This is a genomic window from Paenibacillus sp. FSL M7-0656, assembly GCF_038003225.1.
Classification (GTDB): domain Bacteria; phylum Bacillota; class Bacilli; order Paenibacillales; family Paenibacillaceae; genus Paenibacillus; species Paenibacillus amylolyticus.
The window spans coordinates 4,729,055-4,786,725 of the sequence record NZ_JBBOOT010000001.1; the positions used below are offsets into that span (position 1 = coordinate 4,729,055).

42 protein-coding genes (2 of these 42 running past the window's edge) are annotated in these 57,671 nt (G+C 48.1%); 37 read left to right on the top strand and 5 right to left on the bottom strand.

Annotation, left to right across the window (positions count from 1 at the left end):
- Positions 1-1,030, top strand: the 3' end of a protein-coding gene (locus MHI01_RS20955) for a glycoside hydrolase family 3 C-terminal domain-containing protein (protein ID WP_340984032.1). Its footprint begins 1,793 nt before the window's first position; 1,030 of the gene's 2,823 nt are visible here — the last part of the coding sequence; its start codon lies beyond the left edge, outside the window; the stop codon is at positions 1,028-1,030.
- Positions 1,031-1,181: 151 nt separating this feature from the next.
- Here MHI01_RS20955 and MHI01_RS20960 read toward each other — a convergent pair whose 3' ends face one another.
- The 3 genes from MHI01_RS20960 to MHI01_RS20970 form a co-directional block, all read right to left on the bottom strand.
- Positions 1,182-2,021, bottom strand: coding sequence for a methyl-accepting chemotaxis protein (locus MHI01_RS20960; RefSeq protein ID WP_036612816.1), 840 nt, complete (start codon positions 2,019-2,021; stop codon positions 1,182-1,184).
- A 216-nt stretch (positions 2,022-2,237) separates the two neighbouring features.
- On the bottom strand, positions 2,238-2,747 hold the full coding sequence (gene nrdG / locus MHI01_RS20965) for an anaerobic ribonucleoside-triphosphate reductase activating protein (RefSeq protein ID WP_076319289.1): 510 nt from the start codon (positions 2,745-2,747) through the stop codon (positions 2,238-2,240).
- Positions 2,744-4,705, bottom strand: coding sequence for an anaerobic ribonucleoside triphosphate reductase (locus MHI01_RS20970; RefSeq protein ID WP_340984033.1), 1,962 nt, complete (start codon positions 4,703-4,705; stop codon positions 2,744-2,746). Before MHI01_RS20970 ends, nrdG begins: the two co-directional genes overlap by 4 nt.
- 481 nt (positions 4,706-5,186) lie before the next feature.
- On the opposite strand from MHI01_RS20970, the gene MHI01_RS20975 reads away from it, so the two are divergent.
- Positions 5,187-6,824: a hybrid sensor histidine kinase/response regulator gene (locus MHI01_RS20975; protein ID WP_340984034.1), complete on the top strand. Its 1,638-nt coding sequence runs from the start codon at positions 5,187-5,189 to the stop codon at positions 6,822-6,824.
- A 153-nt stretch (positions 6,825-6,977) separates the two neighbouring features.
- Positions 6,978-7,916 carry an aldo/keto reductase family protein gene (locus MHI01_RS20980; RefSeq protein WP_047840782.1) on the top strand — a complete coding sequence of 313 codons (939 nt, stop codon included), beginning with the start codon at positions 6,978-6,980 and terminating at the stop codon, positions 7,914-7,916.
- Positions 7,917-8,054: 138 nt separating this feature from the next.
- On the opposite strand, the gene MHI01_RS20985 is transcribed toward MHI01_RS20980, so the two are convergent.
- Positions 8,055-9,167, bottom strand: a complete 1,113-nt coding sequence (locus MHI01_RS20985; RefSeq protein WP_076319286.1) for a GGDEF domain-containing protein — start codon at positions 9,165-9,167, stop codon at positions 8,055-8,057.
- Between the two features lie 272 nt (positions 9,168-9,439).
- Between MHI01_RS20985 and MHI01_RS20990 the strand changes: the two genes are divergently transcribed.
- The 20 genes from MHI01_RS20990 (at position 9,440) to MHI01_RS21085 (ending at position 31,410) form a co-directional block, all read left to right on the top strand.
- Complete coding sequence (locus MHI01_RS20990; RefSeq protein ID WP_036612807.1) at positions 9,440-9,835, top strand: Fur family transcriptional regulator; 396 nt, start codon at positions 9,440-9,442, stop codon at positions 9,833-9,835.
- Positions 9,811-10,617, top strand: a complete 807-nt coding sequence (locus MHI01_RS20995) for a winged helix-turn-helix transcriptional regulator (RefSeq protein ID WP_036612804.1) — start codon at positions 9,811-9,813, stop codon at positions 10,615-10,617. Before MHI01_RS20990 ends, MHI01_RS20995 begins: the two co-directional genes overlap by 25 nt.
- Positions 10,618-10,906: 289 nt before the next feature.
- Entirely contained in the window at positions 10,907-12,370 is a 1,464-nt protein-coding gene (locus tag MHI01_RS21000) for a catalase (protein WP_047840780.1), read from the top strand.
- 208 nt (positions 12,371-12,578) lie between these two features.
- Entirely contained in the window at positions 12,579-12,995 is a 417-nt protein-coding gene (locus MHI01_RS21005) for a BlaI/MecI/CopY family transcriptional regulator (protein ID WP_017691824.1), read from the top strand.
- 1 nt (position 12,996) lies between these two features.
- Entirely contained in the window at positions 12,997-13,857 is an 861-nt protein-coding gene (locus MHI01_RS21010) for a M56 family metallopeptidase (RefSeq protein WP_340984036.1), read from the top strand.
- 50 nt (positions 13,858-13,907) lie between these two features.
- Positions 13,908-14,321: a DoxX family protein gene (locus tag MHI01_RS21015; protein WP_100528505.1), complete on the top strand. Its 414-nt coding sequence runs from the start codon at positions 13,908-13,910 to the stop codon at positions 14,319-14,321.
- 198 nt (positions 14,322-14,519) lie between these two features.
- On the top strand, positions 14,520-15,221 hold the full coding sequence (locus tag MHI01_RS21020; RefSeq protein ID WP_340984037.1) for a pirin family protein: 702 nt from the start codon (positions 14,520-14,522) through the stop codon (positions 15,219-15,221).
- 44 nt (positions 15,222-15,265) lie between these two features.
- Positions 15,266-15,601 carry a hypothetical protein gene (locus MHI01_RS21025; RefSeq protein ID WP_339284580.1) on the top strand — a complete coding sequence of 112 codons (336 nt, stop codon included), beginning with the start codon at positions 15,266-15,268 and terminating at the stop codon, positions 15,599-15,601.
- A 175-nt stretch (positions 15,602-15,776) separates the two neighbouring features.
- The gene (locus MHI01_RS21030; RefSeq protein WP_091036071.1) at positions 15,777-17,372 is read left to right on the top strand and encodes a spore germination protein; all 1,596 of its coding nucleotides are present in this window, start codon (positions 15,777-15,779) and stop codon (positions 17,370-17,372) included.
- A gap of 4 nt (positions 17,373-17,376) precedes the next feature.
- Entirely contained in the window at positions 17,377-18,576 is a 1,200-nt protein-coding gene (locus MHI01_RS21035) for a Ger(x)C family spore germination protein (protein ID WP_340984039.1), read from the top strand.
- Positions 18,569-18,790: a hypothetical protein gene (locus tag MHI01_RS21040; RefSeq protein WP_036612790.1), complete on the top strand. Its 222-nt coding sequence runs from the start codon at positions 18,569-18,571 to the stop codon at positions 18,788-18,790. Before MHI01_RS21035 ends, MHI01_RS21040 begins: the two co-directional genes overlap by 8 nt.
- A gap of 56 nt (positions 18,791-18,846) precedes the next feature.
- Complete coding sequence (locus tag MHI01_RS21045) at positions 18,847-20,049, top strand: GerAB/ArcD/ProY family transporter (RefSeq protein WP_340984041.1); 1,203 nt, start codon at positions 18,847-18,849, stop codon at positions 20,047-20,049.
- A gap of 130 nt (positions 20,050-20,179) precedes the next feature.
- Positions 20,180-21,010, top strand: a complete 831-nt coding sequence (locus tag MHI01_RS21050; RefSeq protein WP_340984042.1) for a uroporphyrinogen-III synthase — start codon at positions 20,180-20,182, stop codon at positions 21,008-21,010.
- A gap of 205 nt (positions 21,011-21,215) precedes the next feature.
- Positions 21,216-22,715: a cobyrinate a,c-diamide synthase gene (locus tag MHI01_RS21055; RefSeq protein ID WP_340984043.1), complete on the top strand. Its 1,500-nt coding sequence runs from the start codon at positions 21,216-21,218 to the stop codon at positions 22,713-22,715.
- Between the two features lie 178 nt (positions 22,716-22,893).
- Positions 22,894-23,616 carry an SDR family oxidoreductase gene (locus MHI01_RS21060; protein WP_340984044.1) on the top strand — a complete coding sequence of 241 codons (723 nt, stop codon included), beginning with the start codon at positions 22,894-22,896 and terminating at the stop codon, positions 23,614-23,616.
- Between the two features lie 43 nt (positions 23,617-23,659).
- Complete coding sequence (locus MHI01_RS21065) at positions 23,660-24,298, top strand: ThuA domain-containing protein (RefSeq protein ID WP_340984045.1); 639 nt, start codon at positions 23,660-23,662, stop codon at positions 24,296-24,298.
- Between the two features lie 72 nt (positions 24,299-24,370).
- Positions 24,371-24,751 (top strand): phasin family protein, encoded by a 381-nt coding sequence (locus tag MHI01_RS21070; protein ID WP_036612779.1) that lies wholly within the window; start codon positions 24,371-24,373, stop codon positions 24,749-24,751.
- On the top strand, positions 24,752-26,422 hold the full coding sequence (locus MHI01_RS21075; RefSeq protein WP_253503847.1) for an ABC1 kinase family protein: 1,671 nt from the start codon (positions 24,752-24,754) through the stop codon (positions 26,420-26,422).
- Positions 26,423-26,939: 517 nt separating this feature from the next.
- Complete coding sequence (locus MHI01_RS21080; RefSeq protein WP_340984046.1) at positions 26,940-28,391, top strand: SulP family inorganic anion transporter; 1,452 nt, start codon at positions 26,940-26,942, stop codon at positions 28,389-28,391.
- Between the two features lie 1,414 nt (positions 28,392-29,805).
- Positions 29,806-31,410 carry a DEAD/DEAH box helicase gene (locus MHI01_RS21085; RefSeq protein ID WP_339190921.1) on the top strand — a complete coding sequence of 535 codons (1,605 nt, stop codon included), beginning with the start codon at positions 29,806-29,808 and terminating at the stop codon, positions 31,408-31,410.
- A gap of 491 nt (positions 31,411-31,901) precedes the next feature.
- On the opposite strand, the gene MHI01_RS21090 is transcribed toward MHI01_RS21085, so the two are convergent.
- Complete coding sequence (locus MHI01_RS21090) at positions 31,902-32,834, bottom strand: hypothetical protein (RefSeq protein WP_076209727.1); 933 nt, start codon at positions 32,832-32,834, stop codon at positions 31,902-31,904.
- Positions 32,835-33,242: 408 nt separating this feature from the next.
- Here MHI01_RS21090 and MHI01_RS21095 point away from each other — a divergent pair, with 408 nt between their 5' ends.
- The 14 genes from MHI01_RS21095 to MHI01_RS21160 all read left to right on the top strand — a co-directional run.
- Entirely contained in the window at positions 33,243-35,036 is a 1,794-nt protein-coding gene (locus MHI01_RS21095; RefSeq protein ID WP_340984048.1) for a vWA domain-containing protein, read from the top strand.
- A gap of 297 nt (positions 35,037-35,333) precedes the next feature.
- Entirely contained in the window at positions 35,334-38,723 is a 3,390-nt protein-coding gene (locus MHI01_RS21100; RefSeq protein ID WP_076253675.1) for a tubulin-like doman-containing protein, read from the top strand.
- Between the two features lies 1 nt (position 38,724).
- Entirely contained in the window at positions 38,725-41,172 is a 2,448-nt protein-coding gene (locus MHI01_RS21105) for a transcription initiation factor TFIID (RefSeq protein ID WP_340984049.1), read from the top strand.
- 85 nt (positions 41,173-41,257) lie between these two features.
- Positions 41,258-42,541, top strand: coding sequence for a vWA domain-containing protein (locus MHI01_RS21110; RefSeq protein ID WP_017691845.1), 1,284 nt, complete (start codon positions 41,258-41,260; stop codon positions 42,539-42,541).
- Positions 42,542-42,560: 19 nt separating this feature from the next.
- Positions 42,561-43,208, top strand: a complete 648-nt coding sequence (locus MHI01_RS21115; protein WP_076209731.1) for a beta-mannanase — start codon at positions 42,561-42,563, stop codon at positions 43,206-43,208.
- A gap of 90 nt (positions 43,209-43,298) precedes the next feature.
- Entirely contained in the window at positions 43,299-44,558 is a 1,260-nt protein-coding gene (locus MHI01_RS21120) for a TRAFAC clade GTPase domain-containing protein (RefSeq protein WP_024632789.1), read from the top strand.
- Entirely contained in the window at positions 44,555-47,761 is a 3,207-nt protein-coding gene (locus MHI01_RS21125; RefSeq protein ID WP_340984050.1) for a GAP1-N2 domain-containing protein, read from the top strand. The genes MHI01_RS21120 and MHI01_RS21125 overlap by 4 nt, the downstream gene beginning before the upstream one ends.
- A gap of 488 nt (positions 47,762-48,249) precedes the next feature.
- Positions 48,250-49,134, top strand: coding sequence for an ABC transporter ATP-binding protein (locus tag MHI01_RS21130; RefSeq protein ID WP_036612750.1), 885 nt, complete (start codon positions 48,250-48,252; stop codon positions 49,132-49,134).
- A gap of 239 nt (positions 49,135-49,373) precedes the next feature.
- Positions 49,374-49,853 carry a glutathione peroxidase gene (locus MHI01_RS21135; RefSeq protein ID WP_047840764.1) on the top strand — a complete coding sequence of 160 codons (480 nt, stop codon included), beginning with the start codon at positions 49,374-49,376 and terminating at the stop codon, positions 49,851-49,853.
- A 481-nt stretch (positions 49,854-50,334) separates the two neighbouring features.
- Positions 50,335-51,696: an FAD-dependent oxidoreductase gene (locus tag MHI01_RS21140; protein WP_340984052.1), complete on the top strand. Its 1,362-nt coding sequence runs from the start codon at positions 50,335-50,337 to the stop codon at positions 51,694-51,696.
- 377 nt (positions 51,697-52,073) lie between these two features.
- A complete protein-coding gene (locus MHI01_RS21145; RefSeq protein WP_036667815.1) occupies positions 52,074-52,925 on the top strand; it encodes a formate/nitrite transporter family protein in 852 nt (283 codons plus the stop codon).
- 425 nt (positions 52,926-53,350) lie between these two features.
- Positions 53,351-55,414 carry a molybdopterin-containing oxidoreductase family protein gene (locus tag MHI01_RS21150; protein WP_127548930.1) on the top strand — a complete coding sequence of 688 codons (2,064 nt, stop codon included), beginning with the start codon at positions 53,351-53,353 and terminating at the stop codon, positions 55,412-55,414.
- A gap of 192 nt (positions 55,415-55,606) precedes the next feature.
- Positions 55,607-56,830, top strand: coding sequence for an MFS transporter (locus tag MHI01_RS21155; RefSeq protein WP_026081431.1), 1,224 nt, complete (start codon positions 55,607-55,609; stop codon positions 56,828-56,830).
- A gap of 205 nt (positions 56,831-57,035) precedes the next feature.
- Positions 57,036-57,671 carry the 5' portion of a class I SAM-dependent methyltransferase gene (locus tag MHI01_RS21160; RefSeq protein ID WP_127548932.1) on the top strand. 279 nt of this gene lie beyond the right edge of the window, so 636 of the gene's 915 nt are visible here — the first part of the coding sequence; the start codon lies at positions 57,036-57,038; the stop codon falls past the right edge of the window.

A 57,671-nucleotide genomic window follows, 5' to 3' on the forward strand; every position in this document is an offset into this window, starting at 1 on the left:
CACGGTAGTTGTCATCGTGGGTAGTTATCCGTTCACATCGAATTGGGTCCAGGAGAACATCCCGGCGGTATTGTATACTTCACACGCAGGACAGGAACTGGGTAACGCAGTAGCTGACGTCTTGTATGGCGACTATGCACCAGCAGGCCGTCTGAATATGACATGGGTACAATCGGCAGATCAACTGACCGACATCAAAGATTACGATATCATTCAATCCGGTCGGACATATCAATATTTTGAAGGTAATGTATTGTATCCGTTTGGACATGGTCTGACGTATGCAACATTTAAATACAGCAATTTGGAACTTAGCCCAGCTCAAGTGGGTACAGAGGACAACGTAACGGTAACTGTAGATGTAACCAATACCGGTTCAATTGCCAGCGACGAGGTTGTACAGTTGTACGTTCGTGCAGGCAAATCCCGGGTGAAACGTCCACTCAAAACGTTAAAAGGATTCCGTCGTCTTCATATCGAAGCGGGAGCTACAGCGAAGGTCAGTTTTACTTTGCCTGTTCAGGAACTGGCAATCTGGGATGTAACTCGTGATCGGTATGTCGTGGAAAGTGGAACTTACTCCATTATGGTTGCCAAGTCATCCTCCGATGTTCAGCTGGTTGCAGACCTGACGGTTGAAGGAGAGACAATCCCCGCTCGTAATCTGGGTGTGGCTACCCGTGCTGAGAATTATGATGCTTACCTGGGTGTTGATCTGGATGAGAGCAAAGAGGGTGGAAGTGCTGTCCGTGTCGTTGGAGAGCAAGGATGGATTGCTTTCAAGGATGCCGATCTGGGTAGTGGGGCAGCAGCAATTGAAGCGCGTGTCTCCGCAGAACAAGCAGGTGCTGTGTTGGAAGTTCGACTCGGTTCACCAGACGGTACGCTCGCAGGACGTGTGGAACTGGCGCAAGGTGAAGCCCAGCAGTGGTCTAACGTGAAGGCGGAACTCACAGGTGCATCAGGTGCACAGGATGTATACATTGTGTTGTCTGCGGGTGTGCGCATCAGTCACTTTGAGATTCGTTAAGTCAAATAGCTCATGAAAAAGCCTCCGAACTTATTCGGAGGCTTAGTTTGTTGTTTAAGACCATTTTGCATAAATCCCCTGAGCGGTAGGAAACGAATTATACAAATTTCTATGATATGAACCGTGCTTGTATTGTCCATTAAACGTATTTTTATTTTCCGTCAAACGTAATCATTTTTTGCACAAATTGCTTCAATTGTTTGTTGGTTTCATTCAGTTGCTCAATTGTGCTCATGAAATTGTTTACGAGTTCAGCCTGCTCTTGGGAGCTTGCAGTGATCTCACCAAGTTCATTCTCCATGCCTTGAATGGATTGCCGAACTGAGAGAAGAGAATCTTCAATACGTGCCGTCGCTTCTTTGGTATCCACAGACAGTTTGCGAATTTCTTTGGCAACAACGCCAAAACCTGCACCAGCTTCCCCTACACGAGCAGCTTCAATGGCAGCATTCAAGCCAAGCAGATTGGTTTGTTCGGAGATTTCACGAATGAAACTGGCGACCTGAGTGACATTGCCTGATTTCTGTACGGCTTGTTTGGAATTGTTCCGGATCTCTTCGGTTGTGGCACTGAGTTCCTCGGAGTGTGCAGCTACATGCTGTACACTGTCAATTAACTGGTTAGTCAGATTTTCGGTAGCATCCATGAGCTGTTGCAACTGGTCTTGGTCATCCATACTGTAGAGCAGATTAAACAGGGCGATGACTTCACCTTTTTCATTTTTAATGGGGATAAAAGCCACGTCAAAAGGAACACCGAATAAATCTTTAGGGTAGTGATCGAATCGTTTGACTGTACCGCCGTTGAGATCAGCAAAATTTCGATTTCCATCCAATAGAGGGTCGCCGGGTTGATAATTCAGTTGTTTTAACGATTCCCCCGCTGAGAAATATAGGAACTTCTCATGATCAATAACGGAGAGGGTTACATCCTGACGAATCGTATCTCGAAAGAAAGGCATACATGTAATTAATGCTTGAACAATATCCATATAAAAGATGATTCCTCCCTGGTTACCTTATGTAAACGGTTAAATTTTAAATGCTAACTTAATAACTACCTATATTATATATCGTCATGCAATAGAGAAGAAAATAGAGAGAATGGATAAAACCTATTTCTTAAAGAAGACCGCTATACGCCAAAAAGACACGAGTCCGCTGGGGACCCGTGCCTTGTTAGTTGGTGAGGGGAATAAAACCAATGTTTACAGCATACTGAGCTGCATTGTAACGATGGTTCGAGTGGCTAGTGTTGCACGGACATCAATCAAACGCTGATTCCGGCTGCCGCGGAAGGGAAGGGAAACATCACGCTCCGCTTCAACGTATCGACCGTCAATAATCACATCGCACAACCGGGCAAGCTCCGCTCTTGCAGGGTCGGTAATCAGTTCTTCATATTCGAATCCCGTGTAGGCCCATACCGTCAGATCAGGACGTGCAGCGCGGAGCTGCTGGACCCAAGACGTACATTCTGCTGCCGAGAAAAAGGGATCACCACCACACAACGTAACTCCATCCAGCAATGGATGGGTCGTCACTTCATGCAGAATCTGCTGCTGCCGCTCCTCTGTAAAGGGCTCACCCGCTCGAAAGCTCCATGAATCCGGACTGAAGCAGCCCGGACAGGCGTGACGACATCCGCTGATGAACAACACGGCACGCAGGCCGGTCCCTTCATTTACCGATTCCGGGATGTAACCATATAGATTCACCGGTGCTTCACCCGATCCCGCACTTCAGCTTGTTTCGCAGCATTGAAGCGTACTTTGTAATCCCCGGTCAGATAGCCAGTTACGCGGCGTAACCGCTGGAAGTGTACATGGTTCTCGTGGGCTTCACAGTTTGGGCATACATTCCCAATGACGCCTTCATAACCACATGCAGGGCAGCGATCAATTGGATGATTAATGGAGAAATAACCGATATCCTGCGCCAGTGCATACTGTACAATTCGCAGGAAAGCTGCGGTGTTGGCCCGAACGTTTCCGTCAAGCTCCACATAGGAGATTGCACCCGCGTTACATAACGTATGGAACGGTGCCTCCAGTTCAATCTTCCGATATGCTGGAAGCGTGTGGTAGACCGGGATATGGAATGAATTCGTATAATACTCCCGATCATTCACTCCGGGAATAATGCCATAACGCTCTCTGTCGATCTTCGTGAATTTGCCGGACAACCCTTCAGCAGGTGTGGCAAACAGTGTGATATTCAAGTTATGCTGCTCGCTCATCCGGTCACAGAACTCTCTCATGGTCCGAATAATGTTGAGCGCTTCGCGATGTACATGAGGGTCCTGCCCATGATGGCGCCCATAGAGAGCTGTCATACATTCCGCGAGTCCGATAAAACCAAGAGATAATGTTCCATGCTTTAAAAGCTCGGCAACCGGCTCGTTCGGGCCAAGCTGTTCTCCACCTTCCCATACACCCTCCCGCATCATGAAGTCCGATGCCTTGGCAGGCTGCAATGTCTGAATTCGGTAGCGGTGCAACAGGCCGGAAGCGGCATTATGCATAACTGACTCCAAAGCAGTATAGAATCCGGCTCGGTCAGCGACAGCTCTTGCACCTTGGCAGATGCCAAACCGGATGCCGAGCTTCACGAGGTTAATGGTGTTGAAGGACAGATTACCTTTACCACTTTGACGATTGCGACCAAACCGGTCAGCCAGTGTACGTGTGCGGCATCCCATAGTTGCAATGATCGTATCCGGATCTTCCGGATGATAGAAAGGCAGATTGAAAGAGGCATCCACATTGACAAAGTTAGGATACATCCGCCGGGATGAACAGCTGACTGCGAGCCGGAACAGATCATAGTTCGGCTCTCCTTGAGCCTGATTGATCCCCTGTTTACATTGGAAAATATGTTGAGGGAACACGGGAGTCTCCCCGTTGCCCAGGCCACGAATGGTTGCTTCCAGCAACGAGCGTGATACCAACCGTCCTTCCGCAGAAGTACATAATCCATAGTTCAGTGAAGTAAATGGAATCTGACCACCCGCCCGGCTGCTCATCGTATTCAGGTTATGAATCAGTGATTCAGCAGCTTGTCCTGTCTCCAATTCAGTCTCTTCATAGGCGAAGGCATATGCCCGCGGACATTGATTCTTCGCTTCGATGCTATCCAGATGAAGCTGTTCATCCCCGATCAGAACATTTTCACCAAAGAGCCGTTGCCCTTTGCGGTAGTGTTTGCGGAACGATCGCTGTACATAAGGGGCCAGATCCCAGTCAATTTTATTGGCCGATACACCGCCATATTGACTGTTCTGCTGGGATTGGAAGATGATCGCAACCAGAGCCATGGCAGACATGATCGTCTGAGGTGTGCGAACCGATCCGTTACCTGTGTTGAAACCCGCAGCAAGGAGACGGTCAAACGGGATAAAGATACAGTTGGTCGTTCCAAGTGCATACTGATCCAGATCGTGTACATACAGATCCCCATTCTCCACAGCTTGGGCAAGCTCTTCCGGCAACACATGACGCAGAGCATGCCACTTGGCGGTCTCCGAACCGAGCCTGCTCATCTTACCACTGAAGGAATCCCCGTTCAGATTCGCATTTTCCCTCAGCGTATCGGCGTCTTCTGCGCCAATAATTCGTCTTCCCAGGTCGGATAATAGATCGGATGCCGATGGGGTGGCATACTCAAGCATGTTCATGTAAGGTTCCTCCTAAAATGATTTTGGTTATCATTCAATTCACGTTAAATACTATATGTAGATTCGTCTTATCCATTTATAAACTATATGTGGTTTTTTGGGTGTGATAATGATCACACAGCTTACTGAACAAAGTGGACTTTCCTTTAATTGCTGCGGATAAAGGTTCCCAAAGTCTGAGCGGAAGCGTATAATTTCTAGTTATTCTGCAAGTATAATATCCGAAGTCGGACAAGATGGACTTTAATCAAGCTGAAAAGGCGAGTTGCAATGAATTCGCGGTCGTTAAACCATCCGTTTAAGACCTGCTTTTGTCCACAAATGGGCAATAGGCAGGGAGTATGATTCTCTTATACTTCTACGGTGTTAATCATATAAGTATAGATTGTGACAGCTATTCGGATTTTTGATGACCCCTGTACGTGATTAAACATTCTGAAATACAGATTTGAAAGTGCAGCTAAGATAAGAGGGGTGAATCATGGGGACGGCAGAAGGCATTACAAGAGGCTTCTATGAAGATATAAAGGAAGCTGCGGCCCACATCGTAGACGTATTAAGTGGTATATTGAAGGTCAATACCATCTTTGTTGCCACGAATGACGGGGTGACCAATGTCATTTTGGAGGCCTTTAATCGTACGGAAGAGTTAGTTGTTAAAGGCAGTGCACTTCCATTTACGGATTCATATTGCAGCCTGGTATTAAGAGACAACGGTAGCGTTCTTACGATCCCGGATACATGTGAACATCCGATGACACGATCCATGGGCGTTACGAGCGGACTTGGCAATCGCTTCTTCGTGGGCGTGCCTATTATGAGAAGATCGGGCGAAACATTTGGTACCATCTGTCTGATGGATGATCCTGGTTATGTGATCAGCGAAACCGATATGAAGACACTGAAGGCGATGGCTGTATTCCTGGGTTATGTTGTTGATCTGGAAAGCACGTTGCATGTTCAGGAGCAGAAATTGAATGATTCGGAACAAATGCAAGAACAGCTCCAGGCAGAGAAAGAACGTGCCGAATCTGAGGCTATGACCAAAACACAGATGTTGAAGCTAATGAGTCACGAGATTCGCAATCCTTTGAACGGTATTTTGGGACTGACAGATCTGATGCGCACACCGGATATGCCTGAGGAGCAGTCCGAATATGTGAACATGATTGAGACAAGCGGCAATATTCTGCTTTCCTTGCTGAATAATATGATGAATTTCAACATTAATGAAGCAGGTAAAACGGTTATACATGATGATCCGTTTGATCTGGTAGGTACCATTGAGAATACCGTGTATCTCTATGCCGGGATTGCGACGGGCAAGAACATTGAGCTGGGATTAAATCTTGAACTGAATGTATCTCAAGTGTTCGTTGGTGATGAAGTCAAGATTGGACAGTTGCTTGCACACGTCATTCAATATGCTCTCGATTCAACGCGTGAAGGTTCCGTTCTGATCACAGCAGTGGTGAACGGAGAAGAATTGGAGGAGACCGGTACACTTCAGCTCAAGGTGAAGTACACGGGTCAGATGTTATCGGACAAGAAGACACCAACCTTTAACAGCCAAGATGAAAATTTGAATATCCAAAAACTGATTGGAAGCAATCTGGGTTTAGCTGTAAGCCAGAATCTTGCCATTCTCATGCATGGCCGTATTCAGGTGAGCAGTGTGAAGGAAAATGAGACGGAATTCAACATCTCCCTTCCGTTGCGCAGATACTGGGAGTTACCTCAACTCGCAAGTGTTCAGCAGCGGTTAAAAGGGAAAAAGGTGTTGCTTGCCAAGGACCCTGATATTTTGCAAGGTGTCTCTTCCCTGATGCGTAGGTGGGAGATGGATGTACACATGACCTCGGGTGTGACATTAGCGCATGATTGGATCAAGGAAGGATTCATGCCGGATGTAGCCGTTGTGGATATGGGATTAATGGAAGGCGGCGCGGTTGATTTTGTACATGAACTGAAACAGCGACTGCAGAATCTGCCCGTCATTGTTCTTGTTCCTTATGGTATGCACATTGAATTGCATGAAGCAGAAGCCTTTGATGCTGTTCTGACCAAGCCGGTCAGACAGGCTGATCTGTTGAATGCATTGAGCATTACTTTGCCTTAGATCATGATCATAGATCTTTATTCGGCGCACCTTATAGGTGCGCTTTTTTTCATTTTCCATTTTCTGAGCCAAAGCCCTTTTATTCCGAGCTGGTTACGTTACAATAGAAAGTGAACTTCATCTTTATAACCAACAGAGGAGGATATGCAATCAATGGATTATCGCAGATTAGGTGGAAGCGGACTGAAAGTAAGCGAGATCAGCCTGGGAAGCTGGCTGACGTACGGAGGGTATGTGGAACGTGAGAATGCGGTGAAATCAATTGAAACTGCATTTGATGAAGGCATTAACTTTTTTGATACTGCCAATGTATACGAACGGGGTGCAGCAGAAGAACTGCTGGGGCAGACGCTCAAAGCATATTCCCGTGACTCTTATGTACTTGCAACCAAAGTATTTGGCAAAATGGGTGATGGTCCGAATGACCAGGGGTTGTCTCGCAAACATATCAAGGAGCAATGTGAAGCCAGCTTGAAGCGCCTGGGCGTTGAATATGTGGATATCTATTACTGCCATCGTTATCATACCGAAACACCAATTGAAGAAACACTCCGCGCGCTCGATGATCTGGTACGCCAAGGCAAAGTGTTATATGTAGGCGTCAGCCAGTGGACAGCGGCTCAGATGGAAGCTGCGTTGGGTACAGCAGATCGTCTGCTCCTGGATCGTATCGTGGTCAATCAGCCGGTGTACAACATGTTTGACCGTTATATCGAAAATGAGATTATCCCGCTCGGCGAGCGTAAAGGCATCGGACAAGTTGTATACTCCCCGCTTGCTCAAGGTCTATTGACCGGGAAATATACGTCCGTTTCCGATATCCCAGAGAATAGCCGTGCTGCCAAGCTAGGATGGGACGAAGGAAAGATCAATGCGGATCGTATCGGGAAAGTTCGTCAACTGATTGAAGTGGCGGACAAGCTGGATCTGAAGGTTGGCCAACTGGCCCTTGCCTGGATTCTGCGCCAGAACAATGTATCCAGTGCACTTGTAGGGGCGAGTCGTCCCGAGCAGGTAAAAGAGAACGCGGCTGCATCTGGCGTGAAGCTGGATGCTGCCATTGTGGAGGAGATTGAGAGCATCCTTGCTTGATCTCCTGTCAGCACACAAGCTGAGATGATATGCAATGATCTATAAAGAAAGGGATGTCCTGTGCGCCTGAATAGGCGAACGAGACATCCCTTTTTTGGAGCGTTGAAAGGTTAGATTATTGAAAGGTTAGATCTTACTTTAAAGTGTAAGAGGCAAGGAGCGAAAAGTTAAGGCACACACACGGTTACGCCCTGTATTCTTGGCTTCATATAAAGCACGATCGGCCTGTTCGAAGAAATCATCATCGTCATGATCATCACAATGATCGGGATATACGGCTACACCAATGGAGATGGTTAGACGTGTCGTGTGCCCGTCGGGCAGAGCAAAATGGTATTTCTCTACAGCCTGTCTTATAGATTCGGCGGTAGCCACGGCCTGACGGTGTCCACAGTCGAGCAAGAGAATGGCGAATTCCTCCCCACCGTTTCGTGACACGATATCAGCAGAACGTGCATGCTCAACAAGCAGTTGTCCAAGTTGCTTCAGGACCGCATCGCCAGCGGAATGACCATAGGTGTCGTTTACCTTTTTGAATCGGTCAATATCAATGGCAAGCAAGGAAAGCTTCTGTTGGTAATCCCGCGCACGCTGGAGTTCCAGTTGAAGTGATTTTTCGAACTGTCGTCGATTGCTCAGGTTGGTAAGATGATCGGTAGAAGCTCTTTTTTCCAATAGAAATAACATTTCATTGGATTTATTAATGAATTCTGCAATGAAATAGATAAATATTCCACCGGCAAAAGAAATGGTCATTTGTAACGGATATATCTTCATTAATGAATTCATGCTGTCCGTGTTCAACATAAGAATGATAAAGATTAATGTCATGCCAAGCAGATTCATTGTAATTATTTTGGTCAGTCTGGACCAAGGAGCATAGGCGAAGTATACACCGGACAGTCCGATCAGAGTCATGACAAAACCTGCATCTATGGCAGAGGATGATAAGCCGAACATCAGAATACGAATGATCGAGATCATGAGTCCCGTAACGACCGAAGCCAATCCTCCCATATATACCGCTGCGGTAACGATGGCCAGATGCCGTAGATCTACAATCGTAGTTTCGTTCAGAGGGAATGAATAGTTCATGAGTACTGTGCCATATATACCGAATAATAAGCCGCCGATCAACTGAACACGTAACGAGGGAAAAGGCAATCGGATACTATAGAACTTTGCGATGATCCCGGACACATACATAAACGTAATCATGACACAGATATTAATGAAAAAAGTGCTAAACAACCGACATTCCCCCTTTTTACGCACATCCCTATATTTTATCTGAAAATTTGCGCTGTAGCGAACCATATTATCCCAAATTTATGAGAGGATTGCTGGTAAAGGTGGTTTATTTGCATATACAGGATGTTAGAGTGATATTGACTTCAATATGCAATGAGATTTATACTTAATCTAAATCAAAATATATTCCTTCTTTTTGGGAAGACCATCATAAGTAGAAGATCAGTGTCTGATTTCATATAAAATGGATCAATAATAAAGGAGAAATGGTTGTGAGAACTTTAAATCTGACGATACAACGGCAAGCGGTATATGATGTGGTGCGCCATTCAGAGGATCACCCGACAGCTGCTGATGTCATGAATCGACTCGTGGAACAAGGATATAATCTGGCCTATGGTACGGTGTATAATTCTCTTCGTTATTTGACGGACAAAGAATTGATACGGGAACTTAAACTCGGAGAGACAGCAAGCCGGTACGATGCCCGTATGGATGATCATCAGCATATTATGTGTGAAGTGTGCGGCAAAGTGGACGAGGTGATGACAGAGGTTCCTCCACAATGGATGAAACAGGTAGCTGAAGAAACCGGATATGCAATCGATCATGCTCATGTGGTCTTTGGAGGTGTCTGCGGGGAATGCAGAAACAAACGGATCAAGTAAAAATAAAACTGCCTGGCCGCCGTTTACCCCTAAGGGTTAAACCAGCCTTGTCTGACTCAACACCCCTTGTGGACAATTGTCCGGTTACAAGGCGTGTTATTCTGATCAGCCCGATGCCGGGGCAGGTTCATGAACTGGTAAAGGCCTTAACGGATAGTTGCTTTGATGTACTGGTCTTCCATCGCTGGGAACCGGATCTGCATGAGCGTCTTGTCTTTGATCTGTTGATCTATGATCTGTCTGTGGCTGGAACTATCGATGCATTTGCCGGCATTAGCAGCCGATTGAATCGTGAGGCTGAACATACAACCCCTTGTCTGTATCTGGTCGGTGAGAAGATGATTGGCAGTGCAAGTGGACCGATGCTTCAGGAGGAATTGCTGGTGTGGCCTGCACGCCCGCAGGAAGCACTTTATCGGGTGCAGCGCATGATTGGCAACAGTCCTGCTTTGCCCAACCGTGGTTTTTTGCCTGAGGAAGGACACCGTATCGGATTTAAAGATCTGTGGCTTGACCGTGAACGGATGAGTGTACAGCGCGATAATAACCGGATTCATCTAACCAAGACCGAATATGATCTGTTACTCAAGCTGATTGATGCCAAAGGTGCAGTCATTTCCCGTGAGGAAATGCTCAGCGATATCTGGGAGACGGACTTTACAGGTGGAAGTAATGTGGTCGATGTTCATATCAAAAGCTTGCGCAAAAAATTGGGCGATAATGCGTCTTCGCCGCAATATATTGTAACAGTAAGAGGAGTGGGCTACCGCCTGGCGGATTAGTCCGCTTTTTTTTTGCCCAAATTTTATCTTTCACTTCATGCTTTTTCGGGTACTACCTAATAGATAGGCAGATCAGAATCATTCCCTTAAAACATGTTCATAGTTCATTCATGAATGTTGAAGAACCTCATCTTAATCTCATGTGAACCTCATGCAAGAGCAGAGTGGGACATGTTAGAATCAATTTAACAGTTAGATCAAGTCTAAATGTATATTTAAACCGAAGCCGAATATGATTTTAATAGTAGATATATAACAGCCGTGAGACCCATTAGAGGAGGACGACATGATGACAGAACGTATGACAACGAATCAGGGAGCACCTGTAGGTGACAACCAGAATTCCCGCACAGCAGGCAGAAGAGGGCCGACACTGCTTGAAGACTACCATCTCATTGAGAAAATAGCCCACTTTGACCGTGAACGTATTCCCGAAAGAGTCGTACATGCGAGAGGTGCCGGAGCTCATGGTGTATTCACGCTGGAGCAGAGTATGAAGGCTTATACAACAGCTGACTTCCTACAAGATCCAGGTACGGAGACGGATGTGCTGGTTCGTTTTTCAACCGTTATTCATGGTACGGGATCACCAGAGACTGCACGAGATCCACGTGGATTTTCCGTCAAATTTTACACACGGGAAGGCAACTATGATATTGTCGGTAATCATCTGCCCGTTTTCTTCATTCGTGATGCGATGAAGTTCCCTGATATGGTGCATTCCTTGAAGCCGGCTCCGGATACAAACATTCAGGAACCTGCCCGATATTGGGACTTTATGACCCTCTCACCGGAATCAACACATATGATGACCTGGTTGTTCTCTGATCTGGGCACACCAGCAAGTTATCGGGAGATGGATGGTTTCAGCGTACATGCTTTCAAATGGATTAATGCACAGGGACAGGTCCACTATGTGAAATACAAATGGGAGTCTGCACAAGGCGTGCGAGGCTTCTCTCGTCAGGAAGCTGCCGAGGTACAAGGACAGGACTTTAATCATGCTACCCGGGACCTGCATGAACATATCAAGAACGGGCAATACCCGCAGTGGAAGCTTCAGGTACAGCTCTTGAAGCCGGAGCAAATGGATGATTTTGCTTTTGATCCTCTCGATCCAACCAAAACATGGCCTGAAGATGTATTGCCGTTCCATACGGTAGGGACCATGACCCTGAATCGGAATCCACAAAACTTCTTTGCTGAAGTGGAGCAGGCGGCCTTTTCTCCTAGTGCGCTTGTACCCGGAATTGAGCCTTCCGAAGACAAATTGTTGCAAGGACGCCTATTCTCCTATCCAGATACACAGCGTCACCGGCTTGGACCGAACTATTTGCAAATTCCGGTGAATTGCCCGTACGCACCCGTTCGTAATCATCAGCGTGATGGACTCATGAATGTGAATCAGGACCCATCTCCGGTGAACTATGAACCCAACAGTTCAGGAAACAGCCCGCAAGAAGATCCGGCATACCGGGACAGTCAGGTTCCGTTGCAAGGGCATGTTACAAGAGAGAAAATCGAGAAGACGGATGATTATACGCAGTCAGGGGAGCTTTTCCGTTCATTTACTCCTGTAGAGCAGCAGCATTTGCTTGATAATCTGATCAATGACCTTAAGGGCGTATCTGTTGATATTCAAATGCGTGCCCTGTGCCACTTCTTCCGAGCGGATGGACAGCTTGGCGGACGTTTGGCTCATGGACTCGGCGTGGATATTTCTGCACATATGCCGTCACAGGATGGAAAATAAAGTATAGTTTGACCATGTTCTACAACATCATACGGACTAATATTCGTTGAAGACCGGGCAGAACCGCGAACGTGCGGAACTCCCGGTCTTTGGCCTTTTTTACTGAAATGGAAAACAAATTTACAAATCATTTACATAAAATAGCTGACATAGAGGTTGACTTCTCATTTGATGGCACTACAATGGGTAGTGTGAGGGGTGTCAGAAAATGAGAATACACAATTTCAAAGTGGGTGAGCGTGGGCTCAACCGATTTTTTGGTCCGCTGGAGGCCAAGATCATGGACATTTTATGGGCTCGTCCTGGCAGTAGCATCCGTGAAGTGCAGACCGCACTTGAACAAGACAAAGACGTCAATTTTAATACAGTCATGACCGTGATGAACCGGCTCGTAGACAAGGGACTTCTCGGAAAGTCACAAAAGGGCAGAACATCTTTGTACCAACCGGTACAGAGCAAGGAGGAGTTTATGAACGACCAATCCAAGGAACTGTCACATGAGTTGGTAGATGAATTCGGAGCTTTGGCATTGAATCATATGCTGGATGCGCTGGACGAAGCAGATGCGGGTCTGATTGAACGCTTGGAACAGAAGATCAAACAATGGAAAAAGGATAGCGATTAAGATGTGGAAGACCCGCTCGAAACTTTTGTTTACCGTCGGGTTTGGCATTCCGTTACTCGTGTTCATGCAGATGTTCATGTACGCGATGTACAAAATTTTTGGCTGGGATATCCCGTTTAACCTGCTCTGGCTCTGCAATCATTGGATGAGTCGACTGGGGTGGTTATCCGTGGGACATTTCCTGCTGGCACTGGTATTGCTGACATTTGCGGGAACAGGTTGGTTGTTAATGGTGCGTATGATGAAAACCAGAGCAGCCGTACGTAAGCTTCGCTCCATGGAGGTGCGTGCATTGTCTCGCGAACTGGAGTCCAAGTATCACCATCTCGGACAGCCGGGATTCATTGTGGTGGACAAGCATTCTCCGGTTGCATTTACAATTGGTCTATGGAGACCTTGCATCGTACTCTCCACGGGACTTCTGACGATGCTGGATGCAGAAGAGGAGACTGCAGTTGTGTACCACGAAGTCCATCATCTGTGGCACCGTGACCCACTGAAGACAACACTGTTATCGGTATTTGCAATCATGATGCCGTATATTCCTGTATTGAAGCATACTTCGGAACATTACAATATTGTTAGAGAAATTCTGGCAGACAATGAGGCCATTGAGCGTACAGGCAATGTGGCAGGCATTGGCAGTGCTTTGCTCAAGTTGCTCCGTGCTTGTCCTGAACCTTGGGGGGCCAAAGAACTGACCGTTCAATCCTCATTTGCGGATACGTCGGTGAATGTCCGCATTTCACGTCTGCTGGACCCGGAACAGGACGTGACGCTGAGGTTGCCACGTTATGCTGTTCTGATGTCGGCTACTGTTTTTCTATTGCTGTCTATCTTGTTTGTTTGGTCCATCGGATAGATTAATTGGGCTAAATGTGAAGTCGAATATAATGAGGAAGGAAGATGAACATGAATAATAAAAGTGTAGAGATTGGATTACTTTTCTCAAGGATTATGATCGGTTTGATCTTTGTATTGCACGGCTGGAGTAAATTCGAAGGTGGAATCAGCGGTACGGTAGGTTTTTTCGAAAGTATTGGTATTCCCGGATTTCTTGCATCCGTTGTAGCCATCATTGAGTTGGTAGGTGGTGCAGCGATGATTCTGGGTCTGGGAACACGTGTGTTTGCTGCCCTGTTTGCCATCGTGATGGTTGGCGTTCTGTTTACAGCCAAAGTGGGTGAGCCGTTCCTGAGTGGTACCGAGTTAGATTACCTGCTGCTTGCGGGTTCCCTGACACTGCTCTTCACAGGAAGCCGCCTCCTGGCCGTGGATTATCTGTTCTCCAGACAGGGGAATGCTCGCCAGAATGTGAGTGCTTGAATTGACTAACGATTGCTAAAAATAATGAAGTGCAGGATGAGTCCTGTAACGAGGTTCTTTATTGGCCAGGCCGGTTCGGGAATTGATTTGCGAACCGGGCTGATCAGTAGAGAACTTTTTTCGTTTGGACGACATGCCTATGGTTTGTTACAATGAGAATAAGTATGCTACTAAGAAAAAATAAGGAGGATGCATTTTATGATTAACGTCATTCCATCCGATGCCCGCTCCAGCTTCGATCGAGGCTGGCTCCGTGGTAGTCACAGCTTTTCTTTCGGAGAATACCAAGACCCGGAGAATACGGCGTTTGGACCGATGCGGGTAGCGAACGACGATGTGATCGCGCCTGGTCGCGGTTTTGGAGCTCACCCACATAGTGATATGGAGATTGTATCGATCGTACTGAACGGCAAGTTGCGACATGAAGATAACCTTGGGAATGTAGCCGTTACAGGCTTTGGCGGTATCCAGCGGATGTCAGCAGGCAGTGGCATGATTCATACCGAACATAATGCATCCGATACCGAAGAAGTACGTTTGCTTCAGCTCTGGTTCATGCCACAGACAAAAGGGTTGGAGCCCTCCTATGAGACGACATCATTTGATCCAGCGGCATTGGCAGGAGCACTCGTGCCGATTGTATCCCCAGATGGGGGACCAAGAGTTGCGACCATTCATCAGGATATGACGATCTACCTTGGCCGATTAGCCAAAGACGAAACGTTAACCTTTAATCAGGATTCGGGCCGCCGAATGTACATTTTCTCCATCGAAGGCAAGCTGGGATTGGACGCAGAGTACCTGTTGAACGAAGGCGACACGGCTCGTGTGGAAAAGCGGGATTCAATCGAACTGCAAGCAAACGAAGATACGTTCTATATGATTATTGATTTGCCGTAGATGGCTGATGAAATGAACTCCAAGATGAAGGAGGATATACACGTATGGCGCAACAGGAATGGTTTATGGTTAAACATGCGGTGACCGGGCGAGGATTAGCTAATAGCAAAACAGATTCCCTGTCCTATCGGTTCCAACAGGAGGGTACAGGCTTCATGTTTACCGTTACGGGTCTGGACGAGCAGATTGTGGAACAGATTATGGAGCTTAGACAGGAACTGAACGTATTTCGCTTCGTCCAACGCAAGGACCAGCCCCTTTTGAAACACTGGTACTACGCCGATGGTGAACGGGTAGTATACGACAGGGAGAGTCACACGCTAAGCATCTATGCGAAGTCGGAGATTCGTTATGTGCCTGAAGATTATTTTGCGGATTAACTAAAATAGCTTGAACAGGTTTTCGAATAGTTAAGGAGGTCTCTGTTAAATACAGAGGCCTTTTTGCTGTCTGAACTCAGAGAATTTAATCGTAACTTTACAAAAAAGACCACATAATTCCCCGCTGTCTGGCACAAGCTACCTTGTATAAAAAACAAGAATGGAGGGGCGGCATATGGCGGACAAAACATCTGGGAAAGACAAGTCCCGACAACCGGGACGAGCTTCAGAAGAAAAAAAACATATTCCTTTGGGACTGCCGTCCCCGCCTTTTCTTCGGCAGCCAATTAGTGCAGTACATGAAACTCAGATTAAGGCGGTAAAGGAGATATTCTCCGATTGTTCTGATGTGGTTTTTCGCAACGTCATGATTACGCCTGAAGTGAAAGGACTTCTCGTCTATATTGAAGGTATTGTCAATTCGGCTGATATCCAGGAACACATGCTGCGACCGATTATTCGAGGGCTGGTGCAGCAGCGCACAGATGAACCTGATGTTCCACTGGATGATACAACCGTTGAGCTAACACAGGTGAAGCGAGTGGATACCTGGGCTGCTGCGACAGAAGGGGTGCTGGCATCCTCTGCCCTTCTGGTGGTCGATGGAAGTAACAAAGCCTGGATGTTCAATGTCAAAGGTGGCGTCAGACGTGGTGTGGAGGAACCGCAGACAGAATCCGTCATTCGGGGACCGCGGGAGGGATTTACCGAAACGCTCCGTGTGAATACGGCCTTATTGCGGTTCAAGCTGAAAACACCTGCGCTCAAGATGGTGAGTATGACCCTTGGAACAGACACCAAGACAGATATTGTGCTGACCTATCTAGAAGGTATTGCTGATCCAAAAACGATTCAAGATGTCAAGAAACGTCTGGAAAAAATCAATATTGATGGCATCCTGGAGACGGGTTATATCGAGGAACTGATTGAAGATCATCCGTATTCCCCTTTTCCTCAGATGCACTACTCGGAGCGGCCGGATACCGTTGCAGGCAATCTATTGGAAGGACGCTTTGCCATTATGGTAGATGGAACCCCATTCTCGCTGATTGCTCCAGTCACGATGTGGCAGATGCTGCAAGCCAGCGAGGATTATTACGAGCGATTCTTCATCAGTAATCTGGTGCGGTGGATTCGCTTCCTATTCGTAGCCATCGCTTTGTTCCTGCCAGCCTTGTATATCTCTATTACAACATTTCATCAGGACATGCTGCCAACTACGCTGATTCTGAGTATTGCGGGTGCACGGGAGGCTATACCTTTTCCGGCTTTGGTGGAAGCCCTCATCATGGAGCTGTCGTTCGAAGCTCTCCGGGAAGCGGGGGTCAGGTTACCCAAGACAGTGGGTCAGGCTGTCAGTATCCTCGGTGCACTCGTGATCGGACAGGCGGCAGTTCAAGCGGGGATTGTATCCGCACCGATGGTTATTATCGTATCCATGACAGGAATAGCTTCCTTCACGATCCCGCGATTTAACTTCGCGATTACGGTGCGTCTGCTCCGATTTCCGATCATGTTACTAGCAGGTATGCTTGGACTATACGGCATCGTCATCGGCTTGGTCCTGATCTCGGTGCATCTGACACAGATGACTTCGTTCGGTGTCCCATATCTCTCTGGTCTTAGCCCGTACAGTAAAACAGATACCAAAGACATTCTCATTCGTGTGCCATGGTGGAAAATGATCAATCGTCCTTCTACGGTACATCGGGATCAGAAACGGATGACCGAAAAGATCAACGGTTCCCCTGAAGCTGAGGAAGGGTGGTGAACCCATGCAGATGATATATAAGTACCGGGCAGTGATAGCGCTGTTGTTATGTACCACTTTTATTTCAGGTTGCTGGGATCGTAAGGAGATTAACGATGTTGCCTTTGTGATTGGTATTGCTGTTGATAAGGAGGGGGACAATTACAGATCCAGTCTTCAGATTGCTCTGCCAGGACAATCCGGTTCTTCCGGTAGTGAAGGAGGCGGAGGCGGCACGAGTGGGGATAAATCCTGGTTCATGTTATCCAATACAGCCAAATCTGTGCATGGTACGTCTATTGAAGGTCAAAAGGAACTTTCACGAACAATCTATTACGCGCATCGCCGTACGATGCTTATTGGTGAGGAGCTTGCCCGGGATGGCGTGGCCCCCATGCTCGATCTGTTTACACGGTATCCGCTGAACCGACTCTCTGCATTGCCAGTGGTCACAAAAGGTGCAGCATATGAGGTCATGGATACGGATGCACCTATAGAGAAGTTTCCATCCGAGATGGTGCGGGAACTGTGCTTCCTCAATATGCGTAATCCACGTTCACTTAAAACGTTTATAGATGCCATTCTGAGTGAAGGTGTCGATCCATTCCTGCCGGTCGCTTCGAAAGTGAGCAATGTTCCAAAAGGGTGGAAGGACGCCAAAACAAACATAAAGCTGGATGGGTTGGCCATTTTCAAGAAAGATAAGCTGGTTGGCATGATTGACAAAGCTCCAGCCGATGCGCTCATTCTTGCTATGGGCGAGGCCAATGCACCGGAGATTATGGTTAAAGCTCCTGGCGGAGATGGAAATATGTTCATCAAGTTGAACGAGAACAACGCTTCACTACATCCCAGTATCAAGGCTGATAAGGTCACCGTGAATATTGAATTATATGCCAAGGGAGTTCTCGTAGATAACGAATCCAATTATGGCGACCGGCGTGAGAATGAGATTCTGAAGTTACATGAAGCCATTCACGAGAAAATAAAATTGGATATCGAGGAAGGTGTCCGGTTGGTTCAGGGAAAATACCATGCGGACATCCTTGGAATCGGTCGATCCATTCATCAACATCTGCCGGCCAAGTGGGACACGATGAAGGATCGTTGGGATGACATATACCCTGAAGTTGAGGTGACGGTTACCCCCCATGTCCTTATTGAAAACGTTGGGGTGAGCAATAAACCAATTGGCGTCGGAGAGGATGAAGTTGTACATGATTAAACCACTCTTATTTACCTTCCTGGCCATGGTAATCGTGGTCATTTTGATGGATTTCAGACATTTGAAACAGGCAGCTGCCATTAATCGCTGGCTATCCTATAGTTTGATAGCAGTGGCTACAGGCATTTGGTTCTATGTGACTAATCTAAGCAAAACCTTATTTGTGTCGGTATGGATAAGCCACGTTATCCAGCGCTTACTGCCACTGCCCTAGGTTGTGGACAGGATGCATTAAGTTTGCGAGATCGCGAGAGGGAAAGGAGGTATATCATGAATCAGAGAGTGACACACCGTCAGATGATCCTGCTCGTGCTGCTGCTCAGTATTTCAGGAACGTTAATTCAGCCTCACGCGCAAGCTATCTACTATGCGGAACAACACGCTTATCTCTCGTATATACCTGTAGTCTTAGTGATGCTTGCATCCATGTGGATGTTAAGTCGGGTCCAGCGGAGATTTCCGGATCAGGATCTATTTCAAGCCCTTGCTGGGCGATTCCCCTTTTTGGGAAGGCTCGCAGGATTGATGTACATTTTGTTTTTTTTCTTTGTGTTTGCGAGGGATATCCGGTTAACGGGGGATTATATCAGCATAACTTTGTTAGAGACCACGCCCATCTCCATCATTGTGTTATCTCTGATCGTTATGGGAGTTTTTATCGTTAGAGGTGGGCTCGGCTCCTTAATCGGTATGTCGGAGTTGTATGTGACATTGTTTCTCTTAAACTCCGTGATTGTGCCTTTCATGCTCATTCAACAGATCAATATGGATAATTTGATGCCGTATTTTCACGTTGATGTTACGGGAGTGGGCAAGGGGAGTTGGTACATATTTTCGTTTTACGGAGAGATGATTGCATTACCTTTTGTTATCAAAGGCAGTGATTTTCGATATAAATCGGTTGTGTCAGGTATTATCCTCTCTGCACTCCTGATGATGTTAATCCTTGTGGAGACCATTACCTCCATTGGAGTTCCTATCGCTTCAAGGTTGGTGTATCCCTCCTATGAACTGGCAAGACAATTGCAAATCAGTGATTTCTTGGATCGGTTTGACCTTGCCCTGGCAGCGGCAACCTTGCCTACCATGATTACGAAGATTGCATTTGACCTGTACTTTGTCTGCTGGGGATTGAAGCGAATGATTCCGAACGTATCGGGAAAGGTGTTGACAGGTCCGATTGCCCTCGTCGGATTTGTCTGTGCATTCTGGTTCTTCCGAAATGCCATTCAGCTCAATCGTTTTACTCGGGAATGGACATGGATTGCCATTGTTTTTGAAGTACTGTTCCCTATCGTGCTGTTTCTTTTCCTTCGTCCTCGCAAAAAGGATAAAAAAGAATCTACCCAACAGAGATCGGGAGACCAGTCCAAGAAAGAGAAGCATGAGCCGGAACAAAAATCGGCTGATTCGGAAAAGGACGGAGAGAAAAGACGGAAAGATTCTCATGGCGGAGAACTCCAGCCTTCCTGATGCATTCCATCAAAAATCCTTATAGATGAACGGGCAAAAAGAGGGAAAGCACAGTTTCCCTTCACAGAAGTACCCTGTATACTGTAGTCAGACTGATGAACATTCGGCTGAACTAACGGGGGGAACATGAATGGCTCAACATTTGGCAGGTGTGCGTGTAGCATTGACAGGACCACGAAAATCGAAAGAAATGTCCATACTGGTTGAAAAAATGGGTGGAATCCCGCTTGTGCGACCAGCACAGGGGACCGTATTCCTGGATGATCGGAGTATCAGGGATGGGCTGGTATCCTGGATCTCAGACCCGCCAGACTGGGCGGTATTAACTACGGGTATGGGATTGGATGCATTATTTGAAATGGCTGAGGATATGGAAGTGGCAGGCCAATTGTTGGATGTGTTATCGGAATCCTCAATTGCGGCAAGGGGATACAAGACGGTGAATGCGCTCAAAAAGCGCAAGTTAACACCGCTGGTACGAGATGATGACGGTAGCACGGACGGGCTTATTCGAGAATTCGCCCCACATGATCTCGCAGGGAAAAAGGTTATGTTGCAGCTTCATGGGGAGACAGCTCCCAAACTCGTTGCATGGTTGGAAGAACAAGGCGCAATCGTCACACAAGTGCTTCCTTACCGCCATGTACCGCCAGAAGAGGTAGAGTTGGAACAGTTATTAAATGAAATTCTAAATTTCGAAGTAGATGCTGTTGCGTTCACAAGTGGACCGCAGGTTAGATTTCTGACGCAATATGCGGCCTCTCAGGACAAGCTTGAGCCGATGCTTGCAGCCTTCAGACAAGGTGTAATTCCTGCGTCTGTAGGTAAAGTTACCGCAAACTCCATGCGTGAAGAAGGCATTGAGGCACTGGTCATTCCGGAGGAAGAGAAGATGGGAGCACTCATCGTTGAGCTTGGACGTTACTTTGCAGCAGGGCGTGCGGCCAAGATTAGAGATTAGTGGCCTGCTTTTAGATCAGTTCGACAAAAGCTTTTGGCGTCGCTTCATGAATAAAAAGTGTGCATTAATCTTAACCGCATCGCTATATGATGCGGTTTTGTTTAGATTATAGAATTTATACGTTACAACTAAAATACGAATGTACATCCTTGATAGTGCTTCGATCAGAAGCTTTTCTTATCTCGAAGAAAAGGTGGAAATGACGATGACCATTGCAGATCGTAACGCCAGGCCTCGACTTATCATTGCAGGGACCGGAAGTGGTGCAGGGAAAACGACAGTAACTTTGGGGCTAATGAGAGCACTCGCTCAGCGTGGCTTGAGTGTACAAGGGTTCAAATGCGGCCCAGACTATATTGATCCGACATACCATACCGCAGTCACGGGCAGACCGTCACGTAATATGGATGCATGGATGACATCGCCTGAGTATGTGAGATATACGTTCGAGAAGGCATCGGCGGGGCATGATATTTCCATTATTGAAGGCGTGATGGGCCTCTACGATGGCAAAGATCCGCTCAACAATACAGGCTCAACTGCAGAGATTGCTCTGGTCACGCAGACCCCTGTGATTCTGGTTGTGGACGTACGCAGCATGGCTCGCAGTGCGGCCGCGATTGTACTAGGTTTTCAACAGTTGGAGCCTGAATTAAATATTGCCGGAGTAATCGTCAACCGTTGTGGAAGTGCGGGTCATTATACCATTGTGCAAAAAGCCATTAAGCAGATGTGCGGCATTCCGGTGGTTGGCTGGCTGAAGCGGGATGAAGACATGTCCATCCCCGAGAGACATCTGGGGCTGGTGCCTGCCATTGAGCGCGGTGAACTGGAACCCTTATTTCAGCGGGCTGCCGATGTGTTGATGGAGGGCACCGATCTGGATCTTCTGCTGGAACTGGCGACAAGCGCCCCGCCTTTGAATGCAGAAGAAGTGAGTTCTGCAACTACTGCCCACGCTGATTCGGCTAATGATGAATCAGGCTCTAATTACGATTCACTTTCCAATTCAGTGATCCACGTTAATAATCGACATGTATCATATGCAGTACAGCCTGTCATTGCCGTTGCGCGCGATGCGGCATTTAATTTCTATTATCCCGATAATCTGGAATTGCTCGAAGCAGCCGGGGCCCGATTACATTACTTCAGTCCGCTCGCTGGTGAAGGTATTCCAACGGATGTGGATGGCATCTATTTGGGTGGCGGGTTTCCAGAGGAATTTGCAACAGAGATTGCCGGTAACCAAGAGTTCTTGGAAGGACTTCGACAGGCAGTACAATCCAACATGCCTTTATTTGCCGAGTGTGGTGGTTACATGGTGCTTGGAGAAACGTTGACCGACCGAGAGGGAGTTACTTTCGACATGGCGGGCATTATCCCCGCACAGGTGCAGATGCAGAAGAAGCGCGCTGCGCTTGGCTACCGTGAAGCAAGTAGCGTTCGGGATTCCTTTTTGCTGAAAAAGGGTGAAGTACTTCGGGGTCATGAATTTCATTATTCGACAATGACCTATCGTGATGAAGAAACGATTCCTTATGCGTATGAGACCAAGGGGATGCGTGGCTTGAAGCAAGAGGGATATGCCGCAGGCAACATCGTGGCGGGGTATACGCACGTTCATCTGGGCTCTTATCCGGCAGCTGCTCGAAGATGGGTGGAACATTGTTTAGCCTATCGGCAGGAGCGAGATATGCAGAGATAATAACAGCTATTTATAGCTCAAATAGATAGCTGAATTCAATAAGCAAAATGGCTCTAATCTTGCTTTTACCTCCTGAGTCTTTGGTCGTGAAGTTGGCAATCCTATTCTGAATTAAAGGTTTTCAGATGAATATGTGGAATGAATAAAAGACAGAATCATTATGCGAGGGAGGGACATCATGATGAGAACCGTATGTGTAACGGGAGCTGCTCGTGGATTGGGATTGGCTTTGACGGCACAGATGCTGAAGAGAGGGTATCTCGTGTATGCGGCCGGTCTGGACGTGGAAGATTCCGAGGGAATTCGTATGCTTGCAGAAGGATATCCTGACCATCTGCGCGCCATCGAACTGGATATCGCGGACGACCTGTCGGTAGCTCTGTTCACGGAGACATTGAAGCTGGATACGAATCATTTGGATATGCTGATCAATAATGCGGCTATACTAGGAAGTATTACGGATCATATCCGCGGGCCGTTGAATATGGCGGAGATGGCTGAAGTATTTAATGTGAACACCTTAGGTACACTGCGCGTGACTCATTCCCTGTTACCCCTCCTTCTTCAAGGACAGGTCAAGCTGATTGTTGATATCTCTTCCGAGGCTGGAAGTATAGAACAATGCAGTCGGGATGGGTGGTATGCCTATTGTATGTCCAAAGCTGCTTTGAACATGCAGGCCCGTCTTGTGCACAATGGTCTGAAGGATAAAGGCGGACAAGTGATGCTTGTGCATCCCGGTTGGGTACAGAGTTATATGAGGGGCGAATTGGATGTTGCTGCGGATCTCACGCCCGAGCAATCTGCACAGCATATCGCAGTACTTATCGACCGCCATGAACAGTTTAAAGGAGATCAGCCCGCATATGTGGACTACAAGGGAGAGAAGCTCCCCTGGTAGTTGGTTTTATACAGTGAGGTGAACAAGAAAGGAGATTAATTGAATGGATCATCGTAAAAAAGCACTATTACTTGGCGATTATACACATCCGGATTGGCACCCGCTTCAGGGGGTGGATGCGGAGATTAGCCGAATTTTCCATGATACTATGACTGTGCAGTGCAGTGAGAATCGGAATATGTTGCTGCAAGAAAATATAACCGGGTTTGATGTATGTATCTCATACATGGACGATTGGAAGGGTAAAGTCTCTCCACAGCAGACAGCAGGTTTGTTGTCCTATGTAAGTAATGGGGGAGGACTGGTCATTATACATAACGGCATTTCGCTCCAAAATCGTTATGAGCTCAAACAGATGATCGGTGCCAAGTTCCTGCATCATCCGGCGTATGCACCGCTTGAATTCACTGTAACGGCGGAAAGCCATCCCGTGACGGAGGGCATTTCGAATTTCACAATGGAAGAAGAGCCTTATCAGTTCGAATTTGGTTCTTTTGCCGAAACGAAAATATTGCTTGAATATCAATCCGAAGAAGGACCAAAGCCTGCGGTTTGGGCTCATCGATATGGTGTTGGGCGTATTGTTTATCTGATGCCGGGTCACCATGTGCCGTCTTTTGCACACGAAACGTACCGCAAGTTACTTCTGCAAGCAGGCAAATGGGTTGCGCGTTACGTCTGATCGGACTGACATTTTTGCATGCAGAGTATAAGGGGTATAATATAGAGATCAACGAAGAGGAGGATGACAAAAATGAGCGATTTGTTCAAAAAGGCGATCTCGTTAGGGCTTGGTCTTACTGTCGTAAGCAAAGAAAAAATTGAGAAAACCGTGGATGATTTGGTCAAGCGCGGGGAACTTGCGCCCGGTGAATCCAAAGCTTTGGTTGAACGTCTGCTGGAACGGGGCGATGAAGAGCAAGGCCAGTTCAAGAGAGTGATTCAAGAACAGGTCAAGCGTGTGCTTCAGGAAGCTGGTGTGGCATCCGAAAGTGATGTAACCAGTCTGGAACAGCGCGTTGCCGTTCTGGAGAAAAAACTTGCCGAACTGGGCCACTCACCACAGCTTCAACCTGATGAATCCCCAGCTCCACTTGAAGTTCCTCCTCCTCTCAAAGGAAACGAGATCGAGTAGATGGCAGTGCGAATCAAACATGTCGGCAGATACCGTGAAATTGCCATGGCGCTCGTGCGTCATGGCTTCGGTTATATGGTCGAGGAGCTGGGCTTGTTCCAGCTGCTGGCTCTGCCCAGACGGTGGATGTCGCGTGAAGCACACACCACCAAAACGCTGAGTGAACGCATCAGGCTTGTGCTGCAGGAGCTGGGGCCAGCTTTCGTCAAGCTGGGGCAACTCGCAAGCACAAGGGCAGATCTGTTGCCTGAGTCTGTCATTCGCGAGCTGGTGAAGTTGCAGGATCAGGTCCCACCGTTCTCTTCCGAGACGGCACGGGGTATTTTGGAACAGGAATTGGATACACCGCTGGAGGAGATCTTTTCCCGGTTCGAGGATACCCCTGTAGCTGCGGCCAGCATTGGACAGGTGCATCTGGGCAAACTTCAAAGCGGTGAATCGGTAGCCATCAAGATTCAGCGTCCCGGTATATCGCGTATTGTGCAACGTGACCTGGATATTTTGCGTGAGCTGACAGCCATGGCTGAGAAGCGCTGGGACTGGGTGAAGCAATATCAGATTCCGCAAATGGTCGAAGAATACGCTCAGGCGTTGATGGCCGAGCTGGATTATACAGTCGAAGGCCGCAATACGGAAAAGATTGCACAGCAGTACCAACAGGACAACAAGGTGAAAATCCCGGCAATTTACTGGGATCAGACTTCGTCCCGTGTGCTTACTATGGAGTATATCGAAGGTATCAAGCTCAATGATCGTGAAGAACTGGTCAGACGCGGCCATGATCTGAATAACATTGCCGAGCGGCTGGTGGATTCATTATTGAATCAGATCTTTATTCAGGGATTCTTTCACGCTGACCCACATCCGGGCAATCTAATGGTATTGAAGGATGGACGTCTTGCTTTTATAGACTTCGGTATGGTGGGCAGTCTGAGTGATGAGATGAAACAACAGCTCGCTTCACTTATTATTGGGTTAATGCGCAAAGATACGGACAGTATGATCCGGGCGATTGAGAAGCTCGGCATGATGCCAGATGACATGGACCTGCGTGGTCTTCATGTGGATTTGGACAAGTTGCGTAGCAAATATTACGATATTCCCTTTTCCAAGATTAGTGTGGGTCAGGCATTGAATGATTTATTCGGCGTAGCCCAGAGGCACCGAGTTGTGATGCCTGCCGATATTCTGCTGCTCGGTAAATCGTTGCTAACGATGGAAGGTGTAATTGAACATCTCGATCCTTCCCTGAGCATTGTAGATATGGCCGAGCCTTTTGGGCGGAAGCTGATCAAGGAACGTTTTAGCGCTGGAAGAATCAAGAATCGCTTGTTCCGCAGTGCGGCCGATATGGCCGAGAGTGTCATTGGTCTGCCAGGGCAGTTAAGGCAATTATCATCCATTATTAGCAAAGGCAAGCTGAGGCTGGAGATTAGTGTCCCTGAACTGGATGCACTCATGCGCAGAATGGACCAGATCAGCAATCGGCTGTCTTTCAGTATTGTGTTACTTGCCTTCTGTATCATTATGGTGGGTCTGATTATCGGTTCGTCGATCAGTCATCAGTCCACGATGCTGTGGGATATTCCGGTCATTGAGATTGGTTTCCTGGTGGCGATTCTGATGGTGGCTTTCCTGCTCTATTCGATATTCAAATCGGGAAGGTTCTAGCAACAGCATTACATCACAAGAATACCCGTAAAGAGACTTTCTTCAAAGGATCTTTGCGGGTTATTTTTTGTGAATAGAGAATTGGTGAGTAAATTATAGAAAGATTAAGATAATAGAAGAAAAGGTTCTGTTTTTTCGCCTTAACTGTATTAGTACATATCCGGTCCTGTGACTATAATAATAGGTCAGTACATTAACGGACCCGGTTTTTCTGAGAGGGGAAAACCTATGGGCATCAGGATCAGCTCCTGATGTCGCACGAGTAAGACAACTGAGGCAGTAATGGAACACCAGCGGTACACACTGGAACGGAAAAGACATGAGTGCATATTAACCCGTCAAGGCTATATGGATGGTGAATAATGATGCAACTCAGGCAAGAGCATAGGCGAATGACGCGGAGAGGAATCCGTTGTTTTGTGCTGTCCTGGGTAGTTGGTTAGTGTGAACGGCTTCCGTTACTCTTCAGCAGATTGTCCATTATGAGGAATACGCGTAGGAGGAACGGCAAGAACATATGAATACTTTAAAACAACAATGGTTTGGCAACATTCGCGGAGACGTGCTGGCAGGCATTACGGTAGCGCTGGCGTTAATTCCGGAAGCCATTGCGTTCTCCATCATTGCCGGTGTCGATCCGATGGTCGGGTTGTACGCTTCGATTACGATTGCGATTGTGATCTCGATTGCTGGTGGAAGACCAGGTATGATCTCGGCGGCAACAGGTGCCATGGCGGTACTAATGGTTGGACTCGTCAAGGATTATGGCGTGGAATATCTCTTTGCGGCTACGATTTTGACGGGCATTATCCAGTTTTTACTGGGCATATTTAAAGTTGGGAGATTTATTACGTTTGTGCCTCATTCGGTACTGACCGGATTCGTTAACGCACTGGCTATACTCATCTTTATGGCGCAGTTAACGCACTTCACGGGAGCGAACTGGATCATGTATGCGATGGTAGCGGGCACGCTGGCGATCGTTTATATTTTGCCACGGTTTTTCAAAGGCATTCCAGCTCCACTGATTGCAATCGTCGTGATGACGATTATTACCGTGGTGTTCCATCTGGACGTAAGAACGGTAGGAAACATGGGAAATATAACGAGCACTCTGCCGATGTTCCATTTGCCAAATATTGCGTGGACTTGGGACACGCTGATGATTCTGTTGCCTTATTCATTCACCATGGCACTGGTTGGATTGCTGGAATCTCTGCTGACGGCAACCATCGTGGATGAGATGACCGAGACCAAGAGCAGCAAGAACCGTGAAGTACGTGGTCAGGGTATTGCGAATTTCGTGAACGGTTTGTTTGGCGGCATGGGCGGTTGTGCGATGATTGGGCAGTCGGTCATTAATGTGAAGTCTGGCGGACGTGGAAGATTATCTACGTTTACTGCGGGTGCGTTTCTCGCGATCCTGTTGTTGCTGTTTAGCGGTGTGGTGAAACAGGTACCGATGGGGGCACTCGTTGGTGTGATGTTTATGGTGTGTATCGGAACATTCGACTGGAGTTCTATCAAAAATATAACTCGCGTGCCGCGCGCGGAAGCCTTTGTCATGATCGTGACGGTGGCAATTGTGGTCTATACTCACGATCTGTCGATCGGGGTTATGGTCGGCGTTGTGCTCAGTGTGCTGCATTTTGGCTGGAAACAGACCAAGATTCGCGTACAGGCGAGCCAAGAGCAAGGGCAGAAAGTTTATCGGGTTCACGGACCATTCTTCTTTGGCTCTTCGTCCCGCTTTGTAGATGAGTTCGATGCAGAGGCCGATCCGAATGAGATCACGATTGATTTCGGAGGTTCACATATCTGGGATAACACTGCGGTTGTGGCTATCGGCAAAGTGAAGTTCAAATACGCGAAGCTTGGCAAAACCGTGCACCTGCGCGGGTTAAACGAGGAAAGCTCCCGTATTCTTGAACGGAGTGGATTTGCTACAGCTGGAGGGCACGGTTCGTAACTTGGTTGCAACGAAGGTTGTTGTCCAAAGGTGCAATGTCTGACTATAGTTACGCGGACAAGGTGAAAAATGAACGGTTTAGTAAATCTGGAATTAAGGATCTAAACAAGTAATGAAGTTATGAGGGCTACTGTCCTAAAGTAGTGGTGAGCAGACATGTGACAGCCCTGTGTAGTAGATAACATAAAAAGATACTTTCTATCAGCGGCGCACTTTTTCCTAAAATAAATTGGGGAGAGGGCGTCGTTGTTTTTATTAGAGTGTGTGGTGTGTACAGTGAAGAAGAGAACAGAAAAAGAACGAAGAAGAAGTAGTAGTAGTTCTAATGGTGGTAGTGGTAGTTCTAGTAGAAGTTGTAGTTGTAGTTGTAGTTGTAGTTGTAGTTGTAGTAGCAGTTGTAGTAGTAGTTCTAGTAGCAGTTGTAGTAGTAGTTCTAGTAGAAGTATAGGTAGTGCTTGTTGTTGTTCCTAGTTCTAGTATTTGTAGTTGGTGTTCTGGTTCTAGTATATGTTGTTATTGCTGTAGGTGATGTTACTGTGTTGATGCTTGTGTCCTTCCCTATGTGTAAATTCTAACGAACTTAGCACGTCTTATATGGGGTTATTTCATGTTTTCGTTATTCTAACGAATCTTAGACATCTTATTTTGCTGATTCCACCTATACTGATGTCGTTTCGCGGGTATTTCCGAGTAATTAAGTGACTGGAGTTCGTTAGAAAATCCAAACGGCTTTAATTGGCGTAATAGGGTGCCCTGGATTCGTTAGAATCAGTGGTACGTGGGAGGTTCAGCGTTAGAGCTATTTTTGAACCACGAGAAATCTTGAATCTTGATCTCAATGTACGGAGTTATGTGAGGTACTCTTTCAATTCCTGAAACTTTTGCAAAATAGCTTCCTTTTGATCTGTTTCAGAATATCCTGTACAACAATTTATAGAATCATAGCAGCTATCTCAATCTCAACGAAATCTCTAAACTATCCAAGGATTATGAACATAACGATCCAATACATCTTTCTCAAGGAGCGCCATCAGACACTGTAGCCCGCATAACCTCCGCCTGACCATGTGCAGTTCAATCCTCAACCCCATTCTACAGAGTCAGGGTCATTCTCAAAACCAACCTCACACACTCTCTCATAACCGTCCTCAAACTCACTTGGTCGATACAAGTTTCGCTGATCTTGGGATTTTGTGCTACAAGTTGGGGGTGTAACGCTGTATCCCCTTTTGTTTTGCTTGACTAACGTGTAAACTACAGGGTATGGAGAAGAAGAGCAACGAGTGGATTGCTTTTTAAAAAATTCATTTCATAATCATGATTGATATAAGGAAAACTAGTCTTGATGGCAGATACTGATACTAAGGTCATTATGAAATGGACTTATCTAAATGAATATACAGAGGTGTAACGATTGGCAAACTTTGAACAACTGGGCATTCGCCCGGAATGGTGCGAGATCCTGAAACATCAGGGCATCGCCGTGCCGACTCCGGTACAGGAGCGTTCGATTCCGGTACTGTTGGGTGGACGCGATATTATCGCTGAGGCACAGACAGGGACAGGGAAAACGCTGGCATTTTTGCTGCCGATTATTCAGAAAATTAACGTATCCGACCGTTCTCCGCAAGCGCTGATTATCGCGCCTACGCGTGAGCTTGCGCTCCAAATTACGGAAGAAGCGAAGAAGCTCACGGCAAATGACGATAAACTGCACGTGCTTGCCGTATACGGTGGGCAGGATGTGGACAAACAACTGCGTAAATTGCAGAACGGTACCCAGATCGTTATTGGTACACCGGGTCGTCTGCTGGATCACCTGCGCCGTGGCACGTTGAAGCTGGATAATGTGAAAAAACTGGTGCTGGATGAAGCCGACCAAATGTTGCACATGGGCTTCCTGGACGATGTGGAGACGATTCTTAGCGAGCTACCACATAAACGTCAGACAATGCTGTTCTCAGCAACGATGCCTAAGGGCATTCGTAACCTGGCGAAGACCTACATGAAAGATCCGGAAGATGTAAAAGTATCTTCCCAATCTGTTATCCCGATCAAACAAATTCGCCAGCAAGTGCTGGAATGTACGGATCGTGGTAAATTAGAAGCGCTTCGCGGCATGATTGATACGTATCGCCCATACTTGGCGATTATTTTCTGTCGTACCAAGCGTCGTGCATCCAAGCTGAACCAAGATCTGCGTGAAGCAGGTTATGCAAGTGATGAACTTCATGGAGATCTGTCCCAATCCAAGCGTGAAAACGTAATGAAAGCGTTCCGCGATGCCAAACTGCAAGTGCTGGTTGCTACAGATGTAGCTGCACGTGGACTTGATGTTGAAGGCGTTACGCATGTATTTAACTACGATATGCCGCATGATGCGGAAAGTTATATCCACCGGATTGGTCGTACGGGCCGTGCAGGCGGTACAGGTCTTGCTGTAACGTTTGCAACAGAGCACGACAGACCGGAACTTGCACGTATTGAACAAGGTATTGACCAAAAGCTGTCCCGTATCCAGTGGACAAGCGAAGGTCCAATTGCTTCAACTGGAGCAGCTAGACGTTCCATCAACAGTCAAGGGGATGACGAACGTTCAGGCGGACGCTCTTCCGGAACTGGCAGTGCCCGTCGCGGTGCAGGCCGTAACGATCGCAGAGATGGCGGACGTGGGGGGCGTGGTTCCCGCGGTGGCGAAGGTGGCCGCAGTGAAGGCGGACGCAGTGGTGGTCGTAGCGGTGGCCGCAGCAGCGACAGCAGTCGTGGTGCAGCGGGTCAAGGTGGACGCGGTGCGGGTCGCAGTGGCGACGAGCGCAGCGCAGGTCGTGGTTCCGCGCGCAGCAGCGACAGCAGTCGCGGAGCAGCGGGCCAAGGCGGCCGCGCAGCTAGCAGCGGCTGGGCTGGCCGTAGTGCCGACAAGCGCACCTCCGGGCGCAGCAGCGAAGGCTCTCGCCGTCCGGAAGCCGCAGGACGCGGACCGGCGAAGGGTGACCGTCGCGATTCTCGTCGCGGACGGTAAAGCCTTGGCGCAAGCGGCGATGCAGCCGCAATTGCGCAGGCACCATGCCATGCCACAGGGTTTGGCATGGCACATATGAGAGGGTTCGGGTACAGATGTACCGAACCTTCAGATCAAGGGTCGCGACGGAACCACGTCGCGGCCCTTTTTCACCAGGACAGATGCTCATTTCCGCTTATTCTTTTTGTCATCTTCGAGTGCCTGTTGGCGCGCCTGCTTGATCCATGGAAGATGCCATTTAGATATTCCTCATCTAGTTTTTCTTTCTGTCCGTGTACTTCGCATAGCACGTGGCAGACTGCCATAAAATTCAAAACACCTCATCCTAGACCTAAGGATGGGGTGTTTTTGGATTAATTCTTATATCATTAGAAGCATAACCTTCGATCTGTGGTGCTGACGCGCATGCAGGGATGGATGAAATTGCATTCGTCTATATACAGGGAGTGAGTTTGCACTAAACTACGTTTTTCTTTCTCAATATATCATCCCTACAGCTGAACATCTGCATATTGATCCCGATATTTCTCGTTATAAACCCGACCTACCGACTCTGCCAATCCCCCTCGTGCCTTGCTCGGATAGCGTTCAATCGTGTGATAAAGTCTCATGAAGCGATCCTTGGGCATAAAGCGGGCGTAGCGGGTAATAAGACTAGGGAATAACTCAATATATTTGCTCTTGCGCACGGCAGCAGCAGCTACGGCTGTAAGTATCTGAATTCCATTGTGGAGCTGTAAAATGTTCACTTCATAGGTCGCGATATAACGAATCGCATCTTCACGGATCAAATCCGGCTTAAGCCGAGCAATCTCACCAATATATTCAGCCAGCAGCCGCTCGAAGCTGCGTAAGAGCAAGGGCTTGAGCTGCAGATCCATATCACTGCGTAGGACAAAGGATTGTAACAGCGCAACCTGTTGCAGTCGAATCCGGTCATTGTAGACGAGTGAGCCGATCTCGCGGAGCATCTCATAGGCAAGTGCTTCATCCTGCTTTCGAGCTTCGGCGACCAGAGCCCAGTTGCGGTTAATACCCTGGCGGATGAGTTCCTCATCCTGTTGCAACGTGCGCTTCAACTCGCGCTGCTGCTCTACCTCGAACGAACGTTTCTGCATGAAGATGAGTAAGGCCAGAAGCAGCAGGGAAACGCTGGCTGCCGCCATGGTCTGATCTATGGTTTCACCAAAATAGGTGGCAGCAGCACCGAACAATATGGTAATGAACAGGTCGCGTGCAATGCGGCGTTTCACACGGGAAGTCGCCTTCGACTGAACGGAGTTCAGGGTACCCCGGCCACAGGCCGTGCACTCCTCTTCCCACAGGCAGGTGTACTGTCCACAACGTGAGCAGACTTGCAACTTTTCATAGGCATAGGTCGTTCGATGAAATGGTCGTATGGATACAACTAGTTTAGTACTCATGCTTAATCACGCTCACCATTCAGAATAGTGTAGAGGGTACGATCCGTGTCTTCGCGGGAAATTGGTTTCCTCCGATGAAGCTGGAGTGCAATTACCTTTATGATGACAAAAAGAAACAATATGGCGAGGCATCCGTATGTAACCATAATCCGTTCCCTTCTATGGCTTGGTGAACAAGCGTTGTTATATTGCAGTTTGCTGGCAATAACTATATCATATTTCCATAGTTGGTACTTTTGTGCCAGTTCAAGGCATGAAATCGTCGATTTTTGTCAGTCATTACAAAACTGTAACTCAAGATAGGGGTGCTTTTCAGAATTTGTTAGTAGACTGTTAAGATTTCCTTAAGGCTTGACGCCTATAATAAACTATTCCCATTTTAATCTCAAACGTGAAGGAGTACATCCAATGCTGCGGACACGCAAAATACGCTGGCTTAGTGGAACGATGGTTCTGCTGACAATTCTAACGCTACTGTTACCTCAAGCGTTGCTGCCACAAGCTGCAGCGGCTCAGGCACAGACAAGCGGAATCGATGCGGTACTTGTAGCCGATGTAAGTAACTCAATGAATACAAGTGACCGTGACAAGATCAGTAATGAAGCCATGAAAATGTTTATTGATATGCTGCCCGTCCAGGGGGACAAGGTAGGGATTGTCGCTTATACCGATCAGGTGGAGCGGGAAAAGGCTATGCTGGAGATTCAGTCCGATGCGGACAAGAGCAGCCTGAAGGATTTTATTGATCAGCTTGGCCGGGGGCCATATACCGATGTCTCAGTTGGTGTCGCCGAAGCCGTCAACATACTGAATCATGGTGCAGACCCAGCCCACTCGCCAATGATCGTGCTACTGGCGGATGGCAACAATGACTTTAACAAAACCAAAGGCCGTACACAGGCACAATCTGATGCTGACCTGGCAAAAGCCGTGAAGGAAGCACAGGATCAGGGTATTCCGGTGTATACGATTGGATTGAACGCCGATGGCAAGCTGAACAAGAATGCACTTGCAGATCTGGCTCAGCAGACTGGAGGTAAATCATTCATTACCGATACGCCGGATGATCTGCCACAGATTCTGAGTGAAATCTTCGCCGATCATGCCAAACTGAATGTGGTGAAGCTGCCCTCTGTAACGGGAAACGGCAGTTATCAGGAAGTTACCGTGAATGTACCGAATGACAGTGTATTGGAAGCAAACATTTCGATCATGTCTTCGAAGCCGGTGGAAGTGCAATTGACGGACCCTTCCGGACAAGCTGTGGACCTGAAATCGGACGCAGCCAAGCTCTCGACGTCGAAGAGTTATTCACTCGTGAAGCTGTTGAAACCCCAAGAAGGTGACTGGAAACTTCGGGTAAAAGGGGCTCCGAAAGACAGCATCGATATCAACCTGTTGTTCAACTATGATCTTCAGCTCGTTGTGGACCCAATTAAGACCAAGTCCTATACCAAAGGGGACAAGGTAGATCTTGCAGCCAAACTGGAGAATGGCGGTCAGCCACTTCAGGATAATGATCTGTATACAGATATGAAGGCGACGCTGGTGGTGAAAGATGTAGATACAGGCAAAAGTGAAGAACAACCGCTGGAAAACACAGGTTCTGGTTTTGCCGGAACGTTTGAAGTACCGGACAATCATAACTATGAATTAGTCATCCGTGCGGAAGAAGACAGCTTCTACCGTGAAAGTGAGCCAATCACGATCAACGCGAGTGGATCAGCCGGAAGTGGATCTCAACCAACAACGTCAGGCGGTGAACAGGACAAGCCGTTTCCTTGGTTGCCTGTCATCCTGGGTGTTATAGCCCTGATCGTGGTTGGTGTTGGTGCCTGGTTCCTGATGGGCTGGCTGAAACGCAAAAACCGGGGATTTGTAGGTCAGATGGTTGTGGAGATTCGTGATGAGAACACGGGAGACAAGTCTTATCCGCAATATAAAAAGCTGGTATCCTTCCGGGGCAGATTCCATCTACATCAGTTGTTGCAACTGGACCCTGAGCTGAAGGAAACCGAAAAATATGTATTTACGCCCAGCAATGGGGATCGAATTATAATCCGTAACACCGCAGGCGGTACGTTGGAGAAATCCGGTCGTGCAGTCGATGCAAGCTCAGGCGTTGAACTGAAGAACGGTGACCGACTGAGCATCCCGCTACAACAGGCGGACAAAACGATTTTGATCGAGTATTTGGTGTGAAGGATTATAGCTAAATGAATGTAAGCTATATAAGTTGAACTAATCCATTTACACGAGAACGCAGAGGACAGAAAAAAGCTGGAGAAGCGAAAGCGTTCGCCTAAAAGCTTTCTGAAAGAAAGCTACATCGGAAGCATACGCTATCCCCAGATTTTCACCGTTGAAAAAGAGAATCAAAAAATCTGGGGATAACAGCGATCGGAAGGTTGTTCTGTCAACGGAGTGGCAAGTGTAAATATTCTTTAGTTTAATTATATAGATTGAAGCATACGTGCGTTAATCTAAGGAGGACATGGAATGAAACCGATTGTTAGAGAACATATTCAGCAACTGGATGTATCACTTGGCGGAGGTATTGTCAGTGAGAAGATCAGAGTTGATACGATTGATAATCCCATTCTGATTATTGGTCTGGGAGGAACGGGAATTGATGCGTTGCTGCGTCTCAAATATCAAATCAACCGTCGTTTCAAGCTGCCACAGGACCCGGTATCCAAGAAAAAAATGGACAAGCCGGACAATGTGGAGTTTCTGGCTTTTGAGACAAACGAACAGGATCGTGCCAAAAAGTATAAAGGGATCGGACTTGATCCGATCAATGAATTCGTATTGCTGTCCAATGCCGAAATTGGCGGACTTCTACAGAACCGTAGCGTGCTTGAACCGTATATTACGGACTGGCTGTCTCCCGAACTGAGCATTACGGACGGCATGAACGGCGCCGCAGGGGTGCGTCAGGCTGGACGTCTGCTCCTGTTCACCAAGATTAATCAGGTCGTACAGGCTATCGACAAAAAGATCAAAACCTTATCCGTAGGCACCAACAAAAAACTGATGGTGTTCCTGCTGACAGGTCTGTCCGGCGGTACAGGCAGCGGCTGTTTCCTCGATATTTCCTATATCGTGCGCGGCATTATCGAACGTGATCACGGCTCTGCCGGGATTGACCGCGTGAATACGCTGGGATATCTGTTCACGCCAGATGTGAACCTGTCCAACAAAAGCTTGAGTGAACACACTCGTGAATACATTCGTAAAAACGGATATGCTGCGCTCAAAGAGCTGGATTACTGGATGAACGTGGATAGCCGCGGTGAGCGGTTTACACAGAAGTACGGCAATATTTTAACCGTGAACTCACCACTGCCTCCATTTAACCTGTGTCATCTAATCTCTGCTACGAATACCGAAGGCAAATTGCTGGAGAACGCCTACGATTACTGCATGAACGTCACGGCCGAGAACATTACCAACTTCATGGCAAGTGAGGAGAAGCAGTCGGGTGAGGAGTTTGCGATCCATGACTATATCAGCAACATTCGCACCAACATTGCACAGATGAACAAGGTGTACCCGGCTAACTATGATTACAACATCATCGGTGCATCTTCGGCTGTCCTGCCGATTGAAGAGATGACCACTTATCTGGCGTATCGCATGTTCGATAAAATGAACACCATGTTCTCCAAAGCACCAAACCAGGAGGATACCGAGAAGTTTGCCCGCAAGCTGGGTATTGATCTCGAAAGTGTGGTCAAGTCCTTTGAAGCGCGCGTGCCAGAGCCACTGCCTGGGTATCAGAACAGTGAGCGTTTATCCTATGGCAACGTGGTGAAATCACAGGTTGTGAATATGGACACCGAACTGGAACAGAACTTCCTGGCTCGTGCCCGTGAAGAATATATCAAGGCGAAGAAACAACTGCCAGGCGAGATTGCCGGTCAGTTCACCGAACAGATCCGGCGTATGTTTTTGCATCCCGAACAAGGTCCGTTCTATGTCTCCCGTCTGATTTATACGGAAAAAGGTTTCTGTGTACTGAAGATGATTCAGTCGTACATCGAAACGTTGCGTGAGAATGCCTTCCGCATTCCACGTGATATTGAAGCAGCTCAGGAGCAGTCCGAAGAGAAACTGGGCGATGCGAAGAGTGCTTTTGTCTCCAAAGAGAAGAAAAAGAATGCTTATATTGAAGCAAAAATTCATGAGTACTGGCTGCACGCCGACGTGGAACGCAACGATCAGATGATCGAGTTCTATGAAGATCTGTATGAGTTGCTGAACCAAGAGAACAGCCGCATTTATAACGTATTTACCGAAACGCTGAACGCCCTTAGCTCGATATTCGCCAAGAACGGTGATCTGCTGACACGCGGCGAGGAACAAGCCGATCACAAAGGCAACAAAACATATTACTGGAACGTTGTGAGTGTACCGGATATCGTCAGTGTGGTGGACGGGCTGTTGGATAAACGTGATACAGATGATCTGATCCGTGACTTCTCTCGTGAATTGCTAGAAAACTCCAGCCAGTGGGTGAAAGAAAACGAGATTGATATCGTCAGCTCCATCTCCGACTTCCTGAGTGAGAAATTCGGTGATCTGATTACCCGTTCCATGGAAGATTTCCTGGTGATCAAATATGGTCAGGATGAGTCAGTCGAGAAATTCGTGGAACGTTTCATTGCTGGCAAGTTGGATGATGAGGCGGTTCCGGTGTTCAATCTGAGCAACAGTACAGGCAGTCTGCATTTCCCTTCATGGGGATTTGTATCGGTACCGGCACAGGCGCCAGGCATCTTGAAAGGGATTCGCAATTATCAGAACAATGCGGTAGGCAAATCTCATTTTACCGTTAAGGAAAGTGAAGTGCGTAACCGGATATTCTGGCTGAACACCCGCAACGGGGTACCACTCTTTGTGTATACACCGCTCAAAGTATATGAGGAAAGTTATGAACGTACCATTTTGGACAAAGAAGGCATTGGTCGTCACTTGGTGCAAACGGAGAAAAACAACTGGACCTATCTGCCGTCTCCGATTCCGGAGAAATCATGGGGAGATGTGTACGAGAACGCCCGCGTGAAGCAGTATAACGCCCGTGTGCGTAACGAATTTGAGCAGGCGCTTGGATACAACATTGTGACAGCCAAATCCATTGATGAGAATACAAGCAATCGGTATGCGATTGTGACAACAGAAGCGTTTGATCTGTCTGCCAAACTGGGAGCCTACGACATGCGTCTGACGTCCACCACGCCGAACCTCGGCGAAGTGAAGCGGGCCGTGATCGAGCTGAAGCGTCTGCAAACCGAAGGGTTGCCGCGTGTAGGCGTTAAGGATATTTTCGGAAGTATTAATGAAGATATGGCCAAAGAAAACCTGGTACGCTCTCCGCAGCTGATCGCACGTGTCCGTGAGGAACTGGCAAAGATGAATGCCATCTCGGCCAAAGTTGCCGAACTCGAAGGCATTCTTGCCCAGTACCAGGACGAAGAGCAGTGGTATGACCGCTTCATCGAAGCGTTATATACTGACACCATCGTCAAAAAAGGTGCCCTCTACGTCTATGACCGTGACCCGGAAGAAGACGCATGGGAGCCGTTCGCAAACTTGATGAAGAGCCGTAACTTTGCCGAGTATGAAGTGTTTGGCAACTTCCGCGGTCTGGCGGAGAAGGATCGCAGTACATTGCTGCGCAAAGCCTCCCGCCGCGATAACGATCTTACAGCTTCTGAGGATATCACCCCACTGCTGACAAAGCTGGATGATCTGGCTGCGCTGTTTATGGAATCGCGCGATCGTCTCGAATACGAGCGGGTAGAACTGGCTAACGGAGAAGACATCTATCAGTTCTACAGAACAATGTCGTCCAAGCTGAACGACATTCGCAGAAGGCTGAAGTAAGATGGCGGCCGGGATGGAGTTCAATTCGAACAATACCCTGAAGCGTGATCTGGAGAAGTATGCAGCGCAGTATGCAATAGAGCAGGAGCGTCAAGGCAGCCTGGGTGATGGACGCAGCAGTATCCATTACCCGGCGCTGTTCATGTTTGTGGGTGATCTGGTTGCACCTGCAGTGTCTGCTGTGCAGGAGATCAATCGGCTGAAATGGGATAACGGAGACGGTGTGGTCTACGTTCAGATTGGTACAGAAGATCAGAAAGAGCATCCGGGTGAAAAGAGGAATATTGGCTCGTCCGATGATGGTCAGGTGACTCGTCACCGCTTGCCTTTGTCCGCTGGGCAGACAGAGCGACCGTCCAAAACACGGCGTAAGGATGTACATCGCAGTTTCCACGAATCGGATCAGGCGCTCTACGATCTGAATCGTACGCTTCGTCGGGTCAGTAACCGAATTGCCGAATATGGACGGTTATACTCGTCATTTGATCGGATTTACGTTACGGTGGTAACCAGAGCGGATGATCCGTTGAATGTATTGTTGCCAGAGCTCACCAAGCTAACGGAGACCATTTTGTCCCAAGCCTTCAAGTCGGTGCAGACGGATCTGCATGTATTGGTCAGCGAGATGGAACAGGTGGATTCCTTCGGGTATGCCAGCGCAGCAGGCCTCGCTTTTCTGCGGGAACTGGATTATATGCAGTCGCTGGACTACACGTTCAGCGGTAAACTGCTGGTGACGGAGGATGGGATCTCCATTCCGGTTACACATCCCGCGTCACCGTTGTTTGATCTGGTATATCTGTTGTCCGACAAAAATGAGCGTGGAACCGGCGTTCCCGGTGGCTGGATCGAAAATGCCGAGATCATCTGCCGCATCTGCCTGCTGAAGAACAGGAAGCAGGATGTGGATCACTCGGGTAGCGTTTCAAGCACGGGAGCGAACACGTACAATAATACATCTTTTAAAAACAATATTCGTACTACCTCTGATCAGCATGGTTATGCCAGCGCGGGTTTTGCCGAGATCAGGCGGCCAAACAAGCCGATTGCACTGGCGGTGTTATATCACATGTATCGGTATCTGCTCGCACGCATGCGGCAGGAGCCGGACTGGAGCATTAAGGACAAGCTATCTTTCTTTGGACTGGACGCGGCCTCGGTGGAACGCAAAGTCGAAGGCCTGCTGCCCAATGAAGATCTGGTTAGTGGCATGAGTGGCATCATGACGCATAACGTCAGTTTCTCTGATCTGAAGCCGCTCTCACTTCGTGAAGCGGAGAGAGCGTTGTTTGGACAAGGAGCTGAAGCGTACTTCCGCGATAACGTTGTCCGTCTTGTCGAAGAGCGTGTGCGCGAGCGCAGCTCTAGCGGTTCCCTGCGCTGTCATGCTGAACATTCCCGCGCGGAGCATCCAGAGGTTGGTTACTTCCAGTGGGCGGCCTGGAGTGACAGTGAGCCTGGCAGTGTGCGTGAAGCGCTGCTCGGATTGATTCGGGATAAATCGATGCAGCTTGAATCGGCACGTGCTCTACTGGAGCAACGTCAGCAAGAGCGAGTGGAAGATCAGTCGTTCAAACGAGCGTTGTTCCGTGATAAACAGAATGTGCGCAATCTGATTGACTGCATGCTGGAGCGAGTGTATGTACCAAAGGTAGAATTACTGCGACTGGAAAATGAATTACATCTGCTACGTATCTACGATACGGAGATGGAAGAACTTCATCGTTTTAGTCGTCACGTCACAGCAGCACTTGAAGCGCTGGAACGCACACTGCGAGAGACAGCTGCCCAAAGTATCGCTGCTGCCGATGAATACATCGGCCAGAACGTGATGGAGTACTACGGCAAAGTGACGGAAGAGCTAATCATCGACCTGGAAGCCAAACGCGGACGGGATGTATGGTTTGAGGACCGTTACATGGGAGACATGAACCGGCTTGCCACAGAAGGCGATGACCGTCTGTTGAAACGAATGATGGAGGTATGTCACTCGTTGCTGCTTACGGCCGAGCCGTTGCGATTGCCATTTGAAGAAGAACTGTTGCAGCGGGCGAATGTCACGATTGCCTACGGAGATAAAGATGTATTAACCCGCGATGATCTGTTCCGCAGGTTGTACCACACGCTGGAGGATCAGGCGGTTGTTCGGGTCCGGGTATTCGATTATACGCAGGAACATCGATATGAAGAGAAGTATTTCTTTGGTGACCATCATAGTGCTTTCATGGACTACGCGGCACATGCCGAAGAGACGTCACGTATCTACAAGTTGGGTGTGGTGTACGAAGAACGCAGTAGTGGCGTGGAGAAGCTGAATCTGATGGGCGGTTTCCATCTGGAGGATCTCATGGTGTATCGGAACGGCAAGGTATATTATGACTCGTACACGGAGAATGGCTATGAACTTCACCCCGCTGGTCTGGTGGAAAAGTTGTCACCCATTCGTTAAGACGCCGGCGGTGTCCTGACACCCAGCACCAATCTTGTATTAACTCAGCCTGTATACGGCTGGTATGGAAAGGATGCATGTAGACATGCAGCGAAAAATCAATCTTCTCCTGGTCCTGTTCAGCCTGATTGGCGGGGCAGTGGGCTTTGCGGCAGGAGAAATCATGCTGCGTCAATGGCTTGGGGAGATGCCACGTCTGTTGCTGATGGGATTATACTTTGGCGTACTGGCGCTGAGCGTTGGATTGTTCTGTTTGATCGCAGAGATGATCTCACCCAAGCTGAATGGCGCTTCATGGAAGCTCCGGTATCTGGGACTGTCGTGGAAATTGCTTGTTCCGGCAACACTGGCTCTGTTATTTGTTGTTGGACTCGCCCTGCAATTGTTGTATCAGATCAATCCGGGCGGTGTGAAGCAAGTGAAGGACATCGTACTGATGATCGATAACTCGGGCAGCATGAGCGAGACAGATCCGGATAACGGACGTTTTGAAGCCGCCAAGACACTAATCAGCCAAATGGAGAGTGACAAACAGGTAGCTGTCATTACGTTTGATGACCAACCGCAGTTGTTACAGCCGTTTATTGCGCTGGATAGTGAAGCGGCCAAGAATGAGGTTTATAGCAAAATCGATGGCATTGTCACGACTTCGGGCGGCACCAATTTTGATGCCGTGCTGCGGGAAGGCATGGAGCAGATTCAGGGCAAACAGGACCCGAAACGCGGTACCGTCGTCATCTTGTTATCCGATGGCTTCAGTGAAGCGGACACGACCGATATTTTGTCCCAATATAACAACGAACAGATCTCTATTAATACAGTCGGCCTAAGCCTGGTGGACCCATCAGGTACGGATCTGCTGCGTAATATTGCTCAGCAAACGGGCGGCATGTACTATGATGTACCAGATTCCGGTGGTCTGAATCTGGCATTCCAGCAGATCTACGATACGATAGATGAACGGACGCTGGTAACGGAGCGTACAGGCATGATGGAGCACAGCGTTTATCTGGCGATTTTCCGTGTAGCAGCAGTGCTACTGATTGGCGTGGCGCTGGGTGTGTCACTCGGACTCGTGTTTGATAACCGTCATCTCGCCCTCAGCTTTGGTATTGGTGGTGCGGTGTCGGGTCTACTGGCAGGGCTTCTGCTGGAGTGGGGACTCGACGGTTCGAACGTGGGGGATACATTCGTACGTCTTGGTGCGATGCTCATTTTGTCTGGCGTATTGACCCTCTTCTCCTGGATTGTTCCGATTAAGGAGAACACGCCGCGGAAGAGCAGGGGTCGTCGTGAAGCTGGCGGCGGAACTTCTTCTGCCGAAGGGTTTGGTCAGAGACCAAGAGATACACGCAGCAAAGGATTCTAACGTCGGGAGGTCAATGGAAATGCGGTTTACGGATGCAGACCCTTCGACACCCTTGATTCGAAAACTGACACTTGCGGTGGACGAAGGGCGTTGTACACTTCGCTGGCTCTGGCCGGAACGGGTAGAAGCTGTGTATGTGGAACGGCTGGAGCTGGATATGATGAGCGATGATCGTACCGGGGAAGAGCCTGCACAGGGCAAGCTGAAGCTGTACACGAGAGAGGAATATAAGGCGAGCAATGGTTACACAGATCGGATTACAGGTTTTGGTGCCATCAAGTACACCGTGTATGTGTGTCAGATGGAGGAAGAGGGACCTGTACTGATCCGTCAACGAGACGAGGACAACATGGTGATTGCAAGCGCAGGGAAGGCGGATATCCGCTTTTCCATTCGCTACAAGAGCGGTTTTTTTCAGAAACGAAAAAGTGTATTGATCACCGTCACAGCGGAAGTACCTGTTCCAAAGGAAGCCCTCTGTTATGTTCGCAAACAGGGCGGGGTTCCGCTGAATAAGGAAGATGGTACGGTGTATCCTTTTGTGAGTGATTTTGCTCCCGGAAGAAATGAGATGCCGCCCGTTGAAGTTGCCAAGGATGATTATGTGCGATTATTCTTCACGGATGGACCGAAATATGGAGCCGCCTATCGGCTTATATCAGACTAGATAGTTGGACTAGCGATTGGGAGGTTACTCTGTCATCGTAGTGCAAGTGTATATCACCTTAGTCTGACTGATCAGGGGAGGGGAGTGGCTATGAGCTTTTTTAGTCGGTTTTTGAAGAGACAACAGCCGGAGGAACGTCCGCTGTTTTACGATATTGTATGCCCTTATTGTTTCAGCAAGTTTTCACCGGAAGAGGTGGTGTTCCGCGCCGCCCATCACCGCGATGATGATGAGGACTACGCACTCGGGGAAGATGCGAAGTTGAATCGGTATCGCGAAAGGTTCGGACTCGACACGGTATTTGATATGGAGGCGGTATTGGCACCCCATGATGTACCGGAGGAACACCGTATTTATTCCGATAACATCGTGATGGGGCTGAACGATCGGTATGGTGTCGTTACGCGTCGCCGGTTGTGTCCGCAATGTCATAACGAGTTGCCTGTTACGGCGGGTAAAGCACCGAGCAATATCATATCCATCATTGGTGCATCCCAGGTAGGTAAATCCGTCTACATGACTTCATTAATTCATACATTGCAGCATTATACGGCCGATCATTTTGACGCGGCTTGCATGCCATTGAATGCGGAGATCAGCCGCCGGTTCCGTGCGGATTATGAAGAACCGTTGTTTGAACGGGGCGATCTGCTGGATTCCACACAAAAGGAAAAGTTGCAGGAGCCGTTTATCTTCCAGTTTGTGTTCAAGGACGAAGATAAAGCGCCGCTGACACTGGTGTTCTTTGACGTTGCGGGTGAAGGTATGGTGGAACAGGATTATCTCGGACTTCACGGGCAACACATCAAGAACTCGGCAGGTATCCTGTTCATGGTGGACCCGCTTCAGATTCGTTCGATTCGGGACAAAATCCGCATTAACCTGGGCAACGAGCCAGGAGAGTGGACACCACGATACGATGAGCCGCGTGACGTGGTACTGACGATGTTTGGAGATTTTATCGCATACCAGGACAAAGCCAAGACCAATATTCCAACGGCCGTTGTGCTCACCAAAAGCGACATGCTGCATTCCCTCAAGGATGAAGAGGGGGATTATATCAAATCCAACAGTAATGTCTTCCGCAACATGGTGCACCGCGATTGGTTCGACTTAACCGAGTTCGAGAATATCGACGGGGAGATCCGGCGTTTTATCGAGAAGGTGGATCGCCCATTCAAGGGCACGATGGATGTGTACTTCAAGGATACAGCCTATTTCGCAGTCTCTGCGCTGGGTAGCAATCCGGTGGATATGAAATTGCAGGGTGTGGTTAGCCCGATCCGCGTGGATGAACCTTTCCTGTGGCTCCTGTACAAGCTGAAGTACATTGAGGGGAGAGTGGGATGATGCGTTCTTCCGTAACCCCGCCCATTGAACAGCAGCTGTATACCCGGGAGCGGCGCGGGGTGTTTCGCACAACAGAGGGGTTTGATACGGTTGCGGCATCGCCGGGACTGGACCCTTCTTTTATTAAAAAAGTGCTTCACCCCTACTGTGTCTATGATGCTCCAGCGGAGCTAACAGGCCGTAGCGAGAAGGACGAGACGAAGTTTCCGGCCGCCATTCACCTGCTTCATCTGGAGAGTGGGGAGACAATCCTTGGGCAAAATGTGTACCAGTCTGCGGATTTCACCGGGCTGCGCAGTGCCTTTTTTGCACATAATTACGTCTTGTCTCCCGAACGCTCGGAAGAGCAGATGAAACAAGGCGGCTGGCTGGATGCCGTGTTCGCCACGTCCTATGACATCGAACAAGGTACAGTTCTGCCAGCACTTGCTGAATTGCCTATATCACCTAGGAGCGGACAGGGTGGGGCGACCGATGCTGGCGTAGGATCACCCACCCAAGTGCTGAGCACCTTGAAGATGAACGAAGTGCTGTTCAAGCGCCTGCTCTATGCGGTAATGCAGTCTGTAGCGACACGCAGAAAAGTATACATTGCTCTGGACCTTCCCGCAGAGGAAGTGACCGCAGGGGCCAAAGGATTGTTACGTTTGCTGTACACGGCTTTACCATACGCATTCCGGCGGCAGCTGGGATTCATGACGTTTGCCAAGGAGCCACAGGCCAAGAAGGGCATCCACGTCCAGTTTGTTGAGCGAGGGACGTTACGTCCGAAAGACCGGAATACGGAGAAGGATTTCACCTTTGATCTCGTATCAGGCAGAGTGACACATGCGGATGCATCTGTGGCGAAGTTACCTTATGCAGAATTCGCTTGGGCCTTATTGCAGGAACCTGCGGCGGCGGATGCGTTCTATACGTTTGCGGATGAAATGTTGTCCGGCATGGAACCTGGGCGGGAACTTTCCATTGAAGCCTATGGCGAACTTGCGGTGTTCTATGGTCTTGAACAAGGCATGGAAGACCTGTATCTGGATAACAAAAGTCATGTCCTGAGTGGCTTGCTGACCTATTTGAAGCCGGATGGTGGATTACAGCAACGTTCCCGTCTGAACGAGCTGTTCCTGACCTTGCTCAGCAGGGAACTGGACAGCGTGAAGCGTGAGAACGTACCCGAAGAAGACGTCGCAGCTCGCATTGGCGAATATTTCAGTGTTGCCACGCCCGTGGTGCAATCCCGGATTGTGGACTATTTTATCTACGGTGTGAATAATGCCCGCGCCCAGAAGCGTATGCGCGCTGTGCAGGAATTGTATGCTGTGCTGGATCGGGATCCGCAGCTGAATCGGGCTTTCTTTGATAAAGTGCTGGCCAATGAATCGCTCACTAAGCTGTTGTTCGAGCCTTATCTGGACAATCAGCTGAAACGCACGGAATCGGCAGCGAACGTTGTGGAAGTGATCCGAAGATGGGTAACGTCCCATCCATCTGCGATCCACTACAGCTTCTTGCAGGAGCGGACAGCCAATGAGCTGCGTGAACGGTTATGTTCTGCGCCTAATCCGGTACAGTCTGCGAATGAAGCGCTTCAGCGTGTTAGCATACTGGATCGAGTATCCGCTGATGTCACCTATGATACAGGCATTACGGCACGAATTGGTCAATTTGAAGCTACAGCCCGCCCTAATCGCAAAGAGGGATCTCCGTCTGCCAGTCAAGATCCGGCATATCAGGAGGAGTTAACCCGCCTTGCAGACAAGCTTGCTTATGTCATTAACCTGTTTATGATTCAGGATCTGGATCTGGAACGGGTTAACCGTGAACAGCTATTAAGCATTGATATTTTGCAACATGGCAATGAGGTTCGGGATTGGGCGGCACGTCAGGGTTCTGATGTATCTGCTCGAACGAACATGATGCTGGCTGCGAGAGTGTGGCTTAGTGGCGAGGGGAATGAAGAAGAGGCATTGGAGGCACTTTCCCTGGCAGAACGCAATGAACTTCAACGCTGGACGCGTCGCTGGCTTGCCGGAGAGCTGCAGGCTCATCCGGGGATTGCGGCATATGAAGCTTTGCCGATGGCTTTTTATCGGGGAGGAAGCGGCAGCAATCGGTTGGATTATCCTGGCCTGATTGAATTCATCCGCACCAATGCAAGTCGTGCTGAAGGGCTGTATCCATTCTTCGAATGGTCAGGAGATCATCGGATGTTTGTCCGGGGTTCCAATGCGCATAAAGGATATGCGGATGCCATCGTGGCGTATTTCAAAGCCCATGACCGTGAAGCTTTCAAGTCGAAGTCAGCTTTCAAACCGTATTATGTGAGAGCCAGCAAGACAATGAAGCCGGTCTATGACCGTGCGAAGACGGAATTGTCCTCTCCACTGGTGCGGATGCTAACGGGTAAAAGGAAAAATCTGTTCGGATTAATCCTCTTGATCCTGGTTCTGGGTATTGCTGGCGGTACATATGCATGGATGAAAGATTCTGTAGAGCCGCCAGCGGCATCCCCTCCATCTACCCAGGAGCCTGTCATACCGGCTGAACCGGAGGTGCAGCTCGCGGAGCAGATTGCTTATATGATTCCTGCGAGTGAACAGGAGGGTACGCAATCACCTGCTCAACTGGTGATCCGTTTCAGGAATGATACGGGAAGCACTGAGTTTGAGCAAGGCAAACTTCAATTGACGCTGAAGGATGATAGCACTCAGGAGTTGGATGCTACAGGTAAGTGGGAGAGCTTTAATCGGAATGAGGAGCCAGATAACCAAGTTCCTTCCGATGGTGGCTCAGGAAGTACTTCCGAAGGAAGCACGGATGGTTCTTCAGCGGGAAACATAGAGCAGACGGAGGATGGCGATCAGCAGGCCGATCCTTCAACATCGGGTGATTCCACTTCAGATCCTGCTACTGATACAACAACGGATGCGGGGACGAATGCATCGTCTAATGCTGCGAGTGGAGACACGGATCAAGGTACGGATGCAGATCAAGTTACTGGTTCCACATCGCCTGACACATCTGTATCCGATGAACAGGATGCGAACACTCCTGCACAGATGTCTATTGGAGCGGTGGATCGCCTCTATCCGTATGGATTGCAGATCGATCTTCCAGCGAATATGGATGCCGAGAGCATTGTCAGTGTGAAGAGTACGCAGGGCAGTATGACTGTAATCCAATTGATGCCGCAGCCGAAGCTGTAAGTTATTTTATATGAGCATGTTGCATAGATTCATAAAGTGTCTTTTGACCCAATAATGAAAAATGCTGACTTCATACCTTAACAAATGAGAGTATGTTAGATGACCTTGAACTTTAGATTTCAAGGTCATCTTTTTTTTATTTGATATGGCGGATATAGCAAACACATTAAAAAAACTCGCACATTCACAATTCAGACACAAAATTTGCGATTCAAGAGTTTGAAAAACAGTCAGAAGTGATAAAGTGCGCGGAATGAATGAGAAAAGATCTCATGTGTACTTGAGAAAAGAGCGGGATTTCTGCTACAGAAAGTCCAAATAAAGCACGAAAAGTGAAGAAAATTTGGTTTTTTATGTTGACAAATGATAATGATTATCAGTATCTTTAGTGTAGAAGATATTTGCGTCGGAAATCACAGAATTACAATTTCGTTTTTGTTGTCATAGCCGGATTACATAACCGGGATAAATGAGAGAGGGATGATCGCATGTTTCGTCTGGAGACGACCAAGCTGGATATCGCTTATGAGGAAAGACTAATTGTAGAGGATCTGAATATTCAGATTCCCCAAGGAAAAATTACAGCACTTGTTGGAGCCAATGGTTCAGGGAAGTCAACCATCCTGAAAACGATGGCACGCATTATGGCTCCAAAAGCAGGTAATGTATTGCTCGACGGGAAGTCCATCCATAAACAGTCCACGCGTGAAGTTGCCAAGCAACTTGCGATTTTGCCACAGAATCCAACAGCCCCTGAAGGTCTTACCGTTACTGAATTGGTATCGTATGGTCGCTTTCCTTATCAAAAAGGATTTGGCTCCATGCGTGCGGAAGACAAACGTATGATTGAATGGGCTATCGAAGTGACAGCCATGACTGAATTCCATGATCGTCCGATTGATCAACTGTCCGGTGGACAGCGTCAACGTGCCTGGATTGCCATGGCACTTGCACAAGAAACAGATATCCTTTTCCTGGACGAGCCGACTACGTTCCTGGATATGGCTCACCAGCTCGAAGTATTGCAATTACTGGAGCAACTGAATGCCACAGCCAACCGTACCATTGTTATGGTTGTGCATGACTTGAATCATGCTTCCCGCTACGCACATCACATGATTGGTATCAAAAAAGGTAAAGCCATCGCTCATGGCTCACCTGTGGAAGTTATGAACTCAGATGTACTTCGTGAAGTATTCAACATTGAAGCAGATATCGTGATTGATCCGCGTTCCGGTGTACCGCTCTGCTTGCCTTACGCTCTTGCAGGCGAACGCCAGCAATCGAAGACGCCAGAGCAGCTGGTCATGAACAGTGCGATGGTTCATGCTGGAGGACGGGCAGAACCACGTGTTCAAGCGACAGGAAGTTAATAAATTGGGCCATATGTGGTCCTTACATTATAGAATGAAGCCGCTGTGCGCTATTGCACGCGGCTCTTTGGCATTCATGGGGAATTTGCAACTCATGGGAGCAAAGGGGACGGGTAGACCCGGGATTTGGTAATCGCATTGGATCAGGTTTATAATAATAGGACAGGCTGTGGGTTCATTGGTTATGCCAACGTGCTCGCAACAGCCCAAACCAACTTATGTCATGGGAGGAATCAGTCATGTCCGTATATTCATATCAGGCGGTAACCACCGCGAACCAAGAAGTCTCACTGGATCTGTATCAAGGTAAGGTATTGGTCATTGCCAATACAGCCAGCAAGTGTGGGCTGACCCCGCAATACGGTGAATTGCAAAAGCTTTATGATCGTTATCGTGATCAAGGCTTGGTTGTACTGGGTTTCCCTTGTAACCAGTTTGGAGGGCAGGAGCCAGGTACAAGTGAGGAAGCGGAATCATTTTGCCAGATTAACTATGGTGTGAATTTCCCGGTGTTTGCCAAGGTAGATGTGAATGGTGAGGACACTCATCCCCTGTTCCAATACCTGAAGGAGCAACAACCTGGCGTAGGTGAAACAAGCGACATCCAATGGAACTTCACCAAGTTCCTTGTTAACCGTGAAGGTGAAGTGGTAGGTCGTGTTGAACCGAAAGAATCTCCGGAGACAATGATTGCAGATATCGAGAAATTGCTCGGTTAATACATGAACGTTTGAGAAGCCTGTCCTTGCATAAACAAGGATAGGCTTCTTTGATTATTTTATATACGTTGCTTTTTCTCTTCACAGGTAGGAGTTGGATCTTGAAATCAACCCTGTATTGAAATTTGAAGTATTTAATTTTGTATAAGTCAAACATGAAGGCAGGAGACGCCTCTAACTTTATACGTCCACACTGTGTTCATACAGGGATCACGGAAGCCATTACATAGCATAAACCCGCCCAAATCCGGGGACAATGAAATCAATACAATGAAGGGAAGAAAGGCTTAAATACAGGGAAATGACCTCCTTCGACAAACTTTTTTTGCTCAACCTATTGCAATGTGAAAAATATCACATTATAATGAGTGTATAAAGTGAAATAAATCACATACACAGTTTCGAACAAGAAGTGAAATGTTTCACAACCATAACAACCTTATATTCAAACTCATTTATATATTTCGAGGAGGAACTTTTAATGAAAATCGCAGTTATCGGATGTACACACGCAGGAACCGCAGCCATCGTAAATACCGCCAAATTGTACCCGGATGCTACCATCACTGTGTATGAGCGCAATGACAATATCTCCTTCCTATCTTGTGGCATTGCGCTCTACGTAGGTGGGGTTGTGAAAGACCCTGACGGTTTGTTCTATTCTTCGCCTAATCAACTGGCAGAGCTTGGTGTTGAAACCAAGATGCTTCATGAAGTAACAGCAGTAGATGCCAAGGGCCATACCCTTCAGGCTAAAAACCTGCAAACCGGGGAAGAATTTGAAGATACGTTTGACAAACTGATCGTGACAACGGGGTCATGGCCTGTCGTTCCGAAGCTTGAAGGCATCGAGATGGACAACATTTTACTTTGCAAAAACTACAATCATTCCAACACGATTATTGAAAAAGCCAAAGATGCCAAACGTGTTACCGTTGTAGGTGCAGGATATATCGGCGTAGAACTGGTTGAGGCTTTCCAGATGAACGGCAAGGAAGTTACCCTGATCGACAGTGTGGACCGTATTTTGAACAAATACTTGGACCCTGAATTCACGGATGCGATTGAAGATACGTTGACTGGACGCGGCATCAAGCTGGCTCTTGGTCAAACGGTACAGAAGTTTACTGGTGAAGATGGCAAAGTAACTAAGGTGATCACGTCCAAAGGAGAGTTCGAAACCGATCTGGTTATTCTGTGCATTGGTTTCCGTCCAAATACAGAGCTGCTCAAAGGCCAAGTGGATATGCTGCCAATCGGCGCAATCATCGTGGATAAATATATGCAAACGAGTCAAAAAGACGTCTTCGCTGCGGGTGACAGCTGTGCTATTCATTACAACCCAACAGGCAAAGCAGCGTACATTCCACTGGCAACCAACGCCGTGCGGATGGGTACACTTGTAGCCCGTAACCTAGTTCGTCCTACAACACCGTATATGGGTACACAAGGCACATCGGGTATCAAAATTTATGAGCAAAATATCGCGGGTACAGGGATGACGGAAATGTCTGCTGCTGACGAAGGCCTGATTGTTGAATCTGTCGTACTGGAAGACAGCTACCGTCCGGAGTTTATGCCAACGGCTGAGAAACTGTTGCTTAAAGTGGTATATGAGCAGGCTACTCGTCGAATTGTCGGAGCACAGGTGATGTCTCAGGTTGATCTGACCCAATCGATTAATACGATCTCGGTCTGCATCCAAAACAACATGACCGTAGATGAGCTGGCCTTCATCGACTTTTTCTTCCAGCCACATTACAACAAACCGTGGAACTTCCTGAACACGGCGGGTCTGCAAGCACTGCCTCCAATTGAAGTAAAAGCACCAGCAATGGTGTAAGGAAGCAGAATAGATGGTTTAACAGCGATCTTGATAAACGCCATACAAAGATAAGTCATGCTTGTCCGTAAATAAGAGGTGTACGATAACTGCCAAGATTACGAAACAAGGCGGACGATTATAAAGGAAAGAGAAGACTGGCGAGTATATCGTCAGTCTTCTTTTTTGTTGTTTTAGCTACAAAAGGCCTTACTACACTCTTGCTGTCATAACTATTCCAAGACACTCTTAAAGTATCTTTTTAAGTAACATTGTGATAATTTGCACAAAGTTATGTTTAGGACCGAGATACAATTAGGATGTGGTATTCAACGCATAACTAATGAATTTCAGATGGTTTTATCCAATGATGAACAATGAAGGAGAGGATGAATGATATGGCAGCAAAAACACCTCTTGAGGTTGCACAATATACGGCGCAAACAGGCAAGAAGAAGGCTCAATATCCGGTGTCTTCTGTACTGGTGCTTAGTTTTCTGGCAGGGGCTTTTATTGCGCTGGGTTTTCTATTGGATATTCGGGTAATTGCTTCTGCGCCAGCAGAGTGGGGGAGTCTGGTCAATCTGATTGGAGCAGCAGTGTTCCCGGTTGGATTAATCTTGGTACTCATAGGTGGTGGCGAGCTGCTGACGGGCAACATGATGGCAGTTCCACTTGCAACGATTGCACGAAAATTATCTGTGGGTAGTATGTTGAAAAATCTAACCTTAGTGACGATTGGTAATTTTGTTGGAGCTTTGTTTGTCGCGTACGCGTTTGGACATGTGCTTGGTCTGACCGGAGAGGGTGTATATCTGGCAAAAGTGGTGGATATGGCTGGGCATAAGCTGCATGACGGCTTCCTGCAAGCTTTCATCTCTGGCATCGGCTGTAACTGGCTGGTCGCGCTGGCCGTGTGGTTATCTTATGCATCCGATACGATGAGTGGCAAAGTACTGGGCATTTGGTTTCCAACGATGGCATTTGTGGCGATTGGATTCCAGCACGTTGTGGCCAATATGTTCCTCATCCCGGCGGCAATTTTCGAAGGACATTATTCGTGGGGTCAATATGTGATGAATTTCATTCCGGTATGGCTCGGGAATCTGACTGGTGGTGCTCTGTTTGTAGCTGCAGCCTATTGGGTGGTGTACCTGCGCCAAGCCGAGCCAAAAGTGAAACCAGAGATGGCGACGTCGATCGAACCTATGGAGACGGAGGCTAGAGTAATGTTGAGCAAACAAGCATAGAGGGCACAGCGAGGTATGGATACACGTATATTAGAAGTGAAGACGATTCTGATCTTGCTCGGTTCATGGCGAATATGCTGTGATGGAGCAGGGTGGGATCGTTTTTTTGTATGGGGTTCTTGTTGGAGTTTAACGCAAAATAAATTCGCCATGACAAGGTTCGGGGGAACGAAACCTGTTCATGGCGAATTTCGGGAGTGGTCCATGATATGGCATGAGGAGGAAGTGGGGAAACACTAGCCTAATGCCTTATTTTTAATTTACCCCTGAATTCTGAAGTTGAATCAAACTCAAAAACATTTTTTTGAAAATAATTTAAAGCCGCCATAGCGGCGAATATGAAGCAAAAACATACTGTTCTCTTTGCGCGATAACCTCGAAGAAGATATGATATAGGGATAGCTTTTAAAGAGGGGAGCCTTACGATGATCGATCAGGAGAATGGTGTATTTGCGGCGGTGTGCCCGCTCGACTGTCCGGACACTTGTGGTCTGTTATTACATAAAGAGAACGGCAAAATTGTGAAGGTGGCAGGCAATCCGGATCATCCGATCACCAAGGGTGCCATTTGTAATAAAGTCAGAAATATGACCGAGCGGGTATATCACCCCGAGCGTCTACAATATCCGATGAAACGTGTAGGAGCCAAAGGTGAAGGCAAGTTTGAACGAATCAGTTGGGATGAAGCGATTCGTGAGATTACGACCAAATTCACTGCATTGTCCGAAACCTACGGCCCGGAGAGCATCCTGCCCTACAGCTTTTACGGTAACATGGGTATTCTCGGCGTAGACGGCATGGATCGGCGTTTCTTCAATGCGCTTGGTGCGAGTGTACTGGAGCAGACGATCTGTAACTCCGCTGGAAATACCGGCTGGAAATATACGATGGGCGCCAATCGGGGAACAGTGCCGGAAGATACGGAGCATGCAGATCTCATCCTGGTGTGGGGTGGCAATATCGTCAGTACCAATATGCATCAGGTCGTTTTGGCTGAGAAAGCACGCAAGAAAGGCGCCAAGATCGTCGTAATCGATGTTCATCGCAATCGCACGGCCCAATGGGGCGACTGGTTTATTCCGCTGTTTCCGGGCACGGACAGTGCACTGGCGCTAGGATTAATGCATGTGTTGTTCGAACGGGGACTAACGGATGAAGCGTTTATGCAAAAGTATACGATAGGTCATGAGGCACTACGTGATCATGTCCGCAGTTACACCCCTGAACGTGTTGCACGCATTACGGGCGTGCCGGAGGAAACCATTGTGGAGCTGGCCGAACTATACGGCAACGCACAAGCAGCTCATATTCACATCGGCAATGGCCTCCAGCACCATGATAATGGGGGGATGAACGTGCGTAGCGTTGCATGTCTGCCTGCCATTACAGGGCAGTGGCTGAAGCAAGGCGGCGGTGCCGTTCGCACTAACAGCTACGCGAGCACAAATAGCGACGCGCTCGAACGTCCGGAGCTGCGGCAGAATCCGGAGCCGCGAGTGGTAAACATGAACCGGATTGGTGAAGCGTTGCTGGAAGCAGCGCAGCCAATCCGAGCGATGATGGTTTACTGCAGCAATCCACTGGTGGTGGCACCGGATACCGAGCGGGTGGAGCGAGGTTTTGCACGGGAGGATCTGTTCACGGTTGTGCATGATCTGTTCATGACGGATACGGCGAAGTATGCAGATATCGTATTGCCAGCCACATCTTCATTTGAAGCGACGGACCTGTACACCTCTTATTGGCATCAGTACGTTCATCTGCAAGAGCCGGTGATTGCACCGATTGGGGAGAGCAAGAGCAATGTGGAACTGTTCTCACTGCTTGGGCAGGCTATGGGGTACGATCCTGCAATCTTCGGAGAAACACCGGAACAGATGATTGAGAACGCACTTCAGGGCACAGGCAACCCCTACATGAATGGGGTCACGTTGGAAGGACTGAAGGAACATCGATTCGTGAAGCTGGATATGACGCCATATGCTGCATATCTGGATCAGCTGCCCACACCTTCAGGCAAAATTGAATTGTATTCCGAGACGATGGAACAGAGAGGGCTTCCGCCGCTCCCTACCTATAGTGCTCTGGTTGAAGGATACGATGGGGAGAATCCGGCTGGACCTGCCGATACGTATCCATTGATGTTCCTGTCGCCGCCAAACCATAATTTCCTGAACTCCACCTTTGGTAATTCAGCCAAACATCAGCGTTTGGAAAAGATGCCTCTATTGCAGATACACCCCGAGGACGCCATCCGTAGAAACCTAGAGGATGGAGATGCAGTGGTCGTATGGAATGATCGTGGGCGCATTGAACTTACCGCCAAGGTGAGTGAAGCCATGCTGCCGGGAACAGTGATTAGCCAAGGCTTATGGTGGGATGGTGACGGCAAGAAGCAGCGGGCGAATTCACTGACGTCCAATCGGTTGTCGGACATGGGGAACGGGGCTACCTTCTTCTCGGCCACTGTTGAAGTGAAGCGTCAATGAGTGTGCTTGCGGCGTGATTTTTTTGAGGTAAGATGAACAAAGGCTAGAATTTGAGCAGGATTAAAGAGCAATTGATGTAACACTTCATAAAACCTTCGCTCTGGCTGGTTATGGTTATGCCGTCAGGGCAAAGGTCTATTTTTTATGGCCATTTGTATGTGCAGAGGTACTAAGGAGAATGAACTAGAGATGATGAGATGGCTGGATAACTATCCAAAAGAAGTGAGAATATTTTTATTAGCAAGTCTGGTTAACGCAACCGGCAGTGCACTGATGTGGCCGCTGACCACCATGTATGTATTTGATGAACTTGGACGGACGATGGCCAACGCGGGTTTTGTAATCCTCATTCAGTCACTGGGTGGCATCTTTGGACAATTGCTTGGTGGTTCGTTGTACCATCGGGTGGGCGTGAAGAAGCTGATCATTGGTTCACTGGCGCTTAATGCGTTAGGTTTGTTTGCGTTGCCGTGGATTAGTGCGTATTGGGTCGTATTTATATGTGCCATGGGCTGGATTGGGCTGTTCAGTTCATTGTCGCTACCAGCGATTCAAGCCTTTATTGGCTTCCGGTTTGCGGAGCGACGCGGTGAATTATTCAATATTATCTATGTGGCGAACAATATCGGGGTGGCGATTGGTACGGCGTTGAGCGGTTTTCTGGCTGACTTTTCCTATCACCTCAGCTTTGTACTGAACGGGGTGACCTCAGCCGGATTTGCAATTTTCTTCTGGTATTATCTGTCGCGGGTTGAACCGGATCAGGGGGAAGTACATCTGACCAAACGGAAAACCGTCCCCGATGGGCCGGGCGTCTGGGCATTGCTGGGGAATACCCGACTATATCTGTTTATGAGCTTGGGCGTACTCTTCCTGTTATTCGGCAACTCCATCTGGAACACAGGTGTTTCCCCGTATATCATCTCTGAGGGTATGGAAAAAAGAATGTACGGTCTGCTCTGGACCCTGAACGGGGTGCTGATCTTTGTGGGCCAACCTTTTACCAGCTGGGTGAAACGGACCATGGCCCGTACCTCCACTGCCCAGATGACGGCGAGTGCGGTATTCTATGGCATGGCATACATTGTGATGATTACCATGTACAGCTATCCGGGCATGGTGCTCGCAATGGTATTGGCCACGTTTGGAGAGATGTTGATCTCCCCTGCAACGCCTGCATTTATCTCGGAGCATGCGGGCAGGGCGGCACCTTTTTACATCGGGATATCGGGTGGGATCGGTGCGGTTGGACGGGTTATCGGGCCCTATGCGATGGGGGTCATGTATGACAAACAGGGACTTATTCCGGTAGCGTGGCTGGCAACAGGCACAGCGGCGATTGCGGTACTTGGTTTTGTGTTGCATGCGGTGTTGAACCGTAATCGTGAAGTGAAGGAGTATGGAATGGACGCCTAACAGATCTCATCGGGTTGGATAGGATGCGGAAGGAAGAACGAGTTGAAGTGGACGGCAAATCCACTGTAAACTGTCTGTTCATCCGTAAATTATGGTTGACAAAAAAATGTATTTATGCTATAATTTACATATAAAAATATTCCGTATATAATAAGATTCTCCTGGCCAGGGGAATCTTATTTTTGTTTGTACGGGAGGAATAAGTATGAAGCAAAATGAATCCAGTATCACATCATTGATTTCGACTTTTGGCCGAGCCTATCACAGCCAACATGACACACCCCTCATTTTCGATGATTTTATGGCGAAATTGCTGATCTCTCCTCAAGAGTTTTCAGATATCAGCAATAACATGGTTAGAGGCATTCATTTTTTCAACCCGGATATGGCTCACGAGCTCAAGGACGACCCGGAAAAGGTTCTAAAATGGATTACCCAGGTACAGTTATCTCCAATAACTCTGGCTCGGGCCGCTTACTGTGAGCATGTACTTTTGCATGAAGTCGCGTTGGGATTGAAGCAGGTAGTCATTCTTGGCGCCGGGATGGATACGTTTGCTTTGAGGCATCCGGAATTGGAGGACACGCTGGATATCATTGAAGTGGATTATCCGGCTACACAGCAATTCAAGAAAGAGCGGCTGAATCAGGCCGAGCTGACTATTCCGGACAATCTTCACTTTGTACCCATGGATTTTACGCGTGAGCTTTCGAATGACAGCTTGACTATTGAAGGTTTGAAGAAACGGAAGACGTTGGCTAGTCTCTTGGGTGTTTCGTATTATTTGCCCCAAAATGATCTGTTTAACGTGATTCGTCATGTGTTTGCGAACCTGCCAACC

Excerpts from the sequence above, each read along its gene's own strand:
- MHI01_RS20960 (WP_036612816.1), bottom strand. The coding sequence starts at position 2,021 with ATGGATATTGTTCAAGCATTAATTACATGTATGCCTTTCTTTCGAGAT.
- MHI01_RS20970 (WP_340984033.1), bottom strand. The coding sequence starts at position 4,705 with ATGAACATGCTTGAGTATGCCACCCCATCGGCATCCGATCTATTATCC.
- MHI01_RS20975 (WP_340984034.1), top strand. The coding sequence starts at position 5,187 with ATGGGGACGGCAGAAGGCATTACAAGAGGCTTCTATGAAGATATAAAG.
- MHI01_RS20980 (WP_047840782.1), top strand. The coding sequence starts at position 6,978 with ATGGATTATCGCAGATTAGGTGGAAGCGGACTGAAAGTAAGCGAGATC.
- MHI01_RS20995 (WP_036612804.1), top strand. The coding sequence starts at position 9,811 with ATGCAGAAACAAACGGATCAAGTAAAAATAAAACTGCCTGGCCGCCGT.
- MHI01_RS21000 (WP_047840780.1), top strand. The coding sequence starts at position 10,907 with ATGACAGAACGTATGACAACGAATCAGGGAGCACCTGTAGGTGACAAC.
- MHI01_RS21005 (WP_017691824.1), top strand. The coding sequence starts at position 12,579 with ATGAGAATACACAATTTCAAAGTGGGTGAGCGTGGGCTCAACCGATTT.
- MHI01_RS21010 (WP_340984036.1), top strand. The coding sequence starts at position 12,997 with ATGTGGAAGACCCGCTCGAAACTTTTGTTTACCGTCGGGTTTGGCATT.
- MHI01_RS21015 (WP_100528505.1), top strand. The coding sequence starts at position 13,908 with ATGAATAATAAAAGTGTAGAGATTGGATTACTTTTCTCAAGGATTATG.
- MHI01_RS21020 (WP_340984037.1), top strand. The coding sequence starts at position 14,520 with ATGATTAACGTCATTCCATCCGATGCCCGCTCCAGCTTCGATCGAGGC.
- MHI01_RS21025 (WP_339284580.1), top strand. The coding sequence starts at position 15,266 with ATGGCGCAACAGGAATGGTTTATGGTTAAACATGCGGTGACCGGGCGA.
- MHI01_RS21030 (WP_091036071.1), top strand. The coding sequence starts at position 15,777 with ATGGCGGACAAAACATCTGGGAAAGACAAGTCCCGACAACCGGGACGA.
- MHI01_RS21035 (WP_340984039.1), top strand. The coding sequence starts at position 17,377 with ATGCAGATGATATATAAGTACCGGGCAGTGATAGCGCTGTTGTTATGT.
- MHI01_RS21040 (WP_036612790.1), top strand. The coding sequence starts at position 18,569 with ATGATTAAACCACTCTTATTTACCTTCCTGGCCATGGTAATCGTGGTC.
- MHI01_RS21045 (WP_340984041.1), top strand. The coding sequence starts at position 18,847 with ATGAATCAGAGAGTGACACACCGTCAGATGATCCTGCTCGTGCTGCTG.
- MHI01_RS21050 (WP_340984042.1), top strand. The coding sequence starts at position 20,180 with ATGGCTCAACATTTGGCAGGTGTGCGTGTAGCATTGACAGGACCACGA.
- MHI01_RS21055 (WP_340984043.1), top strand. The coding sequence starts at position 21,216 with ATGACCATTGCAGATCGTAACGCCAGGCCTCGACTTATCATTGCAGGG.
- MHI01_RS21060 (WP_340984044.1), top strand. The coding sequence starts at position 22,894 with ATGATGAGAACCGTATGTGTAACGGGAGCTGCTCGTGGATTGGGATTG.
- MHI01_RS21065 (WP_340984045.1), top strand. The coding sequence starts at position 23,660 with ATGGATCATCGTAAAAAAGCACTATTACTTGGCGATTATACACATCCG.
- MHI01_RS21070 (WP_036612779.1), top strand. The coding sequence starts at position 24,371 with ATGAGCGATTTGTTCAAAAAGGCGATCTCGTTAGGGCTTGGTCTTACT.
- MHI01_RS21075 (WP_253503847.1), top strand. The coding sequence starts at position 24,752 with ATGGCAGTGCGAATCAAACATGTCGGCAGATACCGTGAAATTGCCATG.
- MHI01_RS21080 (WP_340984046.1), top strand. The coding sequence starts at position 26,940 with ATGAATACTTTAAAACAACAATGGTTTGGCAACATTCGCGGAGACGTG.
- MHI01_RS21090 (WP_076209727.1), bottom strand. The coding sequence starts at position 32,834 with ATGAGTACTAAACTAGTTGTATCCATACGACCATTTCATCGAACGACC.
- MHI01_RS21095 (WP_340984048.1), top strand. The coding sequence starts at position 33,243 with ATGCTGCGGACACGCAAAATACGCTGGCTTAGTGGAACGATGGTTCTG.
- MHI01_RS21100 (WP_076253675.1), top strand. The coding sequence starts at position 35,334 with ATGAAACCGATTGTTAGAGAACATATTCAGCAACTGGATGTATCACTT.
- MHI01_RS21105 (WP_340984049.1), top strand. The coding sequence starts at position 38,725 with ATGGCGGCCGGGATGGAGTTCAATTCGAACAATACCCTGAAGCGTGAT.
- MHI01_RS21110 (WP_017691845.1), top strand. The coding sequence starts at position 41,258 with ATGCAGCGAAAAATCAATCTTCTCCTGGTCCTGTTCAGCCTGATTGGC.
- MHI01_RS21115 (WP_076209731.1), top strand. The coding sequence starts at position 42,561 with ATGCGGTTTACGGATGCAGACCCTTCGACACCCTTGATTCGAAAACTG.
- MHI01_RS21120 (WP_024632789.1), top strand. The coding sequence starts at position 43,299 with ATGAGCTTTTTTAGTCGGTTTTTGAAGAGACAACAGCCGGAGGAACGT.
- MHI01_RS21125 (WP_340984050.1), top strand. The coding sequence starts at position 44,555 with ATGATGCGTTCTTCCGTAACCCCGCCCATTGAACAGCAGCTGTATACC.
- MHI01_RS21130 (WP_036612750.1), top strand. The coding sequence starts at position 48,250 with ATGTTTCGTCTGGAGACGACCAAGCTGGATATCGCTTATGAGGAAAGA.
- MHI01_RS21135 (WP_047840764.1), top strand. The coding sequence starts at position 49,374 with ATGTCCGTATATTCATATCAGGCGGTAACCACCGCGAACCAAGAAGTC.
- MHI01_RS21140 (WP_340984052.1), top strand. The coding sequence starts at position 50,335 with ATGAAAATCGCAGTTATCGGATGTACACACGCAGGAACCGCAGCCATC.
- MHI01_RS21145 (WP_036667815.1), top strand. The coding sequence starts at position 52,074 with ATGGCAGCAAAAACACCTCTTGAGGTTGCACAATATACGGCGCAAACA.
- MHI01_RS21150 (WP_127548930.1), top strand. The coding sequence starts at position 53,351 with ATGATCGATCAGGAGAATGGTGTATTTGCGGCGGTGTGCCCGCTCGAC.
- MHI01_RS21155 (WP_026081431.1), top strand. The coding sequence starts at position 55,607 with ATGAGATGGCTGGATAACTATCCAAAAGAAGTGAGAATATTTTTATTA.